At 53.8% G+C, this 57,671-nt stretch carries 48 protein-coding genes, 1 rRNA gene and 1 riboswitch (1 of these 50 running past the window's edge); of the genes, 24 read left to right on the top strand and 25 right to left on the bottom strand.

The genetic code is table 11. The features are described from left to right. Positions 1-1,295, top strand: the 3' portion of a protein-coding gene (locus tag NNO04_RS08185; RefSeq protein ID WP_271444234.1) for a DASS family sodium-coupled anion symporter. Its footprint begins 178 nt before the window's first position; the window shows 1,295 of its 1,473 coding nt (coding positions 179-1,473); its start codon lies beyond the left edge, outside the window; its stop codon occupies positions 1,293-1,295. 45 nt (positions 1,296-1,340) lie between these two features. Here the strand turns inward: NNO04_RS08185 and tpiA are convergent, their stop codons facing one another. Together tpiA and NNO04_RS08175 are read right to left on the bottom strand one after the other, a co-directional pair. Next, positions 1,341-2,108, bottom strand: coding sequence for a triose-phosphate isomerase (tpiA, locus tag NNO04_RS08180; protein ID WP_192613878.1), 768 nt, complete (start codon positions 2,106-2,108; stop codon positions 1,341-1,343). A 109-nt stretch (positions 2,109-2,217) separates the two neighbouring features. Further along, entirely contained in the window at positions 2,218-2,814 is a 597-nt protein-coding gene (locus tag NNO04_RS08175) for a YiiQ family protein (RefSeq protein WP_271444233.1), read from the bottom strand. Between the two features lie 100 nt (positions 2,815-2,914). Between NNO04_RS08175 and NNO04_RS08170 the strand changes: the two genes are divergently transcribed. Beyond that, positions 2,915-3,337 (top strand): DUF805 domain-containing protein, encoded by a 423-nt coding sequence (locus NNO04_RS08170; protein ID WP_271444232.1) that lies wholly within the window; start codon positions 2,915-2,917, stop codon positions 3,335-3,337. 96 nt (positions 3,338-3,433) lie between these two features. Here NNO04_RS08170 and fpr read toward each other — a convergent pair whose 3' ends face one another. The 4 genes from fpr to NNO04_RS08150 all read right to left on the bottom strand — a co-directional run bounded on the left by fpr (position 3,434) and on the right by NNO04_RS08150 (position 7,926). Next, positions 3,434-4,180, bottom strand: coding sequence for a ferredoxin--NADP(+) reductase (gene fpr / locus NNO04_RS08165; protein ID WP_271444231.1), 747 nt, complete (start codon positions 4,178-4,180; stop codon positions 3,434-3,436). Between the two features lie 222 nt (positions 4,181-4,402). Next, the gene (gene glpX / locus NNO04_RS08160) at positions 4,403-5,413 is read right to left on the bottom strand and encodes a class II fructose-bisphosphatase (protein ID WP_271444230.1); all 1,011 of its coding nucleotides are present in this window, start codon (positions 5,411-5,413) and stop codon (positions 4,403-4,405) included. 138 nt (positions 5,414-5,551) lie between these two features. Continuing rightward, positions 5,552-7,060 carry a glycerol kinase GlpK gene (gene glpK, locus NNO04_RS08155; RefSeq protein WP_271444266.1) on the bottom strand — a complete coding sequence of 503 codons (1,509 nt, stop codon included), beginning with the start codon at positions 7,058-7,060 and terminating at the stop codon, positions 5,552-5,554. Positions 7,061-7,080: 20 nt separating this feature from the next. Next, positions 7,081-7,926, bottom strand: a complete 846-nt coding sequence (locus NNO04_RS08150; RefSeq protein ID WP_271444229.1) for an MIP/aquaporin family protein — start codon at positions 7,924-7,926, stop codon at positions 7,081-7,083. Between the two features lie 392 nt (positions 7,927-8,318). Here NNO04_RS08150 and zapB point away from each other — a divergent pair, with 392 nt between their 5' ends. Then, positions 8,319-8,564 carry a septal ring assembly protein ZapB gene (gene zapB / locus NNO04_RS08145; RefSeq protein ID WP_271444228.1) on the top strand — a complete coding sequence of 82 codons (246 nt, stop codon included), beginning with the start codon at positions 8,319-8,321 and terminating at the stop codon, positions 8,562-8,564. Between the two features lie 205 nt (positions 8,565-8,769). Here zapB and NNO04_RS08140 read toward each other — a convergent pair whose 3' ends face one another. From NNO04_RS08140 to priA, 8 genes are all read right to left on the bottom strand, one after another. Continuing rightward, on the bottom strand, positions 8,770-9,513 hold the full coding sequence (locus tag NNO04_RS08140; RefSeq protein ID WP_271444227.1) for an SDR family NAD(P)-dependent oxidoreductase: 744 nt from the start codon (positions 9,511-9,513) through the stop codon (positions 8,770-8,772). 191 nt (positions 9,514-9,704) lie between these two features. Next, positions 9,705-10,190: a ribonuclease E activity regulator RraA gene (rraA, locus tag NNO04_RS08135; protein ID WP_103779966.1), complete on the bottom strand. Its 486-nt coding sequence runs from the start codon at positions 10,188-10,190 to the stop codon at positions 9,705-9,707. A gap of 92 nt (positions 10,191-10,282) precedes the next feature. Further along, positions 10,283-11,212 carry a 1,4-dihydroxy-2-naphthoate polyprenyltransferase gene (gene menA / locus NNO04_RS08130; protein ID WP_271444226.1) on the bottom strand — a complete coding sequence of 310 codons (930 nt, stop codon included), beginning with the start codon at positions 11,210-11,212 and terminating at the stop codon, positions 10,283-10,285. A gap of 66 nt (positions 11,213-11,278) precedes the next feature. After that, positions 11,279-12,610 (bottom strand): HslU--HslV peptidase ATPase subunit, encoded by a 1,332-nt coding sequence (hslU, locus tag NNO04_RS08125; protein ID WP_162380302.1) that lies wholly within the window; start codon positions 12,608-12,610, stop codon positions 11,279-11,281. A gap of 9 nt (positions 12,611-12,619) precedes the next feature. Further along, positions 12,620-13,150, bottom strand: a complete 531-nt coding sequence (hslV, locus tag NNO04_RS08120) for an ATP-dependent protease subunit HslV (protein WP_103779960.1) — start codon at positions 13,148-13,150, stop codon at positions 12,620-12,622. A gap of 91 nt (positions 13,151-13,241) precedes the next feature. Then, a complete protein-coding gene (ftsN, locus tag NNO04_RS08115) occupies positions 13,242-14,246 on the bottom strand; it encodes a cell division protein FtsN (protein WP_271444265.1) in 1,005 nt (334 codons plus the stop codon). A 92-nt stretch (positions 14,247-14,338) separates the two neighbouring features. Beyond that, complete coding sequence (cytR, locus tag NNO04_RS08110) at positions 14,339-15,364, bottom strand: DNA-binding transcriptional regulator CytR (RefSeq protein ID WP_192613865.1); 1,026 nt, start codon at positions 15,362-15,364, stop codon at positions 14,339-14,341. A gap of 157 nt (positions 15,365-15,521) precedes the next feature. Continuing rightward, entirely contained in the window at positions 15,522-17,720 is a 2,199-nt protein-coding gene (priA, locus tag NNO04_RS08105) for a primosomal protein N' (RefSeq protein WP_271444225.1), read from the bottom strand. A 201-nt stretch (positions 17,721-17,921) separates the two neighbouring features. Here priA and rpmE point away from each other — a divergent pair, with 201 nt between their 5' ends. After that, positions 17,922-18,134, top strand: a complete 213-nt coding sequence (rpmE, locus tag NNO04_RS08100) for a 50S ribosomal protein L31 (protein WP_162380297.1) — start codon at positions 17,922-17,924, stop codon at positions 18,132-18,134. Between the two features lie 52 nt (positions 18,135-18,186). On the opposite strand, the gene metJ is transcribed toward rpmE, so the two are convergent. After that, a complete protein-coding gene (gene metJ / locus NNO04_RS08095) occupies positions 18,187-18,504 on the bottom strand; it encodes a met regulon transcriptional regulator MetJ (protein WP_162380293.1) in 318 nt (105 codons plus the stop codon). Positions 18,505-18,768: 264 nt separating this feature from the next. Here metJ and metB point away from each other — a divergent pair, with 264 nt between their 5' ends. Continuing rightward, positions 18,769-19,929 (top strand): cystathionine gamma-synthase, encoded by a 1,161-nt coding sequence (gene metB, locus NNO04_RS08090; protein ID WP_271444224.1) that lies wholly within the window; start codon positions 18,769-18,771, stop codon positions 19,927-19,929. Positions 19,930-19,931: 2 nt separating this feature from the next. Further along, positions 19,932-22,364 (top strand): bifunctional aspartate kinase/homoserine dehydrogenase II, encoded by a 2,433-nt coding sequence (metL, locus tag NNO04_RS08085; RefSeq protein ID WP_271444223.1) that lies wholly within the window; start codon positions 19,932-19,934, stop codon positions 22,362-22,364. A 70-nt stretch (positions 22,365-22,434) separates the two neighbouring features. Here the strand turns inward: metL and NNO04_RS08080 are convergent, their stop codons facing one another. After that, positions 22,435-22,806, bottom strand: a complete 372-nt coding sequence (locus NNO04_RS08080) for a carboxymuconolactone decarboxylase family protein (protein ID WP_271444222.1) — start codon at positions 22,804-22,806, stop codon at positions 22,435-22,437. An 89-nt stretch (positions 22,807-22,895) separates the two neighbouring features. Between NNO04_RS08080 and NNO04_RS08075 the strand changes: the two genes are divergently transcribed. The 4 genes from NNO04_RS08075 (at position 22,896) to NNO04_RS08060 (ending at position 28,225) form a co-directional block, all read left to right on the top strand. After that, complete coding sequence (locus tag NNO04_RS08075; protein ID WP_271444221.1) at positions 22,896-23,804, top strand: LysR family transcriptional regulator; 909 nt, start codon at positions 22,896-22,898, stop codon at positions 23,802-23,804. 157 nt (positions 23,805-23,961) lie between these two features. After that, positions 23,962-24,852: a methylenetetrahydrofolate reductase gene (gene metF / locus NNO04_RS08070; protein WP_271444220.1), complete on the top strand. Its 891-nt coding sequence runs from the start codon at positions 23,962-23,964 to the stop codon at positions 24,850-24,852. Between the two features lie 165 nt (positions 24,853-25,017). Next, complete coding sequence (gene katG, locus NNO04_RS08065) at positions 25,018-27,198, top strand: catalase/peroxidase HPI (RefSeq protein ID WP_271444219.1); 2,181 nt, start codon at positions 25,018-25,020, stop codon at positions 27,196-27,198. Between the two features lie 112 nt (positions 27,199-27,310). Then, a complete protein-coding gene (locus NNO04_RS08060; protein ID WP_271444218.1) occupies positions 27,311-28,225 on the top strand; it encodes a DMT family transporter in 915 nt (304 codons plus the stop codon). A 201-nt stretch (positions 28,226-28,426) separates the two neighbouring features. Here NNO04_RS08060 and gldA read toward each other — a convergent pair whose 3' ends face one another. The 3 genes from gldA to ptsP form a co-directional block, all read right to left on the bottom strand. Continuing rightward, positions 28,427-29,530: a bifunctional L-1,2-propanediol dehydrogenase/glycerol dehydrogenase gene (gldA, locus tag NNO04_RS08055; RefSeq protein ID WP_162380287.1), complete on the bottom strand. Its 1,104-nt coding sequence runs from the start codon at positions 29,528-29,530 to the stop codon at positions 28,427-28,429. A gap of 215 nt (positions 29,531-29,745) precedes the next feature. Then, positions 29,746-30,408 (bottom strand): fructose-6-phosphate aldolase, encoded by a 663-nt coding sequence (gene fsa, locus NNO04_RS08050; protein ID WP_271444217.1) that lies wholly within the window; start codon positions 30,406-30,408, stop codon positions 29,746-29,748. A gap of 10 nt (positions 30,409-30,418) precedes the next feature. Continuing rightward, entirely contained in the window at positions 30,419-32,920 is a 2,502-nt protein-coding gene (gene ptsP / locus NNO04_RS08045; RefSeq protein WP_271444216.1) for a phosphoenolpyruvate--protein phosphotransferase, read from the bottom strand. Positions 32,921-33,227: 307 nt separating this feature from the next. Between ptsP and NNO04_RS08040 the strand changes: the two genes are divergently transcribed. Genes NNO04_RS08040 through NNO04_RS08020 form a run of 5 tightly spaced genes read left to right on the top strand, consistent with a single transcriptional unit; the run spans position 33,228 to position 38,191 of the window. Next, complete coding sequence (locus tag NNO04_RS08040) at positions 33,228-34,307, top strand: PTS fructose transporter subunit EIIC (protein WP_271444215.1); 1,080 nt, start codon at positions 33,228-33,230, stop codon at positions 34,305-34,307. Positions 34,308-34,321: 14 nt separating this feature from the next. Further along, positions 34,322-34,642: a PTS fructose-like transporter subunit IIB gene (locus tag NNO04_RS08035; RefSeq protein WP_271444214.1), complete on the top strand. Its 321-nt coding sequence runs from the start codon at positions 34,322-34,324 to the stop codon at positions 34,640-34,642. Positions 34,643-34,691: 49 nt separating this feature from the next. Continuing rightward, positions 34,692-36,989: a formate C-acetyltransferase gene (locus NNO04_RS08030; protein ID WP_271444213.1), complete on the top strand. Its 2,298-nt coding sequence runs from the start codon at positions 34,692-34,694 to the stop codon at positions 36,987-36,989. Next, entirely contained in the window at positions 36,955-37,833 is an 879-nt protein-coding gene (locus NNO04_RS08025; RefSeq protein ID WP_271444212.1) for a [formate-C-acetyltransferase]-activating enzyme, read from the top strand. Before NNO04_RS08030 ends, NNO04_RS08025 begins: the two co-directional genes overlap by 35 nt. Position 37,834: 1 nt before the next feature. Next, positions 37,835-38,191, top strand: a complete 357-nt coding sequence (locus NNO04_RS08020; protein ID WP_271444211.1) for a PTS fructose-like transporter subunit IIB — start codon at positions 37,835-37,837, stop codon at positions 38,189-38,191. On the opposite strand, the gene NNO04_RS08015 is transcribed toward NNO04_RS08020, so the two are convergent. The 4 genes from NNO04_RS08015 to argE form a co-directional block, all read right to left on the bottom strand. Then, positions 38,178-39,038, bottom strand: a complete 861-nt coding sequence (locus NNO04_RS08015) for a helix-turn-helix transcriptional regulator (RefSeq protein ID WP_271444210.1) — start codon at positions 39,036-39,038, stop codon at positions 38,178-38,180. The genes NNO04_RS08020 and NNO04_RS08015 overlap by 14 nt on opposite strands. Before the next feature lie 98 nt (positions 39,039-39,136). Beyond that, positions 39,137-40,870, bottom strand: coding sequence for a phosphoethanolamine transferase CptA (locus NNO04_RS08010; protein ID WP_271444209.1), 1,734 nt, complete (start codon positions 40,868-40,870; stop codon positions 39,137-39,139). Positions 40,871-41,066: 196 nt separating this feature from the next. After that, a complete protein-coding gene (gene ppc / locus NNO04_RS08005; protein WP_271444208.1) occupies positions 41,067-43,718 on the bottom strand; it encodes a phosphoenolpyruvate carboxylase in 2,652 nt (883 codons plus the stop codon). Between the two features lie 344 nt (positions 43,719-44,062). Further along, on the bottom strand, positions 44,063-45,214 hold the full coding sequence (gene argE, locus NNO04_RS08000) for an acetylornithine deacetylase (RefSeq protein ID WP_271444207.1): 1,152 nt from the start codon (positions 45,212-45,214) through the stop codon (positions 44,063-44,065). A 178-nt stretch (positions 45,215-45,392) separates the two neighbouring features. Here argE and argC point away from each other — a divergent pair, with 178 nt between their 5' ends. The 4 genes from argC (at position 45,393) to oxyR (ending at position 49,920) form a co-directional block, all read left to right on the top strand. Then, positions 45,393-46,397: an N-acetyl-gamma-glutamyl-phosphate reductase gene (gene argC, locus NNO04_RS07995; protein ID WP_271444206.1), complete on the top strand. Its 1,005-nt coding sequence runs from the start codon at positions 45,393-45,395 to the stop codon at positions 46,395-46,397. 7 nt (positions 46,398-46,404) lie between these two features. Then, the gene (gene argB / locus NNO04_RS07990; protein ID WP_271444205.1) at positions 46,405-47,181 is read left to right on the top strand and encodes an acetylglutamate kinase; all 777 of its coding nucleotides are present in this window, start codon (positions 46,405-46,407) and stop codon (positions 47,179-47,181) included. Between the two features lie 104 nt (positions 47,182-47,285). Next, the gene (gene argH, locus NNO04_RS07985; protein ID WP_271444204.1) at positions 47,286-48,659 is read left to right on the top strand and encodes an argininosuccinate lyase; all 1,374 of its coding nucleotides are present in this window, start codon (positions 47,286-47,288) and stop codon (positions 48,657-48,659) included. 343 nt (positions 48,660-49,002) lie between these two features. Further along, positions 49,003-49,920, top strand: coding sequence for a DNA-binding transcriptional regulator OxyR (gene oxyR, locus NNO04_RS07980; RefSeq protein WP_162380273.1), 918 nt, complete (start codon positions 49,003-49,005; stop codon positions 49,918-49,920). On the opposite strand, the gene sthA is transcribed toward oxyR, so the two are convergent. Next, entirely contained in the window at positions 49,903-51,303 is a 1,401-nt protein-coding gene (sthA, locus tag NNO04_RS07975) for a Si-specific NAD(P)(+) transhydrogenase (protein WP_162380272.1), read from the bottom strand. The two genes, oxyR and sthA, sit on opposite strands and share 18 nt — an antisense overlap. A gap of 198 nt (positions 51,304-51,501) precedes the next feature. Here sthA and fabR point away from each other — a divergent pair, with 198 nt between their 5' ends. Both fabR and NNO04_RS07965 read left to right on the top strand, forming a co-directional pair. Further along, a complete protein-coding gene (gene fabR, locus NNO04_RS07970) occupies positions 51,502-52,137 on the top strand; it encodes an HTH-type transcriptional repressor FabR (RefSeq protein WP_162380271.1) in 636 nt (211 codons plus the stop codon). Positions 52,138-52,152: 15 nt separating this feature from the next. Beyond that, positions 52,153-52,512 carry a YijD family membrane protein gene (locus NNO04_RS07965; protein ID WP_162380270.1) on the top strand — a complete coding sequence of 120 codons (360 nt, stop codon included), beginning with the start codon at positions 52,153-52,155 and terminating at the stop codon, positions 52,510-52,512. Between the two features lie 52 nt (positions 52,513-52,564). Here the strand turns inward: NNO04_RS07965 and trmA are convergent, their stop codons facing one another. Further along, the gene (trmA, locus tag NNO04_RS07960; RefSeq protein ID WP_271444203.1) at positions 52,565-53,665 is read right to left on the bottom strand and encodes a tRNA (uridine(54)-C5)-methyltransferase TrmA; all 1,101 of its coding nucleotides are present in this window, start codon (positions 53,663-53,665) and stop codon (positions 52,565-52,567) included. Between the two features lie 114 nt (positions 53,666-53,779). Continuing rightward, positions 53,780-53,974: riboswitch (cobalamin riboswitch) on the top strand. Between the two features lie 65 nt (positions 53,975-54,039). Between trmA and btuB the strand changes: the two genes are divergently transcribed. The 3 genes from btuB to NNO04_RS07945 form a co-directional block, all read left to right on the top strand. After that, entirely contained in the window at positions 54,040-55,893 is a 1,854-nt protein-coding gene (gene btuB / locus NNO04_RS07955) for a TonB-dependent vitamin B12 receptor BtuB (protein WP_271444202.1), read from the top strand. After that, complete coding sequence (gene murI, locus NNO04_RS07950) at positions 55,838-56,689, top strand: glutamate racemase (protein ID WP_271444201.1); 852 nt, start codon at positions 55,838-55,840, stop codon at positions 56,687-56,689. Before btuB ends, murI begins: the two co-directional genes overlap by 56 nt. 378 nt (positions 56,690-57,067) lie before the next feature. Beyond that, a 16S ribosomal RNA gene (locus tag NNO04_RS07945) occupies positions 57,068-57,671 on the top strand; the annotation flags it as partial.

Genomic DNA, 57,671 nt, shown 5'->3' with positions numbered 1-57,671 from the left:
TCGCAATCATTGCGATTATGCTGGTGGCAATGACGGGCGTTACCAATCCGGGTAAACCTGCTGCGGCGCTAAACGATGCGCTGAGCGGCTTTTCTAACCAATTGATCTGGCTGATTGGTTTGTCGATTATGCTCTCGCAAAGTTTGTTGAAAACGGGGCTGGGCGCGCGGATTGGATATGGATTTATCGCGTTGTTTGGTAAACGCACGCTGGGTATCGCCTGGGCATTGACGCTGGCTGAAACATTGATTGCGCCAGTGACGCCCAGTAACACCGCGCGCGGAGGCGGTATTATCCATCCGGTCATGCGCGCCATCGCAGAAAGCCTGGGCTCGCAACCTGGGAACAGCGAAAATGGTTCGACAGGCCGTTATCTGGCGCTGGTGAACTACAACATTAACCCCATCAGTTCGGCGATGTTTATTACTGCTACTGCACCTAACCCACTGATTGTTAGCTTTTTGACCAAAGGCACCGATGGGGTGTTGAACATGACCTGGGGGATGTGGGCGATAGCCGCGCTGCTCCCTGCGGTGGTGTCACTGGTGCTGATGCCGCTTGTCATCTGGTGGCTTTATCCCCCTGCCATTACCCGCACACCGGATGCGCCGCAGTTTGCGCGACAAAAGCTGGACGCTCTTGGGCCTTTGTCGCTTGCCGAGAAAATTACGCTCGCCGTTTTTGCTCTGCTGCTGTGTTTGTGGGCGGGGATCCCGGCGCTCATTATGGGAAGCGGCTGGACAGTAAACCCGACCAGCGCCGCCTTAATTGGGCTCTCAATTTTGCTGATTTCAGGGGTATTGAGCTGGGATGACATTCTTAAATGTCGCGGCGCCTGGGATACCGTCGTGTGGTTTGCGGCACTGGTCATGATGGCTGAATTTCTCAGCAAGCTGGGTCTGGTGAGTTGGTTAGCAGTGAGTGTGGGGAATACGATTGATCATCTCGGCCTGCACTGGGGTGTCGCCACACTGCTACTGGTTCTGCTCTATGTCTACTCTCACTACTTTTTCGCCAGTACGACTGCGCATATTACAGCGATGTTTGCGGCGTTCTTCGCCGCAGGATTAGCGCTCGGCGCGCCACCGGCATTGCTTGGCTTAATGCTCGCTTTTTCCTCATCGTTGATGATGTCGTTAACGCATTATGGCACGGGCACCGCGCCTATCATATTTGGCTCCGGGTACGTCACACTTGCGGAATGGTGGAAAACGGGATTGGTGATGAGCGTGGTAAACCTGACAGTCTGGGGGATCGTCGGGGCGGTCTGGTGGAGCTGGCTGGGATACTGGTAAATAAAAATGTGGCGGTAGATGAGTCATCTACCGCCATAACAGCGATTACGCCTGTTTAGCTGCTTCTGCTGCTTTGACGATCACTGCGAAAGCGTCAGCTTTCAGTGAAGCGCCGCCAACCAGCGCGCCGTCGATGTCCGGCTGTGCGAACAGTTCCGCTGCGTTGGACGCGTTTACAGAACCGCCGTACTGGATGATAACCTGCTGTGCGATTGCTGCGTCAGCTTTAGCAATGTGGTCACGGATGAATTTGTGAACAGCCTGAGCCTGAGCCGGAGTTGCAGATTTGCCAGTACCGATCGCCCATACAGGTTCGTAAGCGATAACCACGCCTTCGAATGCGCTCGCACCCTGCGTTTTCAGCACTGCGTCGATCTGACGTGCGCACACTTCTTCCGTTTTGCCCGCTTCGTTTTCTGCTTCGGTTTCACCGATGCACAGAACCGGGGTCAGGCCTTGCTCTTTCAGAACTGCGAATTTTTTAGCGATCAGTTCATCAGACTCTTTGTGATAAGTACGACGCTCTGAGTGACCGATGATGATGTACTGAGCACCGATATCTTTCAGCATTTCAGCTGAGGTTTCACCCGTGAACGCACCAGACAGGTTCAGGTCAACGTTCTGCGCGCCCAGGATGATGTGGCTACCGGCCGCAGCGTGTTTTGCGAGGTCGATATACATTTCCGGCGGAGCGATAGCAACGCCACAGCCAGCAACGCCAGCCAGCTCTTTACGCAGGTTAGCAACCAGCTCGTTTACCATGTGGCGGCTGCCGTTCAGTTTCCAGTTACCCATCACTAAAGGATGTCGCATTTCAATTCTCCACGCTTTATCAGCGAATTAATGAATATGGCCGCCCTTCAGGGCAGCATGGTCTGTGAAACAGTATAGAGATTCGTCACTGGAAAGGCTTTGCTTTTTGTCATTTATTCGACCCTTCCAGGCCTTCAGATAGTGCCAGCTTAATCGGTTCAACAGCGAAGGTCAGCCCCTTTTCACCGTTATCTGCGACAACATAGCGAATTGCGCCTTCGGTTTCAGCGTAGTAGTGCTTATTCTTGCCTGCAATAAGCAACCGATGCAGTTTTTTCTGGCTTTGTTCCTTCGTCAGTAACGGCGCGACGCTACGAATGACCGCCGCCATATACTCCAGCGCTTTCGTCCTTGCCGCTTTTTGCTCAGGTCCTTGAATGGGAAGCCAGGTTATCTGCATGCTTTTGATTTTTAACGTGCCGCGTTCCAGCGCCGTTGAGGCGTACAGGTTTTCGTTGATCTTGCTGGCGGCGCGCGTCAGATTGGCGTTGTCCCGACTGCTGTCGATAGCGCGAAATTCGTTCAGTGAGAGCTTAGGGTTTTGGCTGTTAAAGTTTTCGCGAAACTGGCTGATCGAGAGATCGAACGTTGGAGCGCCAGCCAACAGATACGGCGCCGTCGTCGTCGAGGGCTCTTCTGCCTGTACCGTTGTGGTTACGGAAATCACAGAAAACAATAGTAAAAACAGCGTACATCCTGGCTTCATCAATCTTACCTTTCGTTATGGCTGCTCACGATTAAAACGATAACTGTCTGGCTTGTCAAAAGGGTAAACTGTGGACCAGGGCAATAATAAAGGAACTTACATGACCATACAGCAGTGGTTATTCTCATTTAAAGGGCGTATCGGACGCCGTGATTTCTGGATTTGGGTCGGCCTCTGGTTTGTCGGTATGCTGGTTCTGTTCACCCTGGCCAGTAAACAATGGCTTGAGATTAAAACGGCGGCGTTTGCTCTGGTATGTCTGCTCTGGCCTACGGCAGCGGTAATGGTAAAACGCCTGCATGACAGAGGGCGTTCAGGTTTGTGGGCGTTACTGATGATTCTGGCGTGGATGCTCCTGGCGGGCAACTGGGTCATGCTACCGGGAATGTGGCAGTGGGTTGTCGGACGTTTTGTTCCAACAGTGATCCTGGTCATGATGCTGATTGACCTGGGCGCATTTGTCGGCACCCAGGGAGAGAATAAGTTTGGCAAAGATACGCAGGACGTGAAGTACAAAGCATGAATCTAATGCCGGATGGCGACGCAAAGGCGTCTTATCCGGCCTACAGAAAAGCGTCAACCGTAGGCCGGAAGAACGAAGCCGCCATCCGGCAAGAAATTACCAGTAGTGTTCGGCAGTCATGTGGCCCGGTCGGCGGCGCAGGTGTTTGGTCATTTGCCGGGTTTCTTTCAGCAATTGCTGCGTGTCGCGAACCATCTGCGGGTTGCCGCACAGCATGACGTGGCTGGTTTCTTTATCCATCGGCAGACCAACCGCTTTTTCCAGCTCACCGCTTTCAATCAGCGCCGGTATACGCCCGGTTAGTGAACCCGCGATGGTTTCCCGACTTACCACTGTTTGAATCCGTAATTTACCTTCGTAGCGTGCCTGTAGCTCCAGCATGAGCGGCAGATAGCTTAGGTCGGCGGCGTAACGCGCGGCATGCACCAGCACCAGATTTTTAAAACGTTCGACGTCTTTACCCTGTTGCAGAATTGACAGGTAAGGGCCAATTGCCGTCCCCGTCGCCAGCATCCACAGCGTGTCGCAATCGGGAACCTCATCCAGCACAAAAAAACCTGCGGCTTCACTGACGACCTGGACGTCATCACCGGGTTTCAGCGCGGCCAGTCGTGGACTCAGTTTACCGTCGGGAACGATGACCAGGTAAAATTCCAGATCGGGATTCTCGGGGGCGTTGACATAGGAATAGGCGCGCTGGACGCGCTCACCGTCAATCTCCATCCCGAGCTTGGTAAATTGACCTGCGGTGAAGGGATGAACCGGGGCGTGAACGGTCAGACTCAACAGGGTCTCAGTCCAGTACTGCACGTTAGTCACTTTGCCTGTTACCCACTCTGCCATGGTCTTCTCCTGTTCCGATCCAATAGTCCTATCTTCGTTCGTTGGACGAAAGATTTCCAGCCCATATGGACTGGAAGGCTCTATTGATCAAATTACACATTTATCCTTCACGGTGCCTCGTTGTTGGCAGCACTCGCGCAATCCAGTCGTATCGTTGTCTATGCTACCGGGATTTTGCTCGCTTGCCGCCGCGATGCACCGTGAAGGATTTTGTGTAAAATTTTAAAGGATATGCGCCTGTACGTCCGGGTCTTTGCGATCGAGGTAATGAATAGACTGGATGCGGCGAATGGTGCGTGATTTCCCGCGGATCAGCAGTGTTTCAGTGGTCGCGATGTTGCCTTTACGGCTGATCCCCTCCAGCAGGTCGCCTTTGGTGATCCCGGTCGCGGAGAAGATGACGTTGTCGCTGCGCGCCATTTCGTCCAGACGCAGCGCTTTACCCGCTTCAATGCCCATCGCCTCGCAGCGCGCCAGTTCCTGCTCGCCAATGCGACGATTATCTTCGCTATCGCCCTTGACGTCATGACGTGCGAGCAGGCGGCCCTGCATATCGCCGTCCAGTGCGCGAATCACTGCGGCGGACACGACACCTTCCGGCGCACCGCCAATCCCGTACAATACGTCGACTTCGCTGTCTGGCATGCAGGTCAGAATAGACGCGGCAACATCACCGTCAGGAATCGCAAATACGCGCACGCCCAACGTCTGCATCTCTGCGATCACCCCATCATGGCGAGGTTTCGCCAGAATGGTGACGGTCAGTTCGCTCAGTGATTTGTTGAGCGCCTTTGCCACGTTATTCAGGTTTTCCGCCAGCGGCAGGTTGAGATCGATAGACCCTTTTGCGCCAGGACCTACGATCAGCTTTTCCATGTACATATCCGGCGCGTTCAGGAAGCAGCCTTTGTCGCCGACGGCCAGAACCGCCAGCGCGTTAGCCTGACCCATCGCCGTCATGCGGGTACCTTCGATTGGATCGACAGCAATGTCTACCGCGTCGCCGTGTCCGGTACCGACCTTCTCGCCGATAAACAACATTGGCGCTTCATCGATCTCGCCTTCGCCGATGACAATCGTCCCGTCAATGTTGACCTGATTGAGCATAATGCGCATGGCGTTAACGGCCGCGCCGTCAGCGGTATTTTTATCGCCGCGCCCTAACCATTTATAGCCAGCCAGCGCAGCCGCTTCGGTCACGCGGGAAAATTCGATGGCAAGTTCTCGTCTCATAGCAAACCCGTAGCAGAAAGAAATTGCGCGAAGTGTAGCACAGGGGAGGAGGGGGGATTATTGATGTATGTGCGTGTGCAGCGTTGCCCCACGCAAAGGTTTTGCCGGACGGCGATACCGCCATCCGGCATGGCAACATTACTCTTCGTGATCTTCCCACGCCAGGGCGCGTTTGACCGCTTTCTTCCAGCCGCTGTAACGGTAATTACGCTCGGTGGTTTCGATGCCCGGGCGGAATTCACGTTCGATGACCGCTTTTTCCTGCAACTCATCGAGATTCTGCCAGAAACCTACCGCCAGACCGGCCAGATATGCCGCACCCAGCGCGGTGACTTCGCGTACTTCCGGGCGCTCAACGCGAGTACCAAGAATGTCTGACTGGAACTGCATCAGGAAGTTGTTGGCAACCGCACCGCCGTCCACGCGCAGGGCATGCAGACGAATACCGGAGTCAGCCTGCATTGCTTCCAGCACATCACGCGTCTGATAGGCAATGGATTCCAGGGTGGCGCGGATGATGTGGTTAGAGTTCACGCCGCGGGTCAGGCCAAAGATAGCGCCACGCGCATACGGATCCCAGTAAGGGGCACCCAGACCGGTAAAGGCCGGTACGACATACACGCCGTTGGTATCTTTCACTTTGGTCGCAAAGTATTCGGAGTCGAACGCGTCGCTGATGAGTTTCATCTCGTCGCGCAGCCATTGAATAGACGCGCCAGCCATAAACACGGCACCTTCCAGCGCATAGTTCACTTCACCTGTCGGACCGCAGGCAATGGTCGTCAGCAGACCATTTTCGGATTTAACGGCTTTCTCTCCGGTATTCATCAGCATAAAGCAGCCGGTACCGTAGGTGTTTTTCGCCATCCCTTCTTTCACGCACAACTGGCCGAACAGCGCGGCCTGCTGGTCACCCGCAATACCTGAGATTGGAATACGTATGCCGCCTTTACCGCCAATGTTGGTCTGACCGTACACTTCAGAGGAACGACGGACTTCCGGCAGCATGGCGCGCGGAATGTCCAGCGCGTCCAGCATCTTGTCGTCCCAGTCCAGCGTGTGGATGTTGAACAGCATGGTACGTGAGGCGTTGGTGTAATCCGTGACGTGAACGCGTCCTTGCGTCATCTTCCAGATGAGCCAGGTATCCACGGTACCAAACAGCAGTTCGCCGCGACGAGCGCGCTCACGTGAGCCTTCTACGTGATCGAGGATCCACTTCACTTTGGTGCCAGAGAAATACGGGTCAATCACCAGACCGGTATTGTTGCGAACATACTCTTCCATGCCATCGCGCTTCAGGCGCTCGCAAATGTCGGCGGTACGGCGGCACTGCCAGACAATAGCGTTGTAGATTGGCTTACCGGTTTCACGTTCCCAGACGATAGTGGTTTCACGCTGGTTAGTAATACCAATGGCCGCAATCTGATCGGAACTGATGTCTGCTTTCGCCAGCACTTCTACCAGTGTAGAGCTTTGGGTGGCCCAGATTTCCATTGGGTCATGTTCTACCCAGCCAGCTTTCGGATAGATTTGCTCGAATTCGCGTTGCGACACACTGACGATATTGGCATCGTGGTCCATTACGACCGCGCGAGAACTGGTAGTGCCCTGGTCGAGCGCAACAATGTATTTTTTCTCAGTCATCATTTTTTCCCGTAGTCACATTACAGCGAAGCTTTTTGTTGTGAAGTCGTCGTGGCGTCTTTCTCTTCCACGACACAGGTATCGCAAGGTAAATGGCGGCCAATCAGCTTGCGATAAGCGAACGCACCCAAAATGGCGCCCGCAACAGGGCCGAACAGCGGCACCAGGAAGTAAGGAATGTCTTTGCCACCGGTAAAGGCAATATTGCCCCAGCCAGCGAGCCAGGCGAAAGCTTTTGGGCCGATATCACGTGCCGGGTTCATCGCGAATCCCGTCAATGGACCCATTGATGCACCGATAACGGCGATCAGTAAACCGATGAGCAGCGGCGCCAGCGGACCGCGAGGCACACCGTTACCGTCATCAGTCAGTGCCAGAATGACCCCCATCAGAATAGCGGTAATCACCATTTCAACCGCGAAGGCCTGCACAAAATTGATATGTGGGTTTGGATAAGTAGAGAAAGTCCCTGCCAGATTGAGGCTTTCGACGCTGCCACGCACGATATGATTCGTTTGTTCAAAGTCGGCAAAAAGATTGTAGTAGAGCCCGTAAACTAACGCCGCAGCGCAAAAAGCACCGGCAAATTGAGAAAGGATAAAAGGCACAACTTTGCGCTTGTCAAAACACGCGAACAGCCACAGTGCGATGGTTACTGCCGGATTCAGATGTGCGCCAGAAACACCTGCCGTCAGGTAAATAGCCATTGCTACTCCCAGACCCCAGATGACACTGATTTCCCACTGACCGAAAGTAGCCCCAGCCACTTTGAGCGCAGCGACACAACCCACACCGAAAAAAATCAACAACCCGGTACCGAGGAATTCAGCAATGCACTGGCCTTTTAAGGTTGATGTTTGACTCATGATCGGATCCTGAAGAGAGTTTAATGTTTATTGTCTGCGAGGAAGTCACTGACATCCGCGATGCCCTGTAGGCATGCTGTTAATTTAGCGTTAACGAGCAAAAGCGAGAAATATCGAAATTGAAATGTGTGTACTGCGTCAACAAAATGAGTGTTATCGCGCAATGAAGCGTATTTTGAGACAACGTAAGAGTGTGAGCTGAATCATTTCATTAACCAATATGTTAACACTTTAGCGATATTGAATTGATGTCACCAGGACAAAGATGAAAAGTGTTGCAAACCACGATCTGCACGGTATGCCGCTGGACAGCAGCGACGGGGCTTCATACAATCGGCACTATATGTTGTGCGCGTTTACATTAAAGCGTCGCCTTGCAATTCAGGAGAGGTATGACCATGTCATTAGAAGTGTTTGAGAAACTGGAAGCGAAAGTACAGCAGGCGATTGATACCATCACGCTGCTACAGATGGAAATTGAAGAGCTGAAAGAAAAGAACAACAGCCTGGTGCAGGATGTTCAGTCTGCACAGCATCAGCGTGAAGAACTGGAGCGCGAAAACAGCAGCCTGAAAGAACAGCAGAGCGGCTGGCAGGATCGTCTGCAAGCTCTCCTCGGCCGTATGGAAGAAGTCTAATCCTCGTCATATTTCACGTTATGGCGGCGTTGGCTGCGCTCAGCTACCCCAGTCACGTAGTTTACTACGCTCCTGGGGATATCTTCGTTTGCCGTCTTGCCCTAACGCGGAATCTTTAGAGGAATTGAGTACCAGCATGTAGGCCGGATAAGGCGCAAGCCGTCATCCGGCAATATCATACCTTTACCACGATACAACGTTAGTTTCAGGCATTCAAACCCCCATCCACGTCCAGACCAGTGCCGGAAATCTGCCCAGCCGCTGGGCTTGCCAGAAACGTCACCGCCGCTGCAACATCCTCCGGTGTACCGTAATGCCCTGTCGCAATAAGCTGTCGTTGGGAGTCCGCCTGTTCGCCATCTGCTGGGTTCATATCACTGTCCGTTGGGCCGGGATGGACAAGGTTGACGGTAATACCCCGTGGGCCGAGATCACGAGCCAGGCCACGGGTTAGCGAGTTGAGCGCTGATTTAGTCATCGCGTAGACAGCAATCCCCGGCAGGGCGACACGGTTGGCAAGGCAACTGCCAATATTGATAATTCGCCCACCTTCAGGGATATGTGGCAACGCGGCCTGTATGGCTACCACCACGCCACGGATATTCACGTTAATCAACGCGTCGATGTCTTCCAGTGATAGCGACTCCAGCGGGCCACCGCGTGCGATCCCTGCGTTGTTGACCAGGATATCTAATCCTCCTAGTGACAGTATCGTGTGATTTACGGCGTTCTGAATAGCCTGAGCGCTTGCACTGTTTGCCTGAATAGCCTCGCCATGGCGGCCGAGTGCTGTAATTTCATTGGCAACGGCCTGGGCTTTCTCCGCAGATTTTTCATAGGTAATAACAACATCAGCACCGGCTTTCGCCAGCGACAGTGCAATAGCGCGCCCTAATCCACGACTGGCTCCGGTGACCAGCGCTTTTTTACCTGTCAGATCGATATGCATGATGACCCCGTGACGAGAGTGATGAGATTCATCATTAGGTATAGAGAGAGTTTTTTCTTCGTCAATGCGCTGAATGGGGGAATCGAAAGGGTGAAGTTGCAAAAAATAGGGTCTGGAGATTTCCAGAATCGAAGTAAATTGCCAGTCAGTTGTTTAACCGACTGGCATCACACCGAATTGCGGTATTTTCTTTACTCGATATCGAGGGGGTCTTCGGAAAGGATTATCCCGGTATTATCGGCATACAGATGGTCGCCGGAGAAGAAGGTCACGCCGCCGAAATTGACGCGAACATCGCTTTCCCCAATGCCTTCACCTGCGGCACCCACCGGAATGGCGGCGATCGCCTGAATACCAATGTCCAGCTCTTCCAGATCGTCTACCTGACGCACTGCGCCGTAGATGACCAGACCTTCCCATTCATTCTGTACGGCCAGACGCGCCAGTTCGGCGTCGACCAGCGCACGACGGACAGAACCCCCGCCATCGACCAGCAGGATGCGTCCACGGCCATTTTGTTCGAGCAGATCATACAGCAACCCGTTGTCCTCGAAACATTTTACCGTAATGATTTGTCCGCCAAACGACGACCGTCCTCCAAAGTTAGAGAACAGCGGTTCCACGACGTTGACATCTTCCTGGTAGATGTCACAAAGCTCGGAAGTATCGTATTTCATAGGATCAACGTTCAGTTGCTGCGAGAATTTTTAGTATATCGCGCTATGTGTACTGTTGGCAAAATCATCAATTGTTAATTGATATTTGTCAGTTAAACGGACCACTGACTTAGGAAAATGCCAACCACAAACAGTAGGTTAGTGAGTAGCGCGGCTTTGACCGTCCGCTCCAGCATTGGGCGCATCGCAGCCGGTTCCATTTCGCGCATCACATAGCGTGCCTGTTTGATCAGCAGCGGTGCTGCCAGAATAAACAGCCATCCCCACAGGCTTTGCAAAGAGAGAAGGTTAAACAGCGCCAGGCAGACCAGCGTTCCCATCAGCAGGCAGGCATGATAGCGACGGGCGTTGACCGCGCCTAAACGCACAACCAGCGTGTTTTTACCGTTTTCCTTGTCGCTGTTGATGTCACGCAGGTTATTGATGTTGAGCACTGCCGTTGCCAGCAGACCGCAAGCAGTTGCCGGGAGAATGAGTTCAGGAATCAGCGTGTGTGCCTGCAAATACCAGCTACCCATGACGCTCAGCCAGCCAAAGAACACCAGTACGGAAATATCACCCAGACCGATGTAACCATACGGGCGGTTACCTACGGTGTAGGTAATGGCCGCGATAATCGACAGACCGCCCAGCACCAGGAAACCGACAAAATCGGTCAGTGTGTTACACGCCACGACGACCAGCGCCAGACCGGACAGGCAAATGAGCACGACGGTGACGATCAATGCTCGTTTCATCTCCTGCTGAGTGATCACCCCTTTTTGCATGCCACGCAGTGGACCAATGCGGTCAGGTTTGTCGCTGCCTTTGACCGCATCGCCATAGTCGTTAGCGAGATTTGACAGGATCTGCAGTAGCCCTGCAGTAATCAATGCCAACACCGCGACCAGCGGGTCAAAAAATCCCTTCCACCATGCCAGGGCCGTACCGACGATGATCGCCGCGAAGGCGAGCGGTAGGGTCTTGGGTCGTAAACTTTCCAGCCAGGCTTGTGAGCGGCTAATTTGTTGTTGTTCAGTCATATTTAGCGCCAATAAAAATGGGGCTTTTCAGCCCCATCAACAATGATGAAAATGCATTGAACGCGATTATAGGATAAAACGGCTCAGATCTTCATCTGCGACCAGCGCATCCAGATGTTTGCTCACATAATCCGCATCAATTGTTATGCTTTGACCGTTCAGATCGCTCGCATCATAAGAAATATCTTCCATCAGACGCTCCAGCACGGTGTGTAAACGACGGGCACCGATGTTTTCGGTGGTCTCGTTTACCTGCCACGCGGCTTCGGCAATGCGCTTGATGCCAGATTCGGTGAACTCAATGTTCACACCTTCGGTCGCCATCAATGCTTTGTACTGGACGGTGATAGAGGCGTTAGGTTCAGTCAAAATACGTTCAAAGTCGCTGGTGGTCAGCGCTTGCAGCTCAACGCGAATCGGCAGGCGCCCCTGTAATTCAGGGATCAGGTCAGACGGTTTTGCCACCTGGAATGCGCCGGAAGCGATAAACAGGATGTGGTCAGTTTTGACCATACCGTGTTTGGTGGAGACGGTGCAGCCTTCAACCAGCGGCAGCAGGTCGCGCTGTACGCCTTCGCGGGAGACATCCGGGCCGGAGGATTCGCCACGCTTACAGATTTTGTCGATTTCGTCGATAAACACGATACCGTGCTGCTCGACTGCGTCGATTGCGTCTTGTTTCAGCTCTTCCGGGTTGACCAGTTTCGCCGCTTCTTCTTCGATCAACAGCTTCATTGCATCTTTGATTTTCAGTTTGCGCGGTTTTTGTTTCTGGCCGCCCAGGTTCTGGAACATAGACTGCAACTGGCTGGTCATCTCTTCCATTCCCGGAGGCGCCATAATTTCAACGCCCATCGGTGCAGCGGCAAGATCGATCTCGATTTCTTTATCATCGAGCTGGCCTTCACGCAGTTTTTTGCGGAATGCCTGGCGTGCAGCAGAGGGTTCAGACGGTTGTTCAGCCTGGCCCCAGTTATTTTTCGCCGGTGGGATCAGCACATCAAGAATACGCTCTTCCGCCATCTCTTCCGCACGGTAGCGGTTTTTCTCGATAGACTGGACGCGAACCATTTTGATTGCTGAATCAGTCAGATCTCGGATGATGGAGTCAACTTCTTTGCCGACATAGCCCACTTCGGTGAACTTGGTGGCTTCCACTTTGATGAACGGCGCGTTGGCCAGTTTTGCCAGACGACGGGCGATTTCGGTTTTACCGACGCCGGTTGGGCCGATCATCAGAATATTTTTTGGGGTCACTTCATGGCGCAGCTCTTCGTTGAGCTGCATGCGGCGCCAGCGGTTACGTAAGGCGATAGCAACGGAGCGTTTCGCTGCGTCCTGGCCGATAATGTGCTTGTTCAGTTCGCTGACGATTTCGCGTGGGGTCATTTCAGACATGGGAGATCCTTACGCTTTAGACGGTAATTCTTCGATGGTATGGAAGTGGTTGGTATAGATGCAGATATCACCTGCAATATCCAACGCCTTTTCAGCAATTTCACGCGCGCCGAGCTCGGTGTTTTCCAGCAGAGCGCGTGCTGCCGCCTGGGCGTAAGGGCCGCCTGAGCCGATGGCAATCAAATCGTTTTCGGGCTGCACGACGTCACCGTTACCGGTGATGATGAGAGAGGCAGTTTCATCCGCTACCGCCAGCAGCGCTTCGAGTTTGCGCAACATCCTGTCGGTACGCCAGTCTTTCGCCAGCTCCACGGCGGCTTTGACCAGGTGACCCTGATGCATTTCTAATTTGCGCTCAAATAATTCAAACAGTGTGAAGGCATCCGCAGTGCCGCCCGCAAAGCCGGCAATGACTTTGTCGTTGTACAGGCGGCGGACTTTTTTCACGTTGCCTTTCATTACGGTATTACCCAGTGTGGCCTGACCATCACCGGCGATGACTACATGGCCATTACGGCGTACGCTTACTATTGTTGTCACGAGCAGACCCCTTGGTTACAAATGCAGAATACTGGCCCCGCACGATGTTCGGGGCGTAATGCAAGTATAGATGGGGGGGATTTTGGGGGTTTCAACCCCCAGTTGCGAGTCGAATGCAGTTTGTGTGACCCGCCATCTTCAGGCGGTTGATGGTGCTGTCGGCATTTTCTTTGCCTTTCACCGGGCCGATAACCACGCGATTCCAGCCGTTATTGGTGGTAATTCGGGAATCAAACCCTTCAAAGGCCAGTTGCGCACGCACGGTTTCTGCCTGCTCTGCGCCTTTAAACGAGCCGCACTGCACCATCCAGCGGCGCTCATCTTTCTTCTCTGTTGGTGGCTTCGGCGCTTCCGCTGCCCGCGCAATTGGTGCGGCCTGTTGCGCTTTTGGCTGTGAAGCGGTGGTGTGCGCCGGTGTTTGCAACAGATCCTGATAAGGCTGCGCAGTTGTAGCCTGTTTTGGTTGCTGCGTCTGACGAGGCTGCTGGACAGGGGCGGTTTGCGCAGTACGTGTTTGTTGCTGCGGCTGCTGATAAGGCTGCTCAGTCACACGAGGTTGCGTACGCGGCTGTTGAACCGGCTGGGTATTAGCCCACTGCTGTTGTTGCACTTGTTGCTGAGCCAGACGCTGGCGCTGTAGCGTTTGCTGACGCTGTTCAGGCGTCTGCTCGTTCCACGGCACTTCGTTCAGTTGTGTCGGCTGCTGGCGCATATCCGCCTGCATCTGTGCCAGTAACTGGCGTTGTTCATTGGTGAGCTGGTCCGGGTTCATGACTTCGCCGCCCGCAGACGGTTCGGTAGGCGCACGTACGCCAGGCTGTCGACTTTCCAGCTCTTTGATGTAGCGCCAGCGCTCTTCCGGTTTTGGCGGCAATCCATTACCGACAACTTTCTGGCCCTGCAGCGTTTCGGACTCTTCTTTCTTGTGATGCGTAATGAAGTACAGACCACCGATAAAGGCCACAAGGACGGCGGCTGCAATTGCGACCATTGCTGGTGAGACCGCAGGTATGTTGCGTTGCTTTTTCCGTGAGGTGCTCTTTTTGCGCCGCGAAGGTGCCGGTTGGCCGCGACGTACATAATCTCGTTGTGCCACTATCGTTTCGCTGTATTTATTCATTCGTCAGCCCGCCATGTTACTTAAGCGACGGGCCTTTGACCAGACAGGGGAGTCTTAAAGCGTTTACTTTAAGTTAAAGCGCGTGTTGAACCCCGAATAATAAGCTCGCAGTCCAGTAAACGTGAACCACTGCTGACATTCTGTCCTTGCAGTTGATCGAGCAATAACAGCATAGCTTCTCGTCCAATTTCAAAGCGTGGCTGTGCGACGGTAGTCAGGGGTGGATCACAAAATTCCGCCAGTGCAATGTTATCGAAACCAATAATGGACAGATCGTCGGGGATTCTCAGACCACGGCGTTTGGCCCAGGAAAGTGCCCCGAGCGCCATCACATCGCTATGGCAGAACACGGCCGTAGGTGGTTGTGGCAGTTCGAGCAGTTGTTGAAGCGCGTTTGCACCTGCTTCATAGGTGAAATCACCGCGAGCGATATAATGTGGATCAACCGTGATACCGCTACGACGCAAAGCCTGAACATAGCCTTGTAAACGGTAATGGCAAAGCGGCATCTCTTCGGGTCCGGCAATACAGCCAATACGCTGATGCCCTTGTTCATGCAGATAATTCACTGCATCAAAGGCGGCTGTCAGGTTATCGATGTGAACGGTCGGCAACTCCAGTTCTGGCGCGAATTCGTTCGCCATCACCATAGGCGGCAGATTGCGCTGTTCTTCGATACTGGCGTCAAAGGGGAGACGTGAACCGAGCAGCAGCATACCGTCAATCTGTTTGGTGATGATCAGATTGATAAACGTTTTCTCTTGCTGATTCTGGTGGGCGCAATCGCCGATCAACACCAGATAGCCTTGCTTTGCCGCAGTCACTTCGATGCCACGGATAATTTCACTGAAAAACGGATCGCAAATATCCGGGACAATCACCAGGATAGTGCGTGATTCATTGCGTTTAACGTTTCGCCCCATTGATTGCGGTAAATACCCCACCTCCATGGCTGCCTGTTCTACCCGATTACGGGTCGACTGGGAGACTTTATCTGGGTTCATTAACGCGCGGGACACGGTTGCCGTTGAGACTTTCGCCTTTAGAGCAACATCTTTCATTGTAGCGGCAGCAACCTGATTCTTCGGTTTCACTCTCTCTCCTCGCCTGGGGCATGCAGGCGCAGACCTATCCCTGGAAAAATAATGTCAGGACCATTTTTATCAGATAGTTAATGGAAGCGGTTACAGAATTTTCATAAAAAGTGTGATGAGTCCTGAATATTTCGATCCTCCTCGCATCATGAGGGGGTTATCCCTCAATCGGATCGACGTCCAGTACCCATTTAACCTTGCGTGAATCAGGCAGCGTATTGATCAGCGCCATTGTGCCGCTGACGATATGTTGCAGGCGTATCCGGGACGGATGCTGGAGTAAAATTTGCCAGCGATAGCGACCGCCGCGTTTGGGCGCCAGGGCGGGAACGGGTCCCAAAACCCAGAGTTTGTCATCCGCCAGCGGGCTGGCCTGGATCAGGTTGCGCAACTGCTGCAGGAATAGCGGCGCTTGCTGATTGTTATGATCTTCCGCCCGTACAATGACATGGCTGGTCCAGGGAGGGAGCTGGAGCGTTTGCCGTTCGGCCAGCGCTTGCTCTGCAAATGCGTCATAACCTTTGTGCAGCAGGGTTTGTAGTAGCGGATGTTCCGGATGGTGGGTCTGCAGCACGACTTCACCCTGCTTACCCGCTCGTCCGGCACGCCCGGAAACCTGGGTATAGAGCTGGGCAAAGCGTTCTGCAGAGCGGAAATCCGCTGAGAACAGCGCGCCATCAACATCCAGTAGCGCCACCAGGGTGACGTCCGGAAAATGGTGGCCTTTGGCCAGCATTTGCGTGCCAATCAAAATGCGTGCGCCGCCGCGATGCACTTCCGCCAGATGCTGCTCCAGCGCCCCTTTACGGCTGGTGGTGTCGCGATCGATACGGGAAATCGGCACGCCCGGGAAGAAGGGGGCCAGCGCGTGTTCAAGTTGCTCTGTGCCTAACCCGACCGGCACCATGTGCGTGGAGCCGCAGGAAGGACACTGGCGGGGTACCGGGCGTTGGCTGTCACAGTGGTGACAGCGTAAATGATGTTGCGCCTGATGCAGCGTGTAGTAGTGATCGCAGCGCGGACATTCTGCGGTCCAGCCGCAGTCATGGCACAGCAGAGCAGGGGCAAACCCCCGACGGTTAAGGAACAGAATAACCTGATTATCAGCCTGCAGATGCTGGCGCATACGCGTGATTAACGCGGGAGCCAGTCCGGCTTGTACTTTCTGACCTTTCAAGTCGAGCACATGTTGCATGGCAGGACGGGCATTACCTGCCCGGCGGGTCAGGCGCAGCATGCGGTACTTTTTCTGCCGCACATTGCAGAGTGTTTCCAGCGCTGGTGTGGCGGAGCCGAGAATAATGGGGATCTGCTCGCTGTGCGCGCGATAAACGGCAAGGTCACGGGCATGATAGCGCCAGCCTTCCTGTTGCTTGTAGGAGCTGTCGTGTTCTTCATCAATGACGATGACGCCGAGATTTTTAAATGGCGTAAACAACGATGAGCGGGTGCCGATCACAATCGCCGCTTCGCCATTTTTGGCTTTCAGCCATGCCGAGAGACGCTCGCTGTCATTCAGACCAGAGTGCAACACCTCGACAGGCGCATTAAAGCGCTCGCGAAAACGGGCAATCGTTTGTGGGGTCAGGCCGATCTCCGGCACCATCACCAGCGCTTGTTTCCCCTGGGCAAGGACGTTTTCCAGCACGCTGAGATACACTTCCGTTTTGCCTGAGCCCGTAACACCGGCCAGCAGCCAGGCCGAGAAACTGTCTGACGCGCTGTGAATCGCGCCAACCGCAGTAGCCTGCTCTGTGTTCAGCCGCAGACGTTCGCCAGAGACGGCATAGTGGGTGCGCCAGTCGGTAAAGGCTGGTGTCTCGCTCGCCAGATCGCTCAACCCTTTTTTACGCAGCGCCTGCAGTGCCGCATCATTAAACTCAAGATCTGCCACCTGCTCGCGCCAGATTTTCCCCTGACGTAGCGCAGCCAGCGCCTGCTGTTGTTTTGGTGAACGTTTCAGGCTGTTGAGATCGACAACCTGCCCCTCTTCCGTGGCAAACCAATACCACATTGGGGCGTTGCTGGCGGGCCTCCCCTGACGCAACAAAACAGGCAGGGCATGAAACAGCACATCACCCACAGGATGATGGTAATAATCCGCAGCCCACAACAGCAAACGCCAGACCGAGGTCGAAAAAACCGGTTCGTCGTCCAGCACCTCGACCACCGCTTTGAGTTCATTTAGCGGTAATTCGCTTTGGTCGCTGACGGAGACAACAATCCCAACGCGTTCTTGCTGTTTACCAAACGGCACGCGCACACGACACCCGGCTTTGGCGTTCATGCCCTGCGGCAAGAGATAGTCAAAGGTTCGGGGAAGCGGAACGGGTAAGGCAACGTGCGCGACGGGCATGTCATCATCCTGACTTGAAAGCTGGCGGGTTAGTATACACATTGTGGTAAGGGAGCGCGGATCAGTTTGCATACGCTGGCTAATTTCTGTATGATTCGCCGCCTTTGATGCAAATTGATTGTGTCAAAACTATACTATCAACATCGCGTGGTGTCTGGCGTTAGGGCTGGAAGAGCGACGCGGCCTTAACTGAGGTTTCCCATGAAAAAAGATATTCACCCGAAATACGAAATGATTACTGCAAACTGCTCTTGCGGTAACTCCATTCAGATCCGTTCCACCGTGGGCCACGATCTGAACCTGGACGTGTGTGCTAAATGCCACCCGTTCTACACTGGTAAGCAGCGTGATGTTGCAACCGGTGGCCGTGTTGACCGCTTCAACAAGCGTTTCAGCATCCCGGGCAGCAAATAAGTTTTGCTTCTCAGAAAAAAGCGCCTTACGGCGCTTTTTTTGTGCCTGTAAATCAGTATTCCCACGTTTCTGGGTCGATCCCCAGTTCACGCATGATCTCTTTTGCCGCTTCGGGAATTTCATCACTGCGTTCTTTGCGCAGATCGTCGTCATTCGGCAGGGGTTGCCCGGTGAACGCGTGCAGGAACGCTTCACACAGCAGTTCGCTGTTGGTGGCGTGGCGCAGGTTATTCACCTGACGACGCGTACGTTCATCGGTGAGGATTTTTAACACCTTCAGAGGAATGGAAACCGTAATTTTTTTGACTTGCTCACTCTTCTTACCGTGCTCAGCGTATGGGCTGATATATTCGCCGCTCCATTCAGCCATGAGATACTTAATCCTCTTCGTCATTAGTATGAGGCCGGAAACTGGGTCCAGGCCATAATTGCGCGTAGTTTACCGTAGTGGCGCGGCCCTTACACGAAGTTAGCCGTCGCGGATGTGCGCTAATGCGTATAATTTTAACGGCTATTTCCCGTTTGCTCAATCTATACGCAAAGAAGTTTAGATGTCCAGATGTATTGACGTCTATTATAACAATGATTACTCTGAGGTCTGACTTTCACTGACTCAGCCCAGGAACTTCTCAACATGACGCGTAAACAGGCCACCATCGCAGTGCGTAGCGGGTTAAACGACGACGAGCAGTACGGTTGCGTTGTCCCGCCGATTCACCTTTCCAGCACCTATAACTTTACCGGTTTTAATGAACCTCGTGCACATGATTACTCTCGACGTGGTAATCCCACGCGCGATGTGGTCCAGCGTGCGCTGGCGGAGCTTGAAGGCGGCGCAGGCGCGGTGCTCACCAATACCGGCATGTCGGCAATTCACCTGGTGACGACGGTGTTTCTGAAGCCAGGCGATCTGCTGGTGGCACCACATGACTGTTACGGCGGCAGTTACCGTTTATTCGACAGCCTGGCAAAACGTGGCTGCTATCGCGTGTTGTTTGTGGATCAAGGTGATGAACAGGCTCTGCGGGCCGCGCTGGCAGAAAAACCCAAACTGGTGTTGGTGGAAAGCCCAAGTAATCCATTGTTACGCGTAGTGGATATTGCGAAAATCTGCACGCTGGCGCGTGAGGTTGGTGCGGTAAGCGTTGTGGACAACACGTTTTTAAGTCCGGCGTTGCAAAATCCGCTGGCATTGGGCGCCGATCTGGTGTTGCATTCATGCACTAAATATCTGAACGGTCACTCAGATGTGGTGGCGGGCGTGGTGATTGCCAAAGATCCGGATACGGTGACGGAACTGGCGTGGTGGGCGAATAATATCGGCGTCACCGGCGGCGCGTTTGATAGCTACCTGTTGTTGCGTGGGCTGCGTACATTGTCGCCGCGTATGGAGGTGGCTCAACGCAATGCGCAGGCCGTTGTTGATTATCTGCAAACTCAGCCGCTGGTGAAAAAACTGTATCATCCGTCTTTGCCAGAGAATCAGGGGCATGAGATTGCTGCGCGCCAGCAAAAAGGCTTTGGCGCCATGTTGAGTTTTGAACTGGATGGCGATGAGCAGACGTTACGCCGCTTCCTGAGTGGGCTGTCCCTGTTTACGCTGGCGGAATCTTTAGGGGGCGTTGAGAGTCTGATCTCTCATGCCGCGACGATGACGCATGCGGGCATGGCACCGGAAGCGCGTGCCGCCGCCGGGATCTCCGAGACGTTGCTGCGTATCTCCACGGGTATTGAAGATGGCGAAGATTTAATTGCCGACCTGGAAAATGGCTTCCGGGCTGCAAACAAGGGGTAAACATGAGTGTGATTGCGCAGGCAGGGACGACGGGTCGTCAACTGCATAAATTTGGTGGCAGTAGTCTGGCAGACGTGAAATGTTATCTGCGTGTCGCAGGCATCATGGCGGAGTACTCGCAGCCCGACGATATGATGGTCGTTTCCGCCGCAGGCAGTACCACCAACCAGTTGATTAGCTGGCTGAAATTAAGCCAGACCGACAGACTCTCTGCGCATCAGGTTCAGCAGACGTTGCGTCGCTATCAGAGCGATCTTATCAATGGATTATTACCGACAGAGGTTGCAGATGAGCTGCAGAGCGCCTTCGTCAATGACCTGGAACGGCTGGCGGGTTTACTCGACAGCGGTGTGACTGATGCCGTTTATGCGGAAGTGGTCGGGCATGGTGAAGTGTGGTCGGCGCGTCTGATGTCGGCGGTGCTTAACCAACAGGGACTGGCGTCCGCATGGCTGGACGCGCGTGAGTTTTTACGCGCTGAGCGCGCCGCACAGCCGCAGGTGGATGAGGGGCTTTCCTATCCATTATTGCAGCAACTGCTGGCACAGCACCCAGGAAAACGTCTGGTGGTGACCGGCTTTATCAGCCGCTGTAATGCGGGCGAAACGGTACTGTTGGGCCGTAACGGTTCTGACTACTCTGCCACGCAAATTGGCGCTCTGGCTGGCGCCTCCCGCGTCACTATCTGGAGCGATGTGGCCGGGGTGTACAGTGCCGACCCGCGTAAAGTGAAAGACGCCTGCCTGTTACCGCTGCTGCGTCTGGATGAAGCCAGTGAACTGGCGCGTCTGGCGGCGCCGGTTCTGCATGCCCGCACGTTGCAGCCGGTCTCCGGGAGCGATATCGATCTGCAACTGCGCTGTAGCTACACGCCGGACCAGGGTTCCACCCGTATTGAACGCGTGCTGGCCTCCGGCACAGGCGCGCGTATTGTGACCAGCCATGATGATGTCTGCCTGATCGAGTTTCAGGTGCCTGCAAGCCAGGATTTTAAGCTGGCGTACAAAGACATCGACCAGATTCTGAAACGGGCGCAGGTGCGTCCGCTGGCGGTTGGCGTCCATAATGACCGCCAGTTGCTGCAGTTTTGCTATACCTCCGAAGTGGCCGACAGCGCGCTGAAAATCCTCGACGAAGCGGGTTTACCGGGCGAGCTGCGTTTGCGTCAGGGGCTGGCGCTGGTGGCTATGGTCGGGGCTGGCGTCACCCGTAATCCGCTGCACTGCCACCGTTTCTGGCAGCAGTTGAAAGGCCAGCCCGTTGAGTTTACCTGGCAGTCGGAAGAGGGTATCAGTCTGGTGGCGGTACTGCGCACCGGGCCAACCGAGAGCCTGATTCAGGGCTTGCACCAGTCAATTTTCCGGGCGGAAAAGCGGATCGGCCTGATGCTGTTTGGCAAAGGCAACATCGGCTCACGTTGGCTGGAACTGTTTGCCCGCGAGCAAAGCACGCTCTCGGCGCGTACCGGTTTTGAATTCGTGCTGGCTGGCGTGGTGGACAGCCGCCGTAGCCTGCTGAACTACGAAGGGCTGGATGCCAGCCGTGCGCTGGCATTCTTTAACGACGAAGCCATTGAACAGGATGAAGAGTCGCTGTTTTTGTGGATGCGTGCGCACCCGTATGACGATCTGGTGGTGCTGGATGTGACGGCCAGTGAGCAACTGGCCGATCAGTATCTTGATTTTGCCAGCCACGGTTTCCACGTGATCAGCGCCAACAAGCTGGCAGGGGCGAGCACCAGCGATAAGTATCGCCAGATCCATGACGCGTTTGAAAAAACCGGTCGTCACTGGTTGTACAACGCCACCGTGGGTGCCGGTTTGCCGATCAACCACACGGTGCGCGATCTGATCGACAGTGGCGATACCATTCTGTCGATCAGCGGGATCTTCTCCGGCACGCTATCGTGGCTGTTCCTGCAATTTGACGGCACGGTTCCTTTTACCGATTTGGTGGATCAAGCGTGGCAACAGGGGCTGACTGAGCCCGATCCGCGCGTTGACCTTTCCGGTAAAGATGTGATGCGCAAACTGGTGATTCTGGCGCGTGAAGCGGGCTACGACATCGAACCGGATCAGGTGCGCGTAGAGTCGCTGGTGCCTGCGCATTGCGAAGAGGGCTCAATCGACCATTTCTTTGAGAGTGGCGATGAGCTGAATGAGCAGATGGTACAGCGTCTGGAAGCCGCCCGCGAAATGGGGCTGGTACTGCGCTATGTGGCGCGTTTCGATGCCAACGGCAAAGCGCGCGTCGGCGTGGAAGCAGTGCGTGCGGAACACCCGCTGGCGGCGCTGCTGCCGTGTGATAACGTGTTCGCCATCGAAAGCCGCTGGTATCGCGATAACCCGCTGGTTATTCGCGGTCCGGGTGCGGGCCGTGACGTGACCGCCGGGGCCATTCAGTCAGACATTAACCGTCTGGCGCAACTGCTGTAGTCTTGCGCCGCCTCCGGCCTACGTTAAACACCACTCGTAGGCCGGATAAACGCAGCGCCGTCCGGCGTATTTATTGCCTGGCAAACACCTCTTTTGCGGCGAACAGGCCGTTCAATGCGGCCGGAAAACCGGCGTAAACCGCCATCTGCATTATCACCTCAATAATCTCCTCTTGTGTTAACCCAACGTGCAGTGCCGCGGCGATATGCACCTTCAACTGTGGCGTGGCGTTCCCCAGTGCAGTTAATGCGGCGACGGTAGCAATCTCCCGACTGCGTAAATCCAGTCCCGGACGAGAATAGATATCGCCGAAAGGAAATTCGATCAGGTAGCGAGCGAAGTCCGGCGCTATATCTTGCAAACTTTCGACGACGGCATCACCACCTTTGCCATCCACCTGTTGCAACATGTCCTGACCCGTTATAAAGCGTTCTGAAAGCATCTCATCTTCCTCGTTTGTTCAGTAGGTAGCGTGAGGATAGGGGACGCGGAATGATTTGGATAATACCGTTTCCGTGATACCTTTTCGGTATGACAACGACGCCTCTGCACTCTCTGGATATTCGCCAACTGCACTACTTTTCCGTGGTGGCGGAAGAGAACAACATGAGCCGCGCCGCACAGCGTCTATTTATGTCGCAGCCGCCGCTCAGCCGCCATATACGCCAGCTCGAAGACCGCCTGGGGGTGACGTTATTTGTCCGTCATACTAAAGGCCTTACGCTGACGGAGGAGGGAAGGAGGGTGCTGGAGATCATTCGTCCGCTGCTGGCGCAGCAAGAAAAAACGTACGCTGCTCTTCATCAGCTCACACAATCTGGCGTACCGTCGCTGCGGCTAGGATTAACAACGGCATTTGAGCAAGGGATTTTCGCGTCTCTGGAAACGCAGCTTAATACGCGTGTTGAGACACTGAATATGGTGCGCCATGGTTCACCTGAACTGGTGCGTCAGGTACGGCGCGGGAAGCTGGATGCCGCGTTGGTGGCGCTGCCGCTTGAGGCAGCAGGTCTGGACGTCACACCGCTCAACTGGCATGAGCCGCTGATTGCTGCCATCCCCGAATCCTGGCCAGAAGCGGGCAGGGAACCGCTCTCTTTAACGGCGCTTAATCACCGGCCACTTTTCTGGTTTAAACGTGAACGTAACCCCGCATTCTTCGACTATACTCGGAATGTTTTTCATCGCGTCGATTACGTTCCTTCCTGCCTTGAAGAGCCATTGGAGCATGACGTGCTGCTCGCGCGCATTGCGCATGGCGATGGTCTGAGTTTGCTCCCAGCCTCTTTTGCCGCTATTCAGCGTCAGGGGGTGGTTTTCCGCGCGTTGAACGACAACACATTGCGTATCACTGCCGGGTTGGTGATGTTGCCTGAGAACGCTGCACGACTGGAGTGGCTTAAAGCAGAGATGCTGCAATCCCTTGCTTGTTCGGGCTAACTTGAATTATTTTCATCTTCACTGAGGATTCCTCACCATTAATGGTGATTTTTCGGTTGACGCCACGCCGCTTTTCCGTCATTTTTACATCTAGACGTCTAAATGGATAGATGTTCACAACACAACATATAATGACAAAAGATTGATGAGGTAAGGTATGAGCTTTTTTCACGCCAACCAGCGGGAAGCCCTGAATCAGAGCCTGGCAGAAGTGCAGGGTCAGATTAACGTTTCGTTCGAATTCTTCCCGCCGCGCACCAGTGAAATGGAGCAGACCTTGTGGAACTCCATCGATCGCCTGAGCAGCCTGAAGCCAAAATTTGTTTCTGTGACTTACGGTGCCAACTCGGGTGAGCGCGACCGTACGCACAGCATTATTAAAGGGATTAAGGATCGTACCGGTCTGGAAGCGGCACCGCACCTGACCTGTATCGATGCGACACGTGATGAACTGCGCGCGATTGCGCAGGATTACTGGGATAACGGTATTCGCCATATCGTTGCGCTGCGTGGCGATCTGCCGCCGGGCAGCGGTAAGCCGGAGATGTATGCTGCTGACCTGGTGGGATTGCTGAAAGAGGTTGCGGACTTTGATATCTCCGTAGCCGCCTACCCGGAAGTGCATCCTGAAGCGAAAAGCGCCCAGGCCGATCTGCTCAACCTGAAGCGCAAAGTGGATGCCGGTGCCAGCCGTGCGATCACGCAGTTTTTCTTTGATGTGGAAAGTTATCTGCGTTTTCGCGATCGCTGTGTCTCTGCGGGTATCGATGTTGAAATCATTCCGGGCATCCTGCCGGTTTCCAACTTTAAGCAAGCGAAGAAGTTTGCTGATATGACCAACGTGCGTATTCCGGCCTGGATGTCACAAATGTTTGATGGCCTGGACGATGACGCGGAAACCCGCAAACTGGTCGGCGCGAATATCGCGATGGACATGGTGAAGATTCTAAGTCGTGAAGGGGTAAAAGATTTTCACTTCTACACGCTGAACCGGGCAGAGATGAGTTATGCCATTTGCCACACGCTGGGTGTAAGGCCTGGTGTATAAAATGCCTCGGCCCTCTTCGGAGGGCTTTTTTTCGATCACATTGATCTACATCTGTGTAACTAAAAATATAAAAGGTATCAGCTATCGAATCTGTGGATTATTTCGACTATATCTTATCTCTGGTGGTGTATATCGTAGTTAGAACACTGTAAAGGGAGCATATAGATGAGTATGTCCGACGATAGCCAGAACAACGTATCCGCCGGGAAGTGTCCTTTCCATCACACAAGCCCGGACCAGAGCGCAGGCGCTGGTACGAATAACCGCGATTGGTGGCCAAAGCAACTTCGCGTTGACCTCCTTAATCAACACTCCAACCGTTCGAACCCGCTGGGTGAAGACTTCGACTACCGTAAAGAATTTAGCAAACTCGACTATTCCGCTCTGAAAGGGGATCTCAAAGCACTCCTGTCCGACTCGCAGCCGTGGTGGCCTGCGGATTGGGGCTCCTATGCTGGTCTCTTTATTCGCATGGCGTGGCACGGTGCGGGGACTTACCGTTCTGTGGATGGTCGTGGTGGCGCCGGGCGCGGACAGCAACGTTTTGCGCCTTTGAACTCCTGGCCGGATAACGTCAGCCTGGACAAAGCACGCCGTCTGCTGTGGCCTATCAAACAGAAATATGGCCAGAAAATCTCATGGGCCGACCTGTTTATTTTGGCGGGTAACGTCGCGCTGGAAAACTCAGGTTTCCGTACCTTTGGTTTCGGTGCCGGTCGTGAAGATGTGTGGGAACCGGATCTCGACGTCAACTGGGGTGATGAGAAAGCGTGGCTGACCCATCGCGACCCGGAAGCCCTGGCAAAACGTCCGTTAGCTGCCACCGAAATGGGGCTGATCTACGTCAACCCGGAAGGGCCAAACGCCAGCGGGGAACCTCTCTCTGCGGCAGATGCTATTCGCGCCACCTTCGGCAACATGGGGATGGACGACGAAGAAACCGTGGCGCTCATCGCGGGCGGACATACGCTGGGTAAAACTCACGGCGCAGCCTCTGCATCGCATGTGGGCGCGGACCCGGAAGCGGCGCCAATTGAGCAACAAGGTTTAGGCTGGAAGAGCAGTTACGGTACCGGCGTTGGGGCGGATGCCATTACCTCCGGTCTGGAAGTGGTCTGGTCACAGACGCCAACCCAGTGGAGCAATTATTTCTTCGAAAACCTGTTCAAATACGAATGGGTGCAGACGCGCAGCCCGGCGGGTGCGATCCAGTTTGAAGCGGTCGACGCGCCTGAAATTATTCCGGATCCGTTTGATCCTTCGAAGAAACGCAAACCTACCATGCTGGTGACAGACCTGACGCTGCGTTTCGATCCGGAATTCGAGAAAATTTCCCGTCGTTTCCTGAACGATCCTCAGGCATTTAACGAAGCCTTTGCGCGTGCCTGGTTCAAACTGACGCACAGAGATATGGGGCCAAAAGCGCGTTACATTGGACCGGAAGTGCCGAAAGAAGATCTGATCTGGCAAGATCCGCTGCCGCAGCCGGTATTCAATCCGACTCAGGAAGACATTATTCACCTGAAGTCGGCGATTGCGGGTTCCGGGCTTACCGTCAGCGAACTGGTGTCGGTAGCATGGGCATCGGCATCGACCTTCCGTGGTGGCGATAAACGCGGTGGCGCCAACGGTGCGCGGCTGGCATTGGATCCACAGAGATACTGGGATGTTAACGCGACAGCAGCCCGCGTTCTGCCTGTCCTGGAAGGCATTCAGAAATCTTCCGGTAAAGCCTCACTGGCCGATATTATCGTTCTGGCGGGCGTGGTGGGCGTAGAGCAGGCAGCAAGCGCCGCAGGCGTGAGCATTAGCGTGCCGTTTACACCGGGCCGTGTTGATGCGCGTCAGGATCAAACCGACGTTGACATGTTCGAACTGCTTAAGCCTGTTGCAGATGGTTTCCGCAACTATCGCGGCGAGCCTGGCGAGGCGACAACAGAATCTCTGCTGATTGATAAAGCGCAGCAGTTGACGCTCACCGCACCAGAATTGACGGTGTTAGTGGGTGGGATGCGTGTTCTGGGCGCCAATTTTGATGGTAGCAAGCATGGCGTTTTCACCGCGCGTCCTGGCGTACTCAGCAATGATTTCTTTGTTAATTTGCTGGATATGCGTAACGAATGGAAGGCAACGGATGAGTCTGCGGAGCTGTTTGAAGGCCGCGATCGTCAAAACGGCGAAGTGAAATACACAGCGACTCGCGCTGACCTGGTGTTTGGTTCAAATGCCGTGCTGCGTGCGTTGGCGGAGGTTTATGCGTGTAGCGATGCCCACGAGAAGTTTGTGAAAGACTTTGTCGCGGCATGGGTGAAAGTGATGAACCTGGACCGTTTCGATCTGTTGTAATCCTGATGTTGATGTAAGCGGATAACACTCCAGCGGCGGCGTCATTGTCGTCGCTGAAGTGTATTTCTCAGCGTATAGTATTTGCCGGGAATGCCAATTTACTGGATTTATCATGTCAGCCTCAGGAAAGAGTCACTCACTGGCAATCAGTGGTCTTATCGTCCTCACCCTTATCTGGAGCTATAGCTGGATCTTTATGAAGCAAGTCACGAGCTATATTGGCGCGTTCGACTTCACTTCACTGCGCTGTATCTTTGGAGCCTTAATCTTATTTATCGTACTGCTGTTGCGCGGCCGCGGGATGCGTCCGACGCCGTTCAAATACACGCTGGCGATTGCGCTATTACAGACCTGCGGCATGATAGGGCTGGCGCAGTGGGCGCTGATGAGCGGCGGTGCGGGAAAGGTGGCGATTCTGACGTATACCATGCCGTTTTGGGTGGTGATTCTGGCGGCGCTGTTTCTGGGCGAACGGCTACGGCGTTTGCAATATGCGGCGATTATGATTGCGGCAATCGGTTTACTGCTAGTGATGCAGCCGTGGCAACTGGATTATTCCTCGCTGAAAAGCGCGTTGCTGGCGATCCTCTCCGGGGTAAGCTGGGGAGCGAGCGCCATTGTCGCCAAGCGGATGTATGCCCGCCATCCTCGCATCGATTTACTCGCGTTGACCGCATGGCAGATGTTGTATGCGGCGCTGATCATGAGTCTGGTTGCATGGTGGGTTCCGCAGCCTGAAGTTGACTGGCAGCCCATCGTATTCTGGGCGCTGGGCTATAGCGCTATTCTGGCGACGGCACTGGCCTGGAGTTTATGGTTGTTTGTTCTGAGGAATCTGCCCGCCAGTATTGCCAGTTTAAGTACCCTTGCGGTTCCGGTGTGCGGCGTTTTGTTTTCCTGGTGGCTGCTTGGTGAAAATCCCGGCGTCGTTGAAGGCGGCGGCATTGTGCTGATCGTCCTGGCGCTGGCGATCGTCAGCTATAAAAAGCGTGAGGCGCAGGTGCAAAAGGTGACGTCAGCGTCGTAAAGGCAATCTCTCGCCGATAATCAGCAGCGAAAATAGCATAAAAAAACGCCCGGACATTGCCTGACACCGTTCACTTAAGCCAATGAATGAGGGGAAACACCGGGATTGGGTTCCCGGAGGGACGCCAACCCGGTGGTCGCCCCGGATATCTCAGTCTTACGCTAACGGTGTTAGGAAAACGCCGGGAGTCTCAGTCGGGTTTTATTCCCATTCTTGCAGGAAACGCTGACCATACTGGTCGGCAACCAACAAGGCGGCATAGACCTCATCCGGCGTCGCGCCGCCAGGCATATTGTGAATTGTTTCGCCTTCTGCGCAAGATGCTTGCGCCACCGTACGCATTTTTGCCGGAATATCTTGTTTAATATCCAGCTGCGCCAGGGTAATCGGCAAACCGACGGAATGGCACAACGCGGCAACGGTTTCGATCTCTTCGACCGGCGCATTTTCCAGTACCAGTTGCGTCAGCGTCCCGAAAGCGACTTTTTCACCGTGATAGAAGTGATGCGCGTCCGGAATGGCCGTCAGACCGTTGTGAATGGCATGCGCTGCCGCCAGACCGCCGCTTTCAAAGCCCACGCCGCTCAGATAGGTGTTGGCTTCGATGACGCGTTCCAGTGCTGGTGTCACGACATGCTGCTCAGCGGCCAGCATGGCTTTTTCACCTTCCTCGATCAGCGTGTTGTAGCACAGTTCGGCCAGCGCCAGCGCCGCCTGCGTACATTTACCGCCCGCCATAGTTGTCGCGCCGCTACGTGAACAGGCACGGGCTTCAAACCAGGTCGCCAGCGCATCGCCGATCCCTGCCGCTAACAGACGCGCAGGCGCGCCGGCAACGATTTTGGTATCAACAATGACCATCTGCGGGTTGTGTGGCAGCATCAGGTAGCGGTCGAACTCACCCTCGTCTGTGTAGATAACGGAGAGCGCGCTGCACGGCGCGTCGGTCGAAGCAATGGTCGGTGCAATGGCCACCGGAATTCCCATAAAGTGAGCCAAGGCTTTTGCGGTATCCAGCGTTTTACCGCCGCCGATACCCAGCACCGCGCCGCACTGCGCTTTTTCAGCCACGCCACGCAGGCGATCAATTTCATTTTGCGAACATTCACCGCCAAACGGTGCAATTTCCAGTACCAGTTCGGCATCTTTAAAGCTTTTTTCCAGGGCCGTCTGGGCAAAACCTAAGACAAATTTGTCGCCGACCACCAGCCAGCGTTCTGCCATCGGTTTGAGGTAGTCGCCAAGACGGGTGATGACATCAGCACCCTGTATGTATTTACCAGGTGATTGAATAATGCGGTCCATACTCTATTTCCCTCTTTTATCCGTCATAATTCAGGCTGCAGATGCGTTGGCTTTTTAGTTACTCGTCTCATCCATGAGACTCGCCCTTATGGGCCGCCGCTCCGCGACGTTCAAATCTGTTCCTGACAGATTTGTCGCTCACCCCAGTCACTTACTGATGTAAGCTCCTGGGGATTCGCTGCGTCGCCGCCTTTCTGCCGCGTGAATTATTTAGCCTAAAAATGAATGCTTCCAAATGCGTTTTTCCAGTCCTGCTCAAACTTCTCTATAGCCGACTCTACCGCAGGGGTATTCAGCATTTGTTGCGCTACATCTAAAGGCAGGGTGATTGCTTCACATCCTGCCAACAGGCAATCCAGCGCCTGGCGCGGGGTTTTGAAGCTGGCGGCGAGCACCATGCTTTCTGGCGCGTGAAGTTCCAGTAAGGTTTGCAGTTCCTGTACCGTACGAATGCCGTCACCGCCCTGGGCATCAATGCGGTTCACATAAGGGGCGATATATTTCGCGCCAGCCAGCGCGGCAAGTAGCCCTTGCGCTGCGCTGTACACTGCGGTACCCAGCGTTGTAATGCCTTCTTTTTTGAGCTGTTTTATGGCGGCTAACCCTTCGGAAGTGACCGGGATTTTCACCACGATCCCCGGAACCGCATCGCTCAGCTGTTTGGCCTCTTTCACCATGCCTTGCGCGTCGCGGCTCATTGTCTGAGCAAACAGAGTCCCTTCTTCACCTATGGCTTTTTGCAGTTGGGGCAGCACATCCCAGATGGATGTTTTGCTGGCTGCCACGATACTGGGGTTCGTCGTCACCCCAGCGATAGGAAAGAGACGCGCCAGACGTTTAACTTCCGCCACGTTGGCGGTATCCAGATACAGTTCCATAATTTTTCCTTTACAGTTCCAGTTCGTGTTGCAGCAGGCTGGCAATCGCATCGACAGAGGCCGCGTTAACCAGCGCATGACGGAATTCTTCGTGCATGATGCGGCGCGCCAGGCGCGAGAAGATGCGCATATGCTGGTCGCCAGCGGCGTGTTTGTTGAGTGTCAGCATGATAATGAATTGCGCCTCTTCATCGCCCCAGCGAACAGGCTCCTTCAGGCGTGCAACGCTTATCGTCGACTGCTCGATATGTTCCGATTTGCTATGCGGAATGGCGAAGTTGAAGCCCAGTCCGGTAGAAAATACGGCTTCACGCGCCCACAGATCGGCTTCGAGTTTACGCGGGTAGCGACAGCGGCTTGCCAGCAGCAGATTGTCGGTCATCCCTTTGAGCACCTCTTCTTTGCTGCGCCAGTCGCTGTCGAGTGTGATGCATTGCGCGCTGACCAGCGGAGCATCCTGCTGCGTCATGCGGAACTGCGCCAGCAGGTGTTCGACTTCCAGTGAGGTTCGACAGGCCATCGCCTGATTCAGTAGCTGGCGGCAGGCACGGCTGTCGAGTTGCGACAGTCGCGCTTTGGCGGCGGGAATGGCGGGCGCGCTCATGCTAATTTCGTCCAGACCCAGGCCAACCAGTAATGGCAGTATCGAACCTTTTGCCCCTAACTCTCCGCACAAACCAATCCATTTGCCCTGGCGATGTACAGCTTGTACTGCATAATCCAGCGCGCGCAGGAACGCCGGGTTGAGGCTGTTGTAGTGGCGGGTGACTTTGGCGTTGTCCCGGTCGACGGCCAGCAGATATTGCGTCAGGTCATTACTGCCAATGCTAAAGAAATCAATCTCTTCACAGCATTGATCGATTATGAACATCACAGATGGCACCTCCAGCATAATGCCAAACTGGATCTTCTCGTCAAAAGGCGTGTGTTCATTGCGTAGCTGCTGTTTGGCTTCCGCCAGCTTCTCTTTGACCCACAGGATCTCTTCCATTGAGGAGATCATCGGGATCATAATTTTCAGGCTACCGTGTGCTGATGCGCGCAGGATCGCCCGTAATTGCGTAGTGAATAGCGCCACATACTCTTCATAAATGCGTACCGCGCGATAGCCGAGGAAAGGGTTGGCTTCGGCCGGAATATTCAGATAATCAACGGGTTTATCGCCGCCGATATCCATCGTGCGCACAATGATGCTGCGGTCATTTGCGGACTCCAGCGCCTGGCAAAAAATGTTGTACAGCTCGTTTTCGCCGGGGGCGCTGGCTCTGTCCATATACAGCATTTCGGTACGAAACAGGCCGACCGCTTCTGCGCCGTTGTTAAAGGCGGCGTGTGCTTCTACAGAATGGGCAATGTTGGCCGCCACTTCCATACGGATACCGTCGGCGGTGCGGGCTTGCTGGGTGAGCCAGACGCGTTGCTGTTCGTACAGGGCTGCTTGCACGCGGGCTTCTTGCTGGTAATAACGGGCCACGGCTTCATCTGGCGCGACCGCCACCGCGCCAGCATTACCATCAATATAAACGGTTTGCTGGAGCCAGGGTGTTAAGGTTTCAATGCCTACGCCAACCAGCGTGGGGATATTGAATGAACGGGCCAGAATGACCGTGTGCGATGTGGTGCCGCCGCTTTTTAACAGCAGACCCTTGAGGAATGTTTTGTCCAGTTCAAGGAACTGGCTTGGCGTAAGCTCATCGGCCATGCAGATGGTCGGCTGCGTGAGCTTACCGGGCGCTGGGAAACGCTGTTCGCCATAAATTTGTTGCAGCAACTGGAAGCAGACGTCGCGTACGTCCAGCGCGCGTTCCTGTAAATAGCTGCTGCTGGAGCGGGCAAATTCGTCGCAAAAATGGCGGGCGCTTTCAACTATCGCTTCTGCGCAGCTTAATCCACGAGAAACCCCTGCCAGTAAATGCTGGCGCAAAGAGGTATCGTCTGCCAGCGAGCGGTGGGCTTCCAGGATGGCGCTGGTGGCGCCGTCGCTGTCGAGTAAGCGGAACTCAATATTCTTTATCAGCAGCGTCAAACCGTTATCCAGTGCGGACTGTTCGGTTTCCGTATCGTTAGCGGCGGGAAGATTGTCGAGCGCGTTGAGATCCAACGAGGAGAGGCGCGTCAGCACGCCCCCCGCACTGCCGCTGCAGACGGCGCGTGCGAGAAAAAGCCGCGGATTGAGTCTGGTGAGCGAGGCCGGAAGCGGCTCCATTTCGCTGTTTTTCACTTCTGTCAGCGGCGCGTCGCAGTGCGGAAATTCATCACGCAGCCACTGGCTCAGCGTTTGATGTGCGGTGTGTTCATCCGTGCCGGCGATCAGGATTTGGCAGCGATCGCCCGCCAGTGTGTCGGTACCGATCAGCGCCAGCGCACTTTTGGCATTGCCTTTACGATCGGTGCGTAAATTGTGCCATTCAATCTGCGAGGTAAAGGTATTGCACAGCGTTTCAACGTGGCTGGCCGGGCGTGCATGTACGCCATTGGGTAGCTCACAGGTAAATTCCACAATCAGGGCCATAGCCTCTCTCCCATAACGGTTTTCTGCTGACAGGATAAAAGGGCTGCGCTGCGTCCCGCCATGTGACAAATCTGCCAAAAACTGGACAAATGTAATGTAAGCAGAAAAGTGCGATGTGCTTCACAAGTCACCATTGGACGGCTATTTTTTTAGATTATGCAAGTTATGAAGCGGATCTCATTTTTGTACTGACATTACAAAAATCCAGTAAATGGCCTTTTTATCCACTGTCTGCTCTCCGTTGGATTGCCTATTGTTTGCCACAACAACATTATGGACATGGGCTTTTGTAGCCCGGGAGCGACTTATGAAAGAGTTGGTGCAGATCCTGAAAAATACCCGCCAGCATTTGATGACTGGCGTCTCGCACATGATCCCCTTCGTGGTGGCGGGCGGTATTTTACTGGCCGTTTCCGTCATGCTGTATGGCAAGGGGGCCGTACCCGATGTTGCAACCGATCCGAATCTGAAAAAACTGTTCGATATCGGTGTAGCGGGTTTAACCCTGATGGTGCCTTTTCTTGCTGCTTATATCGGTTACTCCATCGCTGAACGTGCCGCGCTGGCGCCGTGCGCCATCGGTGCCTGGGTCGGCAACAGCTTCGGCGCCGGATTCTTTGGCGCGCTGATTGCCGGGATTATTGGCGGTATCGTCGTCCACTATCTGAAGAAAATCCCCGTGCATAAAGTACTGCGCTCGGTGATGCCCATCTTTGTTATTCCCATCGTCGGTACGTTTATTACTGCGGGCATCATGATGTGGGGGCTGGGCGAACCCGTCGGTGCTCTGACTGGCGGCCTGACGCAGTGGCTGCAGGGCATGCAACAGGGAAGCATCATTTTACTCGCGGTCATCATGGGATTAATGCTGGCCTTCGATATGGGCGGACCCATTAACAAAGTCGCTTATGCCTTCATGCTGATCTGCGTTGCGCAAGGGGTATACACCGTGGTGGCGATTGCCGCAGTCGGTATCTGCGTACCGCCGCTGGGTTTAGGTCTGGCGACGCTGATTGGCCGTAAAAACTTCTCTTCTGAAGAACGTGAAGCGGGTAAAGCCGCGCTGGTGATGGGCTGCGTTGGGGTGACAGAAGGGGCCATTCCGTTTGCCGCGGCAGACCCGCTGCGTGTGATCCCGTCCATTATGCTGGGCTCGGCGTGTGGGGCTGTCACTGCGGCACTGTTTGGCGCTCAGTGTTATGCCGGTTGGGGTGGGCTGATTGTGCTGCCCGTCGTTGAAGGCAAACTCGGTTACATCGCGGCAGTGGCTGTTGGGGGCGTGGTGACGGCGGTCTGCGTTAATGTGCTGAAAAGTCTGGCACGTAAAAATGTGTCTCAGGTTGACGAGAAAGAAGACGACCTGGATTTAGATTTCGAAATAAATTAAGTGAGGAATAAGCCATGACAAAAATTATCGCAGTAACGGCATGTCCTTCTGGTGTGGCGCACACCTACATGGCGGCGGAAGCCCTGGAGAGCGCAGCGAAAGCGAAGGGCTGGGATGTGAAGGTTGAGACGCAAGGTTCGATTGGACTGGAAAACGAACTGACTGCCGCCGATGTGGCTGACGCCGACATGGTGATCCTGACCAAAGATATCGGCATCAAGTTTGAAGAGCGCTTTGCAGGTAAAACCATTGTGCGCGTCAACATCAGCGATGCGGTTAAACGTGCGGAAGCCATCATGAACAAGATTGATGCGCATTTGTCGCAGACCGCATAGTCCCTTTCCCGCCCGTAAGGGCGGGTTTGCTCTTCCACAGGAGTTCCTCATGACGAATCGTATCCAGCGCCTGAAAGCGGCTTTGTTTCAGCAGAATCGTGAAATTTCGCTCGAGCGTGCGCAGCTATATACCCGTAGCCATCAGCAAACAGAGGGGCAGCATGTCATCCTGCGCCGGGCGCAAGCCACCGCGTATATCCTTGAACATGTTGAAATTTCGATTCGTGATGAGGAGCTGATTGCCGGAAACCGTACCGTGAAGCCGCGTGCGGGCATTATGTCGCCGGAAATGGATCCCTACTGGCTGCTTAACGAGCTGGAAAGGTTCCCGACGCGCCCACAGGATCGGTTCGATATCAGCGAAGAGGATAAGCGCCTATACCGCGACGTGCTATTCCCGTACTGGGAAAAAAGGTCAATGAAGGACTTCATCAACGCGCAGATGACCGATGAAGTGAAAGCTGCCGTGAGTACGCAGATTTTTAGCGTCAATCAAACGGATAAAGGGCAAGGACATATCATTATTGATTATCCACGCCTGCTGGAGAATGGTCTGGGGGCGCTGGTGGCGCAGATGCAGCAACATTGTCAGCAACAGCCGGAGAACCCTTTCTACCAGGCGGCGCTGTTGCTGCTTGAGGCGTCTCAACAGCATATTCTGCGTTATGCGGTACTGGCGGAAGAGATGGCGAAACAGTGCCCGGATGCGCATCGTCGCGAGGAACTGTTGATGATTGCCGACAACTCTCGCCACAACGCCTGGCATAAGCCGCAAACCTTCTGGCAGGCGTGCCAGCTGTTCTGGTATATGAACATCATTTTGCAGTATGAGTCGAACGCCAGCTCACTTTCTCTGGGGCGTTTTGACCAGTATATGCTGCCGTTTTACCAGGCGTCGCTAACCCTGGGTGAGTCCCCGGCGTTCTTAAAAGAGCTTCTCGAATCGCTGTGGGTAAAATGCAATGACATTGTGCTGTTGCGCTCTACCAGCAGCGCACGCTATTTCGCCGGATTCCCGACAGGATACACTGCGCTGCTCGGCGGGCTAACGGAGAACGGGCGCAGCGCCGTCAACATGCTCTCTTTCCTCTGTCTTGATGCGTATCAGAGCGTACAACTACCGCAACCCAACCTCGGTGTACGGACTAACGCGCTGATCGATACCCCATTTTTGATGAAAACTGCGGAGACGATTCGTCTTGGCACCGGCATTCCGCAAATCTTTAATGACGAGGTGGTGGTTCCTGCTTTTCTGAATCGTGGCGTCTCTCTGGAAGATGCACGTGATTATGCCGTGGTGGGGTGTGTGGAACTGTCGATCCCCGGCAGAACGTATGGTCTGCACGACATTGCGATGTTCAACCTGCTGAAAGTGATGGAAATCAGTCTGTATGAGAACGAAGGCAATAATGCGCTGACGTATGAAGGTCTGCTGGCGCACATTCGTGCCAAAATCAGCCACTACATCACATTGATGGTGGAAGGCAGCAATATTTGCGATATCGGCCATCGCGACTGGGCGCCGGTGCCATTGCTCTCTTCGTTTATCAGCGACTGTCTTGAGAAGGGACGTGATATTACCGATGGGGGCGCACGCTATAATTTCTCCGGCGTACAGGGGATTGGTATCGCCAATCTGAGCGACTCCCTGCATGCGCTCAATGGACTGGTCTTTGAACAACAACGCTTAAGTTTCGATGCACTGTTGTCGGTGTTGAAAGGCAATTTCGCGACGCCGGAAGGCGAAAAGGTGCGCGCCAGACTGATTAACCGCTTCGAAAAATACGGCAACGATGTTGATGATGTGGATAACATCAGCGCTGAACTGCTGCGTCATTACTGTAAAGAGGTTGAAAAGTACCAAAACCCGCGTGGGGGGCAATTTACGCCGGGATCGTACACTGTTTCGGCTCACGTACCGCTGGGATCTGTGGTCGGCGCAACGCCAGACGGACGCTTTGCCGGAGAACAACTGGCGGATGGCGGGCTGTCACCGATGCTTGGCCAGGATATGCAGGGGCCAACGGCGGTGCTGAAATCGGTCAGTAAGTTGGATAATACTCTGCTGTCGAACGGGACGCTGTTGAACGTGAAATTTACACCGGCAACACTGGAAGGTGAGGCCGGATTACGCAAACTGTCCGACTTCCTGCGGGCATTTACCCAGCTCAAACTGCAACATATCCAGTTTAACGTGGTGAATGCAGAAACCTTGCGGGAAGCACAGCAACGACCGCAGGACTTCGCGGGACTGGTGGTGCGAGTGGCGGGTTACAGCGCCTTCTTTGTCGAGCTGTCGAAGGAGATCCAGGATGACATCATTCGCCGCACCGCGCATCAGCTGTGAGGTTGTTGAGCCGTACAGTGAGGATGTCGCGCGTATTTTCAACATTCAGCGCTATTCGCTGAATGACGGACAGGGAATTCGTACGGTGGTCTTTTTTAAAGGCTGCCCGCATACCTGTCCGTGGTGCGCGAACCCGGAATCCCTCTCTCCCCGAATCGAAACGGTGAGAAGAGAAAGTAAATGCCTGCGCTGCGCGCCTTGCTTACAAGATGCCGATGAGTGTCCTTCCGGGGCCTTTGAGCGAATAGGTCGCGATATCACGCTGGAGGCGCTGGAGCGTGAGGTGATGAAAGATGATGTCTTCTTTCGTACCTCGGGCGGCGGCGTCACCTTATCTGGCGGTGAAATATTGATGCAGGCACCTTTTGCGACGCGTTTTTTGCAGCGTCTACGCCGTTGGGGCGTCTCCTGTGCGATTGAAACTGCGGGGGATGCTACGGCCAGCCGATTGCTGCCGTTGGCAAAGGAGTGTGACGAAGTCTTGTTTGATTTGAAAATCATGGATCCCGTCTTGGCGCGTGACGTCGTAAAAATGAATTTACCGCGGGTACTGGATAACCTTCGCTTGCTGGTGGAAGAGGGCGTTTCCGTGATCCCCCGTTTGCCGCTGATCCCCGGATATACGCTGGATGCAGACAACGTGCAGCGTGCGCTGACGCTATTATTATCATTACGTATCACCCAGGTTCACCTGCTACCGTTTCACCGGTATGGCGAACCAAAGTACCGTCTGCTTGAACAGCCGTGGACGATGAAAAATGTCGCCATACCGTCGGAGCATGAAGTGGCGGCATTACGTGAAATGGCAGAACGCGCCGGATTTCAGGTCACTGTGGGAGGTTAATATGGCTATTTCAACTGCTCGATATCTGGTTGCCGTGACCGCGTGTGTGAGTGGCGTGGCGCATACTTATATGGCCGCCGAACGCCTGGAGAAGTTCTGTCAGCAGGAAAAGTGGCATATCAAGATTGAAACCCAGGGCGCACTCGGGACAGAAAATCGTTTAACGGAAGCGGATATTAGCCGGGCTGACGTGGTGCTGCTGATTACCGATATCGAACTGGCGGGGATCGAACGTTTTAGCCACTGCCGTTATGTTCAGTCAGGTATTAATGCTTTTCTTCGCGAGCCACAGCGCGTGATGAGTGCGGCGCGCAAACTTCTCACTGCACCGCAACAGACCCACATCATTCTGGAGTAACGTCCTTCTCTGTGAGCTGACTGTGGTATTGCCGACGATACTCTGATGGTGAACGCTCCGTATTTTTACGAAACAGGCGACAGAAATAGTTGCTGTCAACAAACCCGCAGGTGCGGGCCACCTCTTTGACTTTTAGATCGTAACCTTTGAGCAGTGTCTTCGCATGCTCCAGCCGTGTGTGGTTCAGGTATTCGTTAAAGCCGATGGCGCCGGTTTTTTGAAACAGGTGTGAGAGGTAGTTTGGCGAGATGTAGAAAGCCTGGGCGACCGATTCACGGGTGAGCGGCGTAGCGTAGTGTTCATCAATATAATCGCGAATAGCTTCAAACAGCGCGTGGCTTCGTGATGCGGTTTGGATCTGACTGCCGAGCAGGTCGCGGCAATGGCTCAGCAGGCTGGCCACGATCAGTCTGGCGGTCTGCTGTTCCTGCGGCTGCATTTGCATTTCATTCAGCGTTTGCAGCAAGAAAGAGCCAATGCGGGGGCCACGGCGCGCCACATTCTGTTTGGCCAGATTTTGGTATTGCTCGCCATCCCAGTGAACGACGCTGAAACCTAACTGCTGCTTGCCAAACAGAATGCTGAGCGTGGTGACGGGCGTATTCCAATGCGGAAAGTTCCAGCCGCCCGCCGGGACGTACAGAACGTCGCAGGGTGTCAGTGTGGCGGGAATCCCGGAGATCCCTGCATCGACGAACTCACCTTCCAGCACAATCTCCAGACGCGGAAAATCAACCCGGTAAGCCAGATCGGGGATTGGACCGTTGGCCGTGGCGAAATAAATCTGACGCAGCGCCGTTGGGCCATTAATGAGACGAGAAAGAAGGTGGCTGACGTCGTGATACATGATGATCCCTTACCTGGCGCTGACAGGCCAACATTAACTGGCATCATAAAAAAAGGCCACTCTAAAAAGAGTGACCTTCAGGCGAACGATGGCGTCTGTTACTGATTTGCGACGCGATCCCCATACGGTAGGGTGTCGTAATCTAACAGCGCGTTTTTCTTGTAGGGATTGCCAATCCAGCGCGTAACTTCTTTAAACTGCGGGCTGGTGACGGAACGCGTTGGGTCATACCCGTCGTAGGTTAATCCAGCTAAATCAGACCAGGTGTGGATAAACTCAGAGCTGCTGTATTTACGGTCAACATCTTGTGATAAATCACGCGGATGCGCAGCCTGCCATGTTTCCGATGTCCACAACAGGAAGGGGACGGTATACATATGGCGCGTTGGCTTTTCTTCGTTGCGCCCCTGTGTTTTATGCGGTGGCGTGTCGTACACCTCTTCGCCGTGATCGGAGAAGTAGAGCAGGAAGCCGTTCGGATCGGTGGCTTTGTAGTCTTTAATCAGACTGGCGACCACGTGATCGTTGTACAGATTGGCGTTGTCGTAATCGTTATACGACTCCAGCTCTTCGTCGCTCAGTCCCGCAGGGACGTTGTCGGTCTTACCGTCAAACTTGCCCTGGTTTTCCGGGTAGCGGAATTTGTACTTAATGTGCGTACCCAGCAGGTGAACGATAATGAATTTCTTCGGTGCCGGGTCGGCTAACACGTCTTTAAACGGTGTCAGCACATTGGTGTCATACTCACGCGCACTTTGCGTGCGTTGCTGGTTCATGTAGAACTGCTCGTCGGTCTGTTTTGAGAACACGGTCAGCATGGTGTTACGGGCGGTCATTGTCTGCTGGTTGGTGATCCAGAAGGTCTTATAACCTGCCTGCTTCATCATGTTCATCAGTGACGGCTTCGACAGATACAGATCCGGTTCCTGTTCGTTGGCGAAGGTCAGCGCCTGTTGCAGGATCTCAATCGTGTATGGACGTGATGTCACCACGTTATTGAAGACGGTCAACTTAGGGTCAGAGTCGCGCAGGGCATCCAGTTCCGGCGTGGTTTCACGCGGGTAGCCGTACAAACTCATGCGCCCACGTTGGGTAGACTCGCCAATCACCAGGACAAGTGTGCGCGGAGCATCACCGGAATTGTCTTTCAAGTTCGCCAGCGGCGGCAGCGCGTGGTTCTGGCTCAACAGATTGTTTAGCGAGGTCAACTGGCGCTGATACTCAGCATAGCCAATCACAAATTGCCACGGGGCGGCAGGCTCCATGCGTGTGTAAAGGATGTTTAACGTTTTTTCATACGGTGCGCCTTTTACTGCTGACTTGACCACGAACGGGTTCAGAAAAAGGCCGTACAGCAGGGCAAAGGAGACGTACCAACGCCAGCGCCCTGGAATATAAATGGGGCGAAGACGTGTCCATAGCAGCACCGCTACAGCAGTATAGGCCAGGGCAATGACAATGATTTTCAGGCTGAAATACTGACTCAGATACTCGCTGGCTTCGTTGGCATTGGTTTCAAACATCACGAACAGGACGCTTTGCGAAAACTCCTGCCCGTAGATGACGAAATAGCAGAGTGTTGCCAGTGATGTTGCCCACAGTACGATACCCACTACTGCGGCAATAACACGCGTCCGACTGGGGAACAGCAAAATCGGGATCAACCAGAGTGAGCTGTAAAGCAGCGAGTCACGCAGCCCATTTGTGCCGCTAAACTCCGTAAAACAGATAATAACTTGCAGTAACGATGAGAAAAAACAGAAATAGAGGAGTGCCCAGCCCAGAGCTTTCCAGCTGAATGCTGGCGTAGGCTGGAGATTTAAGGATTGCATATAGTGAGCCTGTCTTTAATAGTGGCACCAAAGGTAGCACCTAAACCTTAAGGAAATCTGAACCATCAAGATGAATAATAAATACTCAAACAGTGAATGAAATGCAGACAAAAATAGATTGAATCGACAGACACTATAACAGCAGTTTTGTGAGTCCGCCCCGAGCAATGTCACGGGGCGGTTTACAGGGGGGAAATTAGCCGGTATTGCGCATGCCAGCTGCCACGCCAGCGATGGTGACCATCAGCGCTTGTTCAACTCGCGGATCAGGTTCATTACCCAGTTCTTCCGCCAGGCGCGAGCGGTGTAACAACTCTGCCTGCAGGACGTTCAGCGGGTCAGTGTAGACGTTTCTTAACTGGATAGACTCGGCAATCCACGGCAAATCCGCCATCAAGTGGGCGTCGTTGGCGATCGCCAGCACCACCTTGATGTCCTCTTCCTGCAGATGGCGCAATTCTGCACCCAGCGGCCACAGCTCTTTTTTAACCAGACGCTGGTCGTAATATTCTGCCAGCCACAGATCCGCTTTTGAGAACACCATTTCCAGCATTGCAAGACGTGTGGAGAAGAACGGCCAGTCACGACACATGGTTTCCAGTTCGCTCTGCTTGCCATCTTCGACCACTTTTTGCAGCGCGGTGCCTGCACCTAACCAGGCCGGAAGCATCAGACGGTTTTGCGTCCAGGCAAAGATCCACGGGATAGCGCGCAGTGATTCAACGCCACCGGTGGGGCGACGTTTTGCCGGACGCGAGCCAAGCGGCAACTTAGCCAGTTCCTGTTCTGGCGTTGCGGAACGGAAATACGGCACAAAGTCTTTATTTTCACGCACATAGCCGCGATACAGATCGCAAGAGGTGACGGACAGCTCATCCATAATATGGCGCCAGTCTTCTTTTGGTTCCGGCGGCGGCAACAGGTTAGCCTCCAGAATCGCACTGGTGTACAAAGACAAACTGCTGATGGTCACTTCCGGCAAACCGTATTTGAAGCGGATCATCTCACCTTGCTCGGTGACACGCAGTCCGCCTTTCAGGCTGCCAGGCGGTTGGGAGAGGAGCGCGGCATGAGCCGGGGCGCCACCGCGACCAATGGAGCCGCCACGTCCATGGAACAGCGTCAGTTCAATACCCGCTTTTTCACAGGTTTTGATCAGCGCGTCCTGCGCCTGATACTGCGCCCAGGACGCGGCCATCACACCGGCATCCTTCGCGGAGTCAGAGTAGCCGATCATGACCATTTGCTTGCCCTGGATAAACCCGCGATACCAGTCGATATTCAACAACTGCGTCATCACGCTATCGGCATTGTTCAGGTCATCCAGCGTTTCGAACAGTGGCGCGACAGGCATGGCAAAGCCAATACCGGCTTCTTTCAACAGCAGATGAACGGCCAGTACGTCAGACGGGGTTTTTGCCATCGATATGACGTAAGCGGCAATGGAACCGAGCGGTGCTTCGGCGATGACCTGGCAGGTATCAAGCACTTCGCGGGTTTCATTGCTTGGCTCCCAGTTACGTGGTAGCAGCGGACGTTTGGAGTTCAGTTCGCGGATCAGGAAAGCTTGCTTGTCGGCTTCTGACCAGTTTTCATAATCGCCAAGACCCAGGTAACGGGTCAGTTCACCCAGCGCTTCAGTATGGCGGGTGCTCTCCTGACGGATATCAATGCGGACCAGCGGTACGCCGAAGCATTTTACGCGGCGAAGGGTATCAAGCAGTTCGCCGTTGGCGATGATACCCATGCCACATGCCTGAAGTGACTGATAACAGGCGTACAGAGGCTCCCATAGCTGTTCGTTTTGCGTCAGCAACCCTGCGGGTTTTGGCTGCTTCTCACCTTTCAGGCGAGCCTCCAGCCAGGCCTGGGTCGCCATCAGACGCGAACGCAGATTTTTCATCAGGTAGCGGTAAGGCTCCGACGCACCTTCTTCACCCACCAGTTTCAGGAGTTCTGGCGTTGCATCGACCATGGACAGTTCGGAAATCAAAAATTGAATGTCTTTCAGGAAGAGGTCGGTGGCTTTCCAGCGACTTAACAACATCACATGACGGGTAATATCTGCCGTTACGTTTGGGTTGCCGTCACGGTCACCGCCCATCCAGGAGGTAAAACGAACAGGAACGAAATCAACCGGCAGTGTGTAACCCAGATTCTCTTCGAGCTGTTCGTTCAGCTCACGCAGGTAGTTAGGTACGCCCTGCCACAGACTGTTTTCTACCACGGCAAAGCCCCATTTGGCTTCATCCACCGGGGTGGGGCGTAGCTTACGGATCTCATCGGTATGCCACGACTGGGCGATCAACTGACGCAAACGGCGCATCAGTTGATGACGTTCGTAATCGACGATGTCTTTGTTATCAAGCTGCTTCAGGCAGGCGTTAACTTCACCCATTTTATGAATCAGCGTGCGGCGAGTGATCTCTGTCGGGTGCGCGGTGAGCACCAGTTCCAGGGACAAGGACTCCACGGCCTTTTTGATGGTGGCGTCATCAAGATTGGGTTGGTTTTTCAGTTTACGCAGGGTGCGGGCAATCACTTCCGGGTTGCTGGCAGCTTCGCCATGCGGCGAAATACTGTGGTATTGCTCAGCGGTATTGGCCAGATTCAGAAACTGACTGAACGCACGGGCAACCGGTAAAAGCTCGTCGTTGGACAGATTCTGTAGCGTAGTGAGCAACGCCTGGCGGTCGGCTTCATTGCCAGCACGAGAAGATTTCGACAGCTTACGGATTGTTTCTACGCGATCAAGAATGCTCTCTCCCAACGCATCTTTGATGGTTTCTCCCAGCACTTTGCCGAGCATACTGACATTACTACGCAACGCGGAATATTGTTCGTTCATATGACCCCAGACACCCCATCTTTAATTTGATTACCCTGTATCTTTCACGCCGCAGCGGTATTGGCGGCGCTCGCGCCTCTGGGTCACTGGCTTCAGTCAGTTCCCTGAGATGTGCTTGTGCGCGGCCTTGCTGCAATATGGAATTTTTTGGACATTGTTCTTCGTCGTCTTTTATAAAGCCACGTAAAAGACGTGACGTCAATTGCGGCGAAATCGGTTCAGCAAACGAATAAATGGCAGTAATTTACGATATTTAATTCAGCAAGAATCAAATAAGCGTTGCTAATGAAAATGTAAAAAAATCGCCCCGCTTATTCCATTCGAATGGGCGAGGCGAGGGATCGTTAATGCCAGCAGAAGTGATGTACCACCTGAGTGATTAATTCACGGGTTGGCTTAATGAAGCGTGTTTCCAGAAACTCATCCGGCTGATGCGCCTGATTAATCGAACCCGGTCCGAGCACAAGCGTAGGGCATAGTGTCTGGATAAACGGCGCCTCGGTGCAGTAGTTCACCACGTCTGTTCGCGTCCCCAGCAACTTTTCGACTACCTCGACCAGTTGATGATTGGGCGGGCACTCATAACCTGGGATGGGCGGGTGCAATTCTGACACCGTCAGGCGACCCGGCCAGCGTTCGCTCACCGGCGCCAGAGCATCATTGAGCAGGCCGTTAAGATCATTCAGCGTCATACCCGGCAGCGGGCGGATATCCATATGCAGTTCACAGCACGCGCAAATGCGGTTTGCCGCATCGCCGCCATGAATATGACCCAGATTTAATGTCGGATACGGGACGGTAAACGCCTCGTAGTGATAACGCTCTTTCAGGTCGTCGCGCAGTTGCATGATGCGGCCAATCGCGTCATGCATCAGCTCAATCGCGTTAACGCCACGCGCCGGATCGCTGGAGTGTCCCGACTGGCCGAGAATACGTATCGCATTTGAAATATGGCCTTTGTGGGCGCGTACTGGTTGCAGCGATGTTGGTTCGCCAATAATCGCACAGTCCGGGCGCAGAGAGGAGGTCTCTGCGAAATAGCGCGCGCCCGCCATGCTGGTTTCTTCATCGGCGGTCGCCAGAACGTAGAGCGGTTTTTTCAGCTTTGTGACATCTACGTCGCGCAATGCATCGAGAATAAACGCGAAGAACCCTTTCATGTCAGCCGTGCCCAGACCGTAGAGCTTATTGTCGTGTTCGGTCAGCGTGAAAGGGTCGCGCGTCCAGCGTCCATCATCAAACGGTACCGTGTCGGTATGCCCGGCCAGCAACAGACCACCGGCACCTTGTCCGATGCTTGCCAGCATATTGAATTTATGACGGGTTCCGGGGACGGGCTGAACGTCAACCTGAAAGCCCAAATCCTTAAACCATTCAGCCAGCAGAGTGATTAAAGACGCATTGCTTTGATCCAGCGCTTCTTCGGTTGCGCTAATCGATGGTGTGGCAATCAGAGCGCGGTAAATCTCGATAAATGGCGGTAAATCTTTTTTCATTGTTGACACACCTTAGGTCATGATAGTATCAATATTCATGCAATATTTGTGAATAAAAATACAATAACGTTAAGCGTAATAAAACCCACCAAGTGTAAGGTGAGGTGATAAACCTTAACCCGGTGAGGAAGATTCCCGTCTTCCCGATCACATAGACGTAAGAAGGTGAACAGCCCCGATGTTGAATACGCTGATTGTGGGTGCCAGTGGTTACGCTGGCGCAGAGCTTGTGACCTATGTAAATCGCCATCCTGATATGACCATAACCGCTTTGACCGTCTCAGCGCAAAGCAATGATGCAGGAAAATTAATCTCCGATTTACATCCGCAGTTAAAGGGCATTGTCGATCTGCCGTTGCAGCCAATGTCTGATATTAGCGAGTTTAGCGCAGGGGTGGATGTGGTGTTCCTCGCAACTGCTCATGAGGTGAGCCACGATCTGGCTCCGCAATTTCTGGCGGCAGGCTGTGTGGTGTTCGATCTCTCCGGCGCGTTTCGCGTTAATGATGGCGCCTTCTACGAAACATATTATGGTTTTACGCATCAGCACCCTGAACTGCTGGAGCAGGCGGTGTACGGTCTGGCTGAGTGGAACGCCGATAAACTGAAAGAGGCAAACCTGATTGCCGTACCGGGGTGTTATCCCACGGCAGCGCAGCTGTCGCTGAAACCGCTGATTGATGCCAGTCTGCTGGAGCTCTCCCAGTGGCCGGTGATTAACGCCACCAGCGGCGTGAGCGGTGCCGGGCGCAAGGCCGCAATTTCGAATAGCTTCTGCGAAGTGAGCCTGCAACCGTACGGCGTGTTTACTCACCGTCATCAGCCGGAAATCGCAACGCATCTGGGGACCGAGGTGATCTTCACGCCGCATCTGGGTAACTTCCCACGGGGCATTCTGGAAACCATTACCTGCCGCCTGAAACCGGGTGTCACGCAGGCTCAGGTTGGGCAAGTATTGCAGCAGGCGTATGGTGACAAACCGCTGGTGCGTCTGTATGACAAAGGCGTTCCGGCGCTGAAAAACGTTGTTGGGTTGCCGTTTTGCGATATCGGATTCGCAGTACAGGGCGAGCACCTGATTGTTGTGGCAACCGAAGACAACTTATTGAAAGGCGCAGCGGCGCAGGCAATGCAATGCGCTAACATTCGTTTTGGCTTTGCCGAAACACAGTCTCTTATCTAAGGGTGCAATGATGAATCCATTGATTATCAAGCTGGGCGGCGTATTACTGGATAGCGAAGAGGCGCTGGAGCGCCTGTTTGCCGCACTGGTGAACTACCGTGAATCGCATCAGCGTCCGCTGGTCATTGTGCATGGCGGCGGCTGTGTGGTGGATGAGCTGATGAAAGGGCTCAACCTGCCGGTGAAAAAGAAAAACGGCCTGCGTGTGACGCCAGCTGATCAGATTGACATTATTACCGGCGCGCTGGCGGGTACGGCAAACAAAACCCTGTTGGCGTGGGCGAAGAAACATCATATTGCCTCTGTGGGGCTTTATCTTGGCGACGGTGACAGCGTAAAAGTGACTCAGCTTGACGAAGAGTTAGGTCATGTTGGACTGGCGCAGCCGGGTTCGCCTGTGCTGATTAACACCCTGCTGGAAAGTGGTTTTCTGCCGGTGGTTAGTTCAATCGGCGTAACCGAAGAGGGGGAATTGATGAACGTCAACGCCGATCAGGCGGCGACAGCGCTGGCGGCAACGCTTGGTGCGGATCTCATCCTGCTCTCCGATGTGAGTGGAATTCTCGACGGGAAAGGTCAGCGTATTGCCGAGATGACCGCCGACAAAGCGGAACAACTGATTGAACAGGGCATCATTACCGATGGCATGATTGTGAAGGTGAATGCGGCTCTGGATGCGGCGCGTACGCTGGGCCGTCCGGTGGATATCGCCTCCTGGCGTCATGCGGAACAGCTTCCGGCGCTGTTTAATGGTACGCCGATCGGTACGCGTATTCTGGCGTAAGATTCTGTGCCGGATGACGCTTCGCTTATCCGGCCTACGTGGGCTTGTAGGCCCGGCAAGCGCAGCGCTACCGGGCAAAAAATTGATTATTAAGGAAATTTGCTATGGCACTTTGGGGTGGGCGTTTTACACAGGCAGCGGATCAACGGTTCAAACAGTTCAATGACTCTTTGCGCTTCGACTATCGCCTGGCGGAGCAGGATATCGTCGGCTCTGTTGCCTGGTCCAAAGCGTTGGTGACCGTTGGCGTGTTGACCGCAGACGAGCAGTTGCAACTGGAAGAGGCTCTGAACAATCTGCTGGAAGAGGTGCGTCTGGACCCGCAGCAGATCCTGCAAAGCGATGCCGAAGATATTCATAGCTGGGTGGAAGGCAAGCTTATCGACAAGGTCGGTCAGTTAGGTAAAAAACTGCATACCGGACGTAGCCGCAATGATCAGGTCGCGACCGATCTGAAGCTGTGGTGCAAAGATACCGTCGCGGAGCTACTGAGTGCTAACCGCCAACTGCAAAGTGCGCTGGTGGAAACCGCGCAAAACAACCAGGACGCGGTGATGCCGGGCTATACCCATCTTCAGCGTGCGCAGCCGGTCACATTTGCCCACTGGTGCCTGGCTTACGTTGAAATGCTGGCCCGCGATGAGAGCCGCCTGCAGGATGCGCTTAAGCGTCTGGATGTCAGCCCATTAGGTTGTGGCGCGCTGGCGGGCACCGCTTACGAGATTGACCGTGAACAGCTGGCCGGTTGGCTGGGCTTTGCATCGGCTACCCGTAATAGCCTCGACAGTGTTTCCGATCGTGACCACGTACTTGAACTGCTGTCCGACGCGTCTATCGGGATGGTTCACCTGTCACGTTTTGCAGAAGATCTGATTTTCTTTAATACCGGCGAAGCGGGCTTTGTTGAGCTTTCCGATCGGGTGACTTCCGGCTCTTCTCTGATGCCGCAGAAGAAAAACCCGGATGCGCTGGAACTGATCCGTGGCAAATGTGGGCGTGTGCAGGGCGCGCTGACCGGCATGATGATGACGCTAAAAGGTCTGCCGCTGGCGTATAACAAAGATATGCAGGAAGACAAAGAGGGGCTGTTCGACGCGCTCGACACCTGGCTGGATTGTCTGCATATGGCGGCGCTGGTGCTGGATGGCATTCAGGTGAAGCGTCCTCGTTGCCAGGAAGCGGCGCAGCAGGGTTATGCCAACGCGACGGAACTGGCGGATTATCTGGTCGCTAAAGGCGTACCGTTCCGTGAAGCGCACCATATTGTGGGTGAAACGGTGGTCGAAGCGATTCGTCAGGGTAAACCGCTGGAAGCGTTGTCGCTGAATGATTTGCAGAAGTTCAGTGCGGTGATTGGCGATGATGTGTATCCCATCCTGTCGCTGCAATCCTGTCTGGACAAACGGGCGGCAAAAGGTGGTGTATCGCCGCAGCAGGTTGCTCAGGCGATCGACTACGCAAAGGCGCGTCTGGCATAGGTCTGATACGCGTAGCGCCATCGGGCAGATTGGTGCAGCATGCCGGATGGCAGCTTTGCTGTATCTGGCCTGATGGTTGTAGCCTGTAGGGGAATTCGAGCCTGGCGCCACGTCAGGCTTTTTTATGCAAAAAAAAGCGGACCACGGGGTCCGCAAAAGTTCACGTTGGCTTTCGCTATGTCGAGTATGAGAGAAACTCTCTGAACGGGCAGTGGCTTCAAGGGGTTAAAGAGGTACCGCTCCGTTTCTGTGATGTATTATTAGTCAGAAGGCTTGATAGGGATAATCGTTCGTTGCTATTCTACCTATCGCCATGAACTATCGTGGCGACGGAGGATGAATAATGAATATTCGTGATCTTGAATACCTGGTGGCATTAGCCGAGCATCGTCACTTCCGGCGGGCGGCGGACTCCTGTCACGTTAGCCAACCGACGCTGAGCGGGCAGATCCGCAAGCTGGAAGATGAGCTGGGCGTGATGCTACTGGAGCGTACGAGTCGTAAAGTTCTGTTCACTCAGGCAGGTTTGCTGCTGGTGGATCAGGCGCGTACCGTGCTGCGTGAGGTCAAAGTGCTCAAGGAAATGGCAAGCCAGCAAGGCGAGACAATGTCCGGGCCGTTACATATTGGTTTGATCCCAACGGTTGGCCCTTATTTGCTGCCGCATATTATTCCCATGCTGCATCAGACCTTCCCGAAGTTAGAAATGTATTTGCATGAGGCGCAGACGCATCAATTGTTAGCACAACTGGATAGCGGCAAGCTCGACTGCGTTATTCTGGCGCTGGTGAAGGAGAGTGAGGCGTTTATCGAAGTTCCGCTGTTTGATGAACCGATGATGCTGGCGATCTATGAAGATCACCCGTGGGCGAACCGCGACCGCGTGCCGATGTCCGATCTGGCGGGTGAAAAGCTGCTGATGCTGGAAGATGGCCACTGTTTGCGCGACCAGGCGATGGGCTTCTGTTTTGAAGCCGGTGCGGATGAAGATACTCATTTCCGGGCAACCAGTCTGGAAACATTACGCAATATGGTGGCGGCAGGAAGTGGGATTACTCTGTTGCCTGCGCTGGCGGTTCCGCCAGAACGTAAGCGTGATGGCGTGGTATATCTGCCTTGTATTAAGCCTGAACCGCGTCGTACGGTTGGGTTGGTTTATCGTCCCGGATCACCGCTACGCAGCCGTTATGAGCAGTTGGCGGAGGCCATCCGTGGTTCGATGGATGGCCATTTTGACAACGCGTTAAAACAGGCGGTTTAAACCATTTAACGCCGCTACCCGATAGGCTTCCGCCATCGTCGGGTAGTTAAAGGTGGTGTTAACGAAGTACTCAATCGTGTTACCACCACCTTTTTGTTCCATGATCGCCTGGCCAATGTGAATAATTTCTGCCGCACGCTCACCAAAGCAATGGATCCCCAGAATTTCTTTGGTTTCACGATGGAACAGGATTTTTAGCGTTCCAACATTCATCCCGACGATTTGCGCCCGCGCCAGATGTTTAAACTGAGCACGTCCTACTTCATACGGCACTTTCATCGCTGTCAGCTGCTGTTCGGTTTTACCGACAGAACTGATTTCCGGAATGGTGTAAATCCCGGTGGGGATATCTTCGATAAGATGGGCTGTGGCTTCTCCTTTGACCAGCGCGTGTGCTGCGATACGGCCCTGATCGTAAGCCGCAGAGGCAAGGCTCGGGTAACCGATCACATCGCCCACGGCATACACGTGTGGTAATGCCGTTTGGTACATGCTGTTGACTTTCAACTGACCGCGGCTGTCCGTTTCCAGGCCAATATTTTCCAGCGCCAGCGAATCCGTGTTACCGGTGCGTCCGTTGGCGTACAGCAGGCAATCCGCTTTTAGTTTTTTGCCGGATTTCAGGTGCATGATCACGCCATCGTCACACCCTTCGATTTTCTCGTACTCTTCATTGTGGCGAATGACGACGCCGCTGTTCCAGAAGTGGTAAGAGAGGGAGTCGGACATTTCCTGATCGAGGAATGCCAGCAGACGATCGCGGGTATTGATCAGGTCGACTTTGACATCCATTCCCCGGAATATTGAGGCGTATTCACAGCCAATAACCCCTGCGCCATAGATCAGTACGTGGCGCGGTTCATGTTGCAGGCTGAGAATGGAATCACTGTCATACACGCGGGGATGCGAGAAGTCGACATCGCCAGGATGGTACGGGCGAGAACCGCAGGCGATGACAAATTTCTCGGCCGTCAACGTTTCTACCGTACCGTCATGGCATTCCAGTGCAAGCGTGTGTTCGTCAACAAAACGGGCGTTACCTTGCAGAATTTCGCAGTGATTACGCTCATAAAAACCCTGCCGCATGCGCGTTTGCTGATTTATTACGTTATCGGCATGGTTGAGAATATCGGCAAAGGAAGAACGAAGCAGTCGGGAATGGTCGCTGTAAAGTGGGTTCTGATTGAATTCGATGATACGGCTAACGGCGTGGCGGAGCGCTTTTGACGGGATGGTGCCCCAGTGGGTACAACCGCCGCCAACGTTATGATAACGCTCAATAACGGCGACGCGCGCGCCAAGCTTAACCAGACCCATTGCAGCGCCTTCGCCGCCGGGGCCTGAACCTATTACTATTGCATCGTAATCGTAGGAATGTGGCATGGTAAGGCTTACCTGTTCTTATACATAAAAGCAACAGGATAGTAACATTATTGCCGGGATAACCCAATTATCGTTGTGCTTTTTTGCGAAGTCGAAGCACAAACTGCGCGTAAACAATCATTCACAATCCGGCGTAAACCCGTTACTTTTAATCTCTGGTATAGTGCCAGACAAGGCATACGGAAGGATTCAGACATCGTGATGGGCGTTAGAGCGCAACAAAAAGAGAAAACCCGGCGTTCGCTGGTAGAAGCTGCATTCAGTCAACTGAGTGCTGAGCGAAGTTTCGCCAGTCTGAGCCTGCGCGAAGTTGCGCGGGAAGCGGGCATTGCGCCAACCTCGTTTTACCGCCATTTCCGTGATGTGGATGAGCTTGGTCTGACGATGGTCGATGAAAGCGGTTTAATGCTACGTCAACTGATGCGTCAGGCGCGTCAGCGTATTGCCAAAGGTGGGAGTGTGATCCGCACCTCGGTCTCCACATTTATGGAGTTCATTGGCAACAATCCAAACGCCTTCCGTTTATTATTGCGTGAACGTTCGGGTACCTCTGCCGCGTTTCGTGCGGCCGTTGCGCGTGAAATTCAACATTTCATCGCGGAACTTGCGGACTATCTTGAACTCGAAAACCATATGCCGCGTGCGTTCACTGAAGCTCAGGCCGAAGCCATGGTGACGATTGTGTTCAGTGCGGGCGCGGAGGCATTGGATGTTGGCGCAGAACAGCGTCGGCAATTAGAAGAGCGACTGGTATTGCAACTGCGCATGATTGCGAAAGGGGCATATTACTGGTATCGCCGTGAACAAGAGAAAATGTCACATCACTCCGAGTAACGTGAAGGATGAGCAATGAAACAGTCAGGTCAAGATAAAGGTACGCTACTGCTGGCGCTGGTCGCTGGCTTGTCAATCAATGGTACATTTGCGGCGCTGTTTAGCTCCATTGTGCCCTTTTCTGTCTTCCCGTTAATTGCGCTGGTACTGGCGGTGTATTGCCTGCATCAACGCTATCAAAATCGCACGATGCCTGTGGGGCTACCAGGTCTTGCTGCCGCCTGCTTTATTCTGGGTGTGCTGCTCTACAGTACCGTGGTACGTGCGGAATATCCGGATATCGGCTCCAACTTCTTCCCGGCAGTACTGTCGGTGGCGCTGGTGTTCTGGATTGGCTTTAAGGTCCGCAATCGTAAGCAGGAATTGCCAGAATAATGTAGTAGGCCTGATGGCGCTGCGCTTATCAGGCCTACAACGGCAACGCGTTTTACTTCGCTGTCAGCAATACCCCACACTCCATATGGTGCGTATACGGGAACTGATCGAACAACGCCAGGCGTGACACATTGTGCGTCTGGCTTAATGTTTCCAGGTTCTTGCAGAGCGTCTCCGGATTACAGGAGATGTAGAGGATACGCGGATACGCCTGCACCATTTTTTCGGTTTCACTGTCCAGACCACTGCGTGGCGGGTCAACAAAAATGGTTTCGCACTGATAACTCTTCAGGTCAATGCCCTGCAGACGGTTAAATTCACGCACGCCGTTCATCGCCTGGGTAAACTCTTCCGCAGCCATACGAATAATTTGTACGTTATCAATGTGATTCGCGGCAATATTGTACTGTGCTGCCGCCACTGACGGTTTGGCGATTTCCGTCGCCAGTACACGGTCAAAATTTCGCGCCAGCGCTAACGAAAAGTTACCGTTACCGCAGTACAGCTCAAGCAGGTCGCCGGTCGATCCTTTGGTTGCATCCAGCGCCCATTCCAGCATTTGAATGTTCATCGCCGCATTAGGTTGGGTAAAGCTGTTCTCTACCTGGCGGTAGATCATCTCTTTCCCGGCAACCGGTAGACGTTCGTCTATGAAATCCTGGTCCAGCTCAATTTTGGTTTTCGTTGCCCGGCCGATCAGATGCACATTCAGATTTTTTGCGCGTAATGCATCCCGTAAGACTTCGGCTTCTTTACGCCAGGCATCATCCAGTTTTTTATGGTACAGCAGCGAGACCACCGCCTGATTGCTCATTGTGGTGAGGTAATCAATCTGGAACAGTTTGTGGCGTAGGGTGTGATTGTCGCGAACGCCTTCAATCATGGCAGTCATCAGTTGGTTGATCAGCTCGCTGGCGGCCGGGAAGCTGTCGACGCGAATGCGGTTTTTGGTCTGCTGATCAAACATGATGTGGTACAGGTCATCACCATCGTGCCATAAACGAAATTCGGCGCGCATACGGTAGTGGCTGACCGGCGAGCGAAACACTTCCGGCATCAGGTCAGAAAACGGCGCCATCATACTCTGCAAACGGACGACTTTCTCGGCAAGCTGCGCGTCATACTGTTCTGTCGGAAGGTGTTCGGGGGTCATGATGCATCCTGAATAATAAAAGTACGCGGGGATTGTAGGGATTGCTCATCAGATGTCCAGTCATTGATGATTACGGATTTGTGATATCGAGTGTAGACAATGGGTTATAGCAGAATGTAGCATCCGTGCTCCGGTCCTGTGAGTTAAAAGGGAACCCAGTGTAAATCTGGGGCTGACGCGCAGCGGTAAGGAAAGATGGGATGGGTGCGTAAGCAGACACTGCCGGAAGGTGGGAAGTCTTCATCTCTTTTTATCGGGTACATCGATAATCTTCCAAGCCCGAAGACCTGCCGGCTAACGTCGCATCTGGTTTTCATCATCGCGTACTATCGATGGGGCCTGCGGCATCCTTCTTATATTGTGGATGCTTTACAATGATTAAAAAAACCTCGCTGCTGACGGCGCTCTCTGTCACAGCATTTTCCGGGTGGGCGCAGGATGTTAACCCGGACACCATGGTCGTTACCGCAAACCGTTTTCAACAACCAGTGAATACCGTGCTCGCGCCAACCGATATTGTCACCCGTGAGGATATCGAACGTTGGCAATCCAAAAACGTTCTGGATGTGATGCGTCGCTTACCTGGTGTCGATGTGGCGCAAAATGGCGGGCTGGGCCAAGGATCTTCTCTTTATGTTCGAGGGACTGAATCCAGACATGTTCTGGTGCTGGTGGATGGGGTCCCTGTCGCCCGTCCTGGAATATCAAACAACTCCGACATCGATCAAATACCTGTTTCGCTGGTACAGCGTATTGAATATATCAGAGGGCCGCGCTCGGCAATTTATGGTTCTGGCGCTATCGGTGGTGTGGTCAATATCATTACTATGACGGGCGAAGAGCGTTCGCAGATTAATGCAGGAATGGGGACAGATGGTTACCAGCAATACGATGGTACCTGGCGCCAGCGTTTTGACGATACGGTGGTGACTGTGGCCGGGGCGTATCAGACAACAAAAGGTTTTAACGTCCAGCCAAACTCTAGTTATAGCGGCGATCACGATCGTGATGGCTACCGCAACAAACTCTTCTGGGGTGGGGTTGAGCATAAGTTTAACGACAATGTTAGTGGCTACTTCCGCGGATATGGCTATGCCAGCAATGCGGATTATGACCAGGGCAACTGGGGGTATGATGGCGGTAATGACGAACATCAAAACTACACTCAGTCGTGGGATACTGGGTTGCGCTTCAATTCGGGCATCTACTCTTCGCAACTGGTCGCTAATTATCAGCGTATTAAAGATTACAATTACAGCAGCGTGAATGGCCGCTATGCACCAGGCTACACCCTGGATGACATGGAACAACGTTACGTTCAGTGGGGAAACAATGTTGTTGTCGGAGATGGGGCGGTAAGTGCGGGTGTGGACTGGAAGCAAGAAAAACTGAACGCTTCCGGCCAGGATATACAGATGGTATTCACGACCGATACGTATAAGCGCGATACGACGGGCCTTTACTTGACCGGACAGCAACAGATTGGCAGTGTGACTCTTGAAGCCTCCGGGCGTGAAGATCACGACGAGCAGTTTGGCTGGCATGGTACCTGGCAAACTGCCGCAGGCTGGCAATTCGTTGATGATTACAAAGTTACGCTCTCTTATGGTACTGGCTTTCTTGCCCCTTCTCTTGGGCAACAATTTGGCGCCGAGCGTTTTGGTATCTCCTCAAACCCAAATCTGAAGCCTGAAGAATCTAAGCAATGGGAAGCGGGGATTGAAGGAGTAACGGGGCCGGTTGACTGGCGCTTGTCGACCTACCGTTACAAGATTCAGAATCTGATCGATTACAACAACAATACCTACTTCAACGTGAAATCCGCGACGATAAAAGGTCTGGAGTGGACGGGAAACGTAACGACTGGACCTGTTGAGCATCGGTTAACGCTGCAATATGTTGATCCGCGTGATGATGAGACCGACAAACAACTCTATCGTCGCGCGAAACAACAGGTTAAGTACGAGTTGAGTGGACAGCTCTATGAGTTAGGTTGGGATGTAACTTATCAATACATAGGCGAACGCTACGATTACGACTATGACAACTCACGCACAATCAAAATGGGCGGAATGAGTTTGTGGGATATCGGACTTTCATATCCACTCACCTCACAACTGACAGTTCGTGGTAAAATAGCCAACCTGTTCGACAAAGATTACGAGACAGTTTATGGCTACCAAACTGCAGGACGGGAATACACCTTGTCTGGCAGCTACACCTTCTGATCCACGTCCCACTGTGCTGGTGTTTGATTCCGGCGTTGGTGGACTGTCAGTTTATGATGAGATCCGGCATCTCCTGCCGGATCTCCACTATATATACGCATTCGATAACGTTGCTTTTCCCTATGGGGAGAAGAGCGAGGAGTTCATCGTTGAGCGCGTTGTTGAAATTGTCACTGCAGTTCAGCAACGTTACCCTCTCGCGCTGGCCGTTATTGCCTGCAACACAGCCAGTACGGTTTCACTGCCTGCATTACGTGAAAAGTTTGCTTTCCCGGTAGTGGGGGTCGTTCCTGCTATTAAACCGGCGGCGAGGCTGACGGCGAATGGCGTAGTGGGGCTACTGGCGACGCGAGGGACGGTTAAACGCCCTTATACCCATGAGCTGATTGCGCGCTTTGCTAATGAATGCCAGATCTCCATGTTGGGTTCTGCAGAGTTGGTAGAGCTGGCTGAAGCTAAGTTGCACGGCGTTCCTGTCCCCCTGGAAGAGTTGCAACGTATTCTGCGCCCCTGGCTTCGCATGCAAGAGCCGCCTGACACGGTGGTATTAGGATGCACGCATTTCCCTCTACTACAGGAAGAATTATTACAGGTGCTTCCTGAAGGGACGCGGCTGGTCGATTCCGGTGCTGCAATTGCGCGTCGTACTGCCTGGCTGTTAGAACATGAAGCACCAGATGCAAAATCAACGGATGAGAACATTGCGTTTTGCATGGCTGCTACCCAAGAGACTGAACAGTTATTACCCGTTTTACAGCGTTATGGCTTCAAAACGCTCGAAAAACTGGCTGTTTAAATGTCTTTTGCTCAAAAAGAGAACGCTTGAGAAATTATTTTGAATTTCCGCTTGTCAGCCGGAAATAACTCCCTATAATGCGCCTCCACTGACACGGAACAACGGCACGCAAGCCGCCGGGTCAGCGGGGTTCCACTGAGAACTCCAGCAGAGAAAGCAAAAATAAAGGCTTGACTCTGTAGCGGGATGGCGTAATATGCACACCCCGCGCCGCTGAGAAAAAGCGAAGCGGCACTGCTCTTTAACAATTTATCAGACAATCTGTGTGGGCACTCAAAGTGACATGGATTCTTAACGTCCCCGGACGAAAAATGAATACCAAGTCTTATGAGTGAACACGTAATTCATTACGAAGTTTAATTCATGAGCATCAAACTTAAATTGAAGAGTTTGATCATGGCTCAGATTGAACGCTGGCGGCAGGCCTAACACATGCAAGTCGAACGGTAGCACAGGGGAGCTTGCTCCCTGGGTGACGAGTGGCGGACGGGTGAGTAATGTCTGGGAAACTGCCCGATGGAGGGGGATAACTACTGGAAACGGTAGCTAATACCGCATAANGTCGCAAGACCAAAGAGGGGGACCTTCGGGCCTCTTGCCATCGGATGTGCCCAGATGGGATTAGCTAGTAGGTGGGGTAACGGCTCACCTAGGCGACGATCCCTAGCTGGTCTGAGAGGATGACCAGCCACACTGGAACTGAGACACGGTCCAGACTCCTACGGGAGGCAGCAGTGGGGAATATTGCACAATGGGCGCAAGCCTGATGCAGCCATGCCGCGTGTATGAAGAAGGCCTTCGGGTTGTAAAGTACTTTCAGCGGGGAGGAAGGCGATACGGTTAATAACCGTGTCGATTGACGTTACCCGCAGAAGAAGCACCGGCTAACTCCGTGCCAGCAGCCGCGGTAATACGGAGGGTGCAAGCGTTAATCGGAATTACTGGGCGTAAAGCGCACGCAGGCGGTCTGTCAAGTCGGATG

This window comes from Citrobacter sp. Awk 4, from assembly GCF_028069725.1.
GTDB lineage: Bacteria > Pseudomonadota > Gammaproteobacteria > Enterobacterales > Enterobacteriaceae > Citrobacter_D.
Note: the sequence above shows the minus strand (reverse complement) of the source record. Positions and strands in the feature narration are given on the sequence as shown.

Bases quoted from the DNA above. Each gene is read 5' to 3' on its own strand.
- tpiA (WP_192613878.1), bottom strand. From the start codon at position 2,108: ATGCGACATCCTTTAGTGATGGGTAACTGGAAACTGAACGGCAGCCGC.
- NNO04_RS08175 (WP_271444233.1), bottom strand. From the start codon at position 2,814: ATGAAGCCAGGATGTACGCTGTTTTTACTATTGTTTTCTGTGATTTCC.
- NNO04_RS08170 (WP_271444232.1), top strand. From the start codon at position 2,915: ATGACCATACAGCAGTGGTTATTCTCATTTAAAGGGCGTATCGGACGC.
- fpr (WP_271444231.1), bottom strand. From the start codon at position 4,180: ATGGCAGAGTGGGTAACAGGCAAAGTGACTAACGTGCAGTACTGGACT.
- glpX (WP_271444230.1), bottom strand. From the start codon at position 5,413: ATGAGACGAGAACTTGCCATCGAATTTTCCCGCGTGACCGAAGCGGCT.
- glpK (WP_271444266.1), bottom strand. From the start codon at position 7,060: ATGACTGAGAAAAAATACATTGTTGCGCTCGACCAGGGCACTACCAGT.
- NNO04_RS08150 (WP_271444229.1), bottom strand. From the start codon at position 7,926: ATGAGTCAAACATCAACCTTAAAAGGCCAGTGCATTGCTGAATTCCTC.
- zapB (WP_271444228.1), top strand. From the start codon at position 8,319: ATGACCATGTCATTAGAAGTGTTTGAGAAACTGGAAGCGAAAGTACAG.
- NNO04_RS08140 (WP_271444227.1), bottom strand. From the start codon at position 9,513: ATGCATATCGATCTGACAGGTAAAAAAGCGCTGGTCACCGGAGCCAGT.
- rraA (WP_103779966.1), bottom strand. From the start codon at position 10,190: ATGAAATACGATACTTCCGAGCTTTGTGACATCTACCAGGAAGATGTC.
- menA (WP_271444226.1), bottom strand. From the start codon at position 11,212: ATGACTGAACAACAACAAATTAGCCGCTCACAAGCCTGGCTGGAAAGT.
- hslU (WP_162380302.1), bottom strand. From the start codon at position 12,610: ATGTCTGAAATGACCCCACGCGAAATCGTCAGCGAACTGAACAAGCAC.
- priA (WP_271444225.1), bottom strand. From the start codon at position 17,720: ATGCCCGTCGCGCACGTTGCCTTACCCGTTCCGCTTCCCCGAACCTTT.
- rpmE (WP_162380297.1), top strand. From the start codon at position 17,922: ATGAAAAAAGATATTCACCCGAAATACGAAATGATTACTGCAAACTGC.
- metJ (WP_162380293.1), bottom strand. From the start codon at position 18,504: ATGGCTGAATGGAGCGGCGAATATATCAGCCCATACGCTGAGCACGGT.
- metB (WP_271444224.1), top strand. From the start codon at position 18,769: ATGACGCGTAAACAGGCCACCATCGCAGTGCGTAGCGGGTTAAACGAC.
- metL (WP_271444223.1), top strand. From the start codon at position 19,932: ATGAGTGTGATTGCGCAGGCAGGGACGACGGGTCGTCAACTGCATAAA.
- NNO04_RS08080 (WP_271444222.1), bottom strand. From the start codon at position 22,806: ATGCTTTCAGAACGCTTTATAACGGGTCAGGACATGTTGCAACAGGTG.
- NNO04_RS08075 (WP_271444221.1), top strand. From the start codon at position 22,896: ATGACAACGACGCCTCTGCACTCTCTGGATATTCGCCAACTGCACTAC.
- metF (WP_271444220.1), top strand. From the start codon at position 23,962: ATGAGCTTTTTTCACGCCAACCAGCGGGAAGCCCTGAATCAGAGCCTG.
- katG (WP_271444219.1), top strand. From the start codon at position 25,018: ATGAGTATGTCCGACGATAGCCAGAACAACGTATCCGCCGGGAAGTGT.
- NNO04_RS08060 (WP_271444218.1), top strand. From the start codon at position 27,311: ATGTCAGCCTCAGGAAAGAGTCACTCACTGGCAATCAGTGGTCTTATC.
- gldA (WP_162380287.1), bottom strand. From the start codon at position 29,530: ATGGACCGCATTATTCAATCACCTGGTAAATACATACAGGGTGCTGAT.
- fsa (WP_271444217.1), bottom strand. From the start codon at position 30,408: ATGGAACTGTATCTGGATACCGCCAACGTGGCGGAAGTTAAACGTCTG.
- ptsP (WP_271444216.1), bottom strand. From the start codon at position 32,920: ATGGCCCTGATTGTGGAATTTACCTGTGAGCTACCCAATGGCGTACAT.
- NNO04_RS08040 (WP_271444215.1), top strand. From the start codon at position 33,228: ATGAAAGAGTTGGTGCAGATCCTGAAAAATACCCGCCAGCATTTGATG.
- NNO04_RS08035 (WP_271444214.1), top strand. From the start codon at position 34,322: ATGACAAAAATTATCGCAGTAACGGCATGTCCTTCTGGTGTGGCGCAC.
- NNO04_RS08030 (WP_271444213.1), top strand. From the start codon at position 34,692: ATGACGAATCGTATCCAGCGCCTGAAAGCGGCTTTGTTTCAGCAGAAT.
- NNO04_RS08025 (WP_271444212.1), top strand. From the start codon at position 36,955: ATGACATCATTCGCCGCACCGCGCATCAGCTGTGAGGTTGTTGAGCCG.
- NNO04_RS08020 (WP_271444211.1), top strand. From the start codon at position 37,835: ATGGCTATTTCAACTGCTCGATATCTGGTTGCCGTGACCGCGTGTGTG.
- NNO04_RS08015 (WP_271444210.1), bottom strand. From the start codon at position 39,038: ATGTATCACGACGTCAGCCACCTTCTTTCTCGTCTCATTAATGGCCCA.
- NNO04_RS08010 (WP_271444209.1), bottom strand. From the start codon at position 40,870: ATGCAATCCTTAAATCTCCAGCCTACGCCAGCATTCAGCTGGAAAGCT.
- ppc (WP_271444208.1), bottom strand. From the start codon at position 43,718: ATGAACGAACAATATTCCGCGTTGCGTAGTAATGTCAGTATGCTCGGC.
- argE (WP_271444207.1), bottom strand. From the start codon at position 45,214: ATGAAAAAAGATTTACCGCCATTTATCGAGATTTACCGCGCTCTGATT.
- argC (WP_271444206.1), top strand. From the start codon at position 45,393: ATGTTGAATACGCTGATTGTGGGTGCCAGTGGTTACGCTGGCGCAGAG.
- argB (WP_271444205.1), top strand. From the start codon at position 46,405: ATGATGAATCCATTGATTATCAAGCTGGGCGGCGTATTACTGGATAGC.
- argH (WP_271444204.1), top strand. From the start codon at position 47,286: ATGGCACTTTGGGGTGGGCGTTTTACACAGGCAGCGGATCAACGGTTC.
- oxyR (WP_162380273.1), top strand. From the start codon at position 49,003: ATGAATATTCGTGATCTTGAATACCTGGTGGCATTAGCCGAGCATCGT.
- sthA (WP_162380272.1), bottom strand. From the start codon at position 51,303: ATGCCACATTCCTACGATTACGATGCAATAGTAATAGGTTCAGGCCCC.
- NNO04_RS07965 (WP_162380270.1), top strand. From the start codon at position 52,153: ATGAAACAGTCAGGTCAAGATAAAGGTACGCTACTGCTGGCGCTGGTC.
- trmA (WP_271444203.1), bottom strand. From the start codon at position 53,665: ATGACCCCCGAACACCTTCCGACAGAACAGTATGACGCGCAGCTTGCC.
- btuB (WP_271444202.1), top strand. From the start codon at position 54,040: ATGATTAAAAAAACCTCGCTGCTGACGGCGCTCTCTGTCACAGCATTT.
- murI (WP_271444201.1), top strand. From the start codon at position 55,838: ATGGCTACCAAACTGCAGGACGGGAATACACCTTGTCTGGCAGCTACA.